The 57,671-nt window shown below is 71.6% G+C and carries 33 protein-coding genes and 3 pseudogenes (1 of these 36 cut by a window edge); 25 read left to right on the top strand and 11 right to left on the bottom strand.

Annotated elements, in window-relative coordinates; all coding sequences use genetic code 11:
- Nucleotides 1–15,953, top strand: the final stretch of a protein-coding gene (locus ABTZ58_RS23910) for a lonely Cys domain-containing protein (RefSeq protein ID WP_351360171.1). It extends 18,355 nt beyond the left edge of the window; only the last 15,953 of its 34,308 coding nucleotides appear in the window; the start codon falls outside the window, past its left edge; it ends in the stop codon at nucleotides 15,951–15,953.
- 90 nt (nucleotides 15,954–16,043) lie between these two features.
- Here ABTZ58_RS23910 and ABTZ58_RS23905 read toward each other — a convergent pair whose 3' ends face one another.
- The 4 genes from ABTZ58_RS23905 to ABTZ58_RS23890 all read right to left on the bottom strand — a co-directional run bounded on the left by ABTZ58_RS23905 (nucleotide 16,044) and on the right by ABTZ58_RS23890 (nucleotide 23,269).
- Nucleotides 16,044–19,067: a hypothetical protein gene (locus ABTZ58_RS23905; protein WP_351360169.1), complete on the bottom strand. Its 3,024-nt coding sequence runs from the start codon at nucleotides 19,065–19,067 to the stop codon at nucleotides 16,044–16,046.
- Nucleotides 19,067–20,101, bottom strand: a complete 1,035-nt coding sequence (locus tag ABTZ58_RS23900) for a type VII secretion system-associated protein (RefSeq protein WP_351360166.1) — start codon at nucleotides 20,099–20,101, stop codon at nucleotides 19,067–19,069. Before ABTZ58_RS23900 ends, ABTZ58_RS23905 begins: the two co-directional genes overlap by 1 nt.
- A 348-nt stretch (nucleotides 20,102–20,449) precedes the next feature.
- A complete protein-coding gene (locus tag ABTZ58_RS23895; RefSeq protein WP_351360163.1) occupies nucleotides 20,450–22,486 on the bottom strand; it encodes a histidine kinase in 2,037 nt (678 codons plus the stop codon).
- Nucleotides 22,487–22,594: 108 nt separating this feature from the next.
- Complete coding sequence (locus tag ABTZ58_RS23890) at nucleotides 22,595–23,269, bottom strand: FMN-dependent NADH-azoreductase (RefSeq protein ID WP_351360160.1); 675 nt, start codon at nucleotides 23,267–23,269, stop codon at nucleotides 22,595–22,597.
- A 132-nt stretch (nucleotides 23,270–23,401) separates the two neighbouring features.
- On the opposite strand from ABTZ58_RS23890, the gene ABTZ58_RS23885 reads away from it, so the two are divergent.
- From ABTZ58_RS23885 to ABTZ58_RS23850, 9 genes and pseudogenes are all read left to right on the top strand, one after another.
- Nucleotides 23,402–24,337 (top strand): LysR family transcriptional regulator, encoded by a 936-nt coding sequence (locus ABTZ58_RS23885; RefSeq protein ID WP_351360157.1) that lies wholly within the window; start codon nucleotides 23,402–23,404, stop codon nucleotides 24,335–24,337.
- A gap of 516 nt (nucleotides 24,338–24,853) precedes the next feature.
- Nucleotides 24,854–25,045 (top strand): annotated as a pseudogene (locus ABTZ58_RS23880) (alcohol dehydrogenase catalytic domain-containing protein); the annotation flags it as partial.
- Nucleotides 25,046–25,086: 41 nt separating this feature from the next.
- On the top strand, nucleotides 25,087–25,458 hold the full coding sequence (locus ABTZ58_RS23875) for an MDR/zinc-dependent alcohol dehydrogenase-like family protein (protein WP_351360154.1): 372 nt from the start codon (nucleotides 25,087–25,089) through the stop codon (nucleotides 25,456–25,458).
- 99 nt (nucleotides 25,459–25,557) lie between these two features.
- Complete coding sequence (locus ABTZ58_RS23870) at nucleotides 25,558–25,731, top strand: zinc-binding dehydrogenase (RefSeq protein ID WP_351360271.1); 174 nt, start codon at nucleotides 25,558–25,560, stop codon at nucleotides 25,729–25,731.
- Between the two features lie 274 nt (nucleotides 25,732–26,005).
- Nucleotides 26,006–26,120, top strand: a pseudogene (locus ABTZ58_RS40250) (class A beta-lactamase); the annotation flags it as partial.
- Nucleotides 26,121–26,274: 154 nt separating this feature from the next.
- Entirely contained in the window at nucleotides 26,275–26,460 is a 186-nt protein-coding gene (locus ABTZ58_RS23865; protein ID WP_351360268.1) for a serine hydrolase, read from the top strand.
- 166 nt (nucleotides 26,461–26,626) lie between these two features.
- Nucleotides 26,627–28,207: a penicillin-binding transpeptidase domain-containing protein gene (locus ABTZ58_RS23860; RefSeq protein ID WP_351360151.1), complete on the top strand. Its 1,581-nt coding sequence runs from the start codon at nucleotides 26,627–26,629 to the stop codon at nucleotides 28,205–28,207.
- Between the two features lie 102 nt (nucleotides 28,208–28,309).
- Nucleotides 28,310–28,729 (top strand): hypothetical protein, encoded by a 420-nt coding sequence (locus ABTZ58_RS23855; RefSeq protein WP_351360148.1) that lies wholly within the window; start codon nucleotides 28,310–28,312, stop codon nucleotides 28,727–28,729.
- Nucleotides 28,730–28,868: 139 nt separating this feature from the next.
- Nucleotides 28,869–29,972 (top strand): trypsin-like serine peptidase, encoded by a 1,104-nt coding sequence (locus ABTZ58_RS23850; protein WP_351360145.1) that lies wholly within the window; start codon nucleotides 28,869–28,871, stop codon nucleotides 29,970–29,972.
- Between the two features lie 176 nt (nucleotides 29,973–30,148).
- Here the strand turns inward: ABTZ58_RS23850 and ABTZ58_RS23845 are convergent, their stop codons facing one another.
- A complete protein-coding gene (locus tag ABTZ58_RS23845) occupies nucleotides 30,149–30,697 on the bottom strand; it encodes a CAP domain-containing protein (protein WP_351360142.1) in 549 nt (182 codons plus the stop codon).
- 406 nt (nucleotides 30,698–31,103) lie between these two features.
- Between ABTZ58_RS23845 and ABTZ58_RS23840 the strand changes: the two genes are divergently transcribed.
- The 5 genes from ABTZ58_RS23840 to bla all read left to right on the top strand — a co-directional run bounded on the left by ABTZ58_RS23840 (nucleotide 31,104) and on the right by bla (nucleotide 35,774).
- A complete protein-coding gene (locus ABTZ58_RS23840; RefSeq protein ID WP_351360139.1) occupies nucleotides 31,104–31,715 on the top strand; it encodes a TetR/AcrR family transcriptional regulator in 612 nt (203 codons plus the stop codon).
- A 94-nt stretch (nucleotides 31,716–31,809) separates the two neighbouring features.
- Nucleotides 31,810–32,358, top strand: coding sequence for an NAD(P)H-dependent oxidoreductase (locus ABTZ58_RS23835; RefSeq protein WP_351360136.1), 549 nt, complete (start codon nucleotides 31,810–31,812; stop codon nucleotides 32,356–32,358).
- A 56-nt stretch (nucleotides 32,359–32,414) separates the two neighbouring features.
- Nucleotides 32,415–32,942, top strand: coding sequence for a nuclear transport factor 2 family protein (locus tag ABTZ58_RS23830; protein WP_351360133.1), 528 nt, complete (start codon nucleotides 32,415–32,417; stop codon nucleotides 32,940–32,942).
- 259 nt (nucleotides 32,943–33,201) lie between these two features.
- The gene (locus tag ABTZ58_RS23825) at nucleotides 33,202–34,284 is read left to right on the top strand and encodes an alkene reductase (protein ID WP_351360130.1); all 1,083 of its coding nucleotides are present in this window, start codon (nucleotides 33,202–33,204) and stop codon (nucleotides 34,282–34,284) included.
- Between the two features lie 575 nt (nucleotides 34,285–34,859).
- Nucleotides 34,860–35,774 (top strand): class A beta-lactamase, encoded by a 915-nt coding sequence (gene bla / locus ABTZ58_RS23820; RefSeq protein WP_351360127.1) that lies wholly within the window; start codon nucleotides 34,860–34,862, stop codon nucleotides 35,772–35,774.
- 98 nt (nucleotides 35,775–35,872) lie between these two features.
- Here the strand turns inward: bla and ABTZ58_RS23815 are convergent, their stop codons facing one another.
- A complete protein-coding gene (locus ABTZ58_RS23815) occupies nucleotides 35,873–37,258 on the bottom strand; it encodes an amidase family protein (RefSeq protein WP_351360125.1) in 1,386 nt (461 codons plus the stop codon).
- A 182-nt stretch (nucleotides 37,259–37,440) separates the two neighbouring features.
- A complete protein-coding gene (locus ABTZ58_RS23810) occupies nucleotides 37,441–38,907 on the bottom strand; it encodes an MFS transporter (RefSeq protein ID WP_351360122.1) in 1,467 nt (488 codons plus the stop codon).
- A 330-nt stretch (nucleotides 38,908–39,237) separates the two neighbouring features.
- On the opposite strand from ABTZ58_RS23810, the gene ABTZ58_RS23805 reads away from it, so the two are divergent.
- Nucleotides 39,238–40,701 carry an amidase gene (locus tag ABTZ58_RS23805; RefSeq protein ID WP_351360119.1) on the top strand — a complete coding sequence of 488 codons (1,464 nt, stop codon included), beginning with the start codon at nucleotides 39,238–39,240 and terminating at the stop codon, nucleotides 40,699–40,701.
- Nucleotides 40,702–40,838: 137 nt separating this feature from the next.
- On the opposite strand, the gene ABTZ58_RS23800 is transcribed toward ABTZ58_RS23805, so the two are convergent.
- Together ABTZ58_RS23800 and ABTZ58_RS23795 are read right to left on the bottom strand one after the other, a co-directional pair.
- Nucleotides 40,839–43,214: a SpoIIE family protein phosphatase gene (locus tag ABTZ58_RS23800; RefSeq protein ID WP_351360116.1), complete on the bottom strand. Its 2,376-nt coding sequence runs from the start codon at nucleotides 43,212–43,214 to the stop codon at nucleotides 40,839–40,841.
- A 133-nt stretch (nucleotides 43,215–43,347) separates the two neighbouring features.
- Nucleotides 43,348–43,887, bottom strand: coding sequence for a MarR family winged helix-turn-helix transcriptional regulator (locus ABTZ58_RS23795; RefSeq protein ID WP_351360113.1), 540 nt, complete (start codon nucleotides 43,885–43,887; stop codon nucleotides 43,348–43,350).
- A gap of 261 nt (nucleotides 43,888–44,148) precedes the next feature.
- Between ABTZ58_RS23795 and ABTZ58_RS23790 the strand changes: the two genes are divergently transcribed.
- The 6 genes from ABTZ58_RS23790 (at nucleotide 44,149) to hpaD (ending at nucleotide 51,142) form a co-directional block, all read left to right on the top strand.
- Nucleotides 44,149–44,655: a flavin reductase family protein gene (locus ABTZ58_RS23790; protein ID WP_351360110.1), complete on the top strand. Its 507-nt coding sequence runs from the start codon at nucleotides 44,149–44,151 to the stop codon at nucleotides 44,653–44,655.
- A 76-nt stretch (nucleotides 44,656–44,731) separates the two neighbouring features.
- A complete protein-coding gene (hpaB, locus tag ABTZ58_RS23785; protein ID WP_351360107.1) occupies nucleotides 44,732–46,183 on the top strand; it encodes a 4-hydroxyphenylacetate 3-monooxygenase, oxygenase component in 1,452 nt (483 codons plus the stop codon).
- Nucleotides 46,184–46,201: 18 nt separating this feature from the next.
- Nucleotides 46,202–47,656, top strand: coding sequence for a fumarylacetoacetate hydrolase family protein (locus tag ABTZ58_RS23780; RefSeq protein ID WP_351360104.1), 1,455 nt, complete (start codon nucleotides 46,202–46,204; stop codon nucleotides 47,654–47,656).
- A complete protein-coding gene (dapA, locus tag ABTZ58_RS23775) occupies nucleotides 47,653–48,573 on the top strand; it encodes a 4-hydroxy-tetrahydrodipicolinate synthase (RefSeq protein ID WP_351360101.1) in 921 nt (306 codons plus the stop codon). Before ABTZ58_RS23780 ends, dapA begins: the two co-directional genes overlap by 4 nt.
- A gap of 68 nt (nucleotides 48,574–48,641) precedes the next feature.
- Nucleotides 48,642–50,132 carry a 5-carboxymethyl-2-hydroxymuconate semialdehyde dehydrogenase gene (hpaE, locus tag ABTZ58_RS23770; protein ID WP_351360099.1) on the top strand — a complete coding sequence of 497 codons (1,491 nt, stop codon included), beginning with the start codon at nucleotides 48,642–48,644 and terminating at the stop codon, nucleotides 50,130–50,132.
- Entirely contained in the window at nucleotides 50,129–51,142 is a 1,014-nt protein-coding gene (hpaD, locus tag ABTZ58_RS23765) for a 3,4-dihydroxyphenylacetate 2,3-dioxygenase (protein ID WP_351360096.1), read from the top strand. Before hpaE ends, hpaD begins: the two co-directional genes overlap by 4 nt.
- Before the next feature lie 389 nt (nucleotides 51,143–51,531).
- On the opposite strand, the gene ABTZ58_RS40245 is transcribed toward hpaD, so the two are convergent.
- Nucleotides 51,532–52,050 carry a DUF3152 domain-containing protein gene (locus ABTZ58_RS40245; RefSeq protein ID WP_502996116.1) on the bottom strand — a complete coding sequence of 173 codons (519 nt, stop codon included), beginning with the start codon at nucleotides 52,048–52,050 and terminating at the stop codon, nucleotides 51,532–51,534.
- Nucleotides 52,051–53,087: 1,037 nt separating this feature from the next.
- Here ABTZ58_RS40245 and ABTZ58_RS23755 point away from each other — a divergent pair.
- Nucleotides 53,088–54,311: pseudogene (locus ABTZ58_RS23755) on the top strand (beta-ketoacyl-[acyl-carrier-protein] synthase family protein); the annotation flags it as partial.
- A gap of 371 nt (nucleotides 54,312–54,682) precedes the next feature.
- Here the strand turns inward: ABTZ58_RS23755 and ABTZ58_RS23750 are convergent.
- The gene (locus ABTZ58_RS23750; protein WP_351360090.1) at nucleotides 54,683–55,603 is read right to left on the bottom strand and encodes a trypsin-like serine peptidase; all 921 of its coding nucleotides are present in this window, start codon (nucleotides 55,601–55,603) and stop codon (nucleotides 54,683–54,685) included.
- Nucleotides 55,604–56,004: 401 nt separating this feature from the next.
- Between ABTZ58_RS23750 and ABTZ58_RS23745 the strand changes: the two genes are divergently transcribed.
- Entirely contained in the window at nucleotides 56,005–57,030 is a 1,026-nt protein-coding gene (locus ABTZ58_RS23745; protein WP_351360087.1) for an SMP-30/gluconolactonase/LRE family protein, read from the top strand.
- A gap of 180 nt (nucleotides 57,031–57,210) precedes the next feature.
- Nucleotides 57,211–57,630 (top strand): DUF6924 domain-containing protein, encoded by a 420-nt coding sequence (locus ABTZ58_RS23740; protein WP_351360085.1) that lies wholly within the window; start codon nucleotides 57,211–57,213, stop codon nucleotides 57,628–57,630.
- Nucleotides 57,631–57,671: the final 41 nt, after the last annotated feature.

The following is a 57,671-nucleotide window of genomic DNA, read 5'->3' as shown; positions in this document are numbered from 1 at the left end:
TCACCAGGCCGGGGGCGGCCGCGCACGACGCCGCCCTGCGCCCCTTCCAGTCGCAGTACCTGGTCGGCAACGCCGACCAGAGCTCCGCGCCGTCCGGCTGGCGGCTGACCGGGCTGTGGGCCGTGGGGCCCTACCTGAGCCGTCGTGGCGACCTGACCCACCAGATGCGCGTGACCGGCCTGCACGTCCTGGCCGGGCCCCTCGAAGGCGACGCCTCGGAGATGCTTTCCGCGAGCAGCGCCGTCTCGGGCCGGACCACCCGGGGCTTCAGTGTGCTCTTCGGCGGGCGCCTAAGCCTGTTCCAGGCCCACCACATGGGGACAGGAACGGACACCAACGGCTTCTACGCCCTGGCCTTCGTGCCCTGGACCTTCAGCCAGGACCGCAGTGTGACGGTGGTCCGCTCCGCCGGTACGGAGATCAACCGCAAGGACAGCGGCCGTCACGTGCTGGTCGCCGGGGACACCGTGCACAGCATCGCCGCCGTGTCGAGCCGGCTCGGCCTGGGGGTGCTGGACTCGCGCTGGGCACCGCGCTCCCTCGCCGACGCGGCAGGGCGCCGCGTCCACGTCCCCGGCGGATGGCTGGCCGAACTTGGCGAGAAGAGCGCCGTGGAACTCGGGCTCATCGTCGACGGCCTCGGCGGCGTCCCCCACTACCGAGCGCACGACTACACCCTGCCGCCCTGGCTGGCCGCCCAGCCCTTCGGGGACTTCCCGGTCAACTCGCTGGACACCACCGAAGCGCTGAGGAAGTTCGACGCGGTCCTACGGCGTCTGCGCGTCGAGGAGGCCGACCGTGCGGATATCCGCGCACTGCTCTCCACCCGGGTCGTCCGCGCGCTGCGTCAGGAGATGGCCGGACGGCATTCGTCCCTGCCCGCCGTGGCGCACCGGGGAAGCCGGGCGCGCCAGGAGGGTGACGGCTCTCCCCCACCCCTTACCCGTCTTCTGGGCTGGGTCACCGACGTGCTGGTCGTCAACGGCCGGCAGGTCCGGGTGCGGGCGGAACTGATCGGCGGGACAACCGAGTTCCAGGGACTCGGGCACGGCGTGGAGCTGGAGGAGAAGCTGACGGCCACGGAGACCGTCACCGAGACCTTCAGCCGCTCCCGCGGGGCGGAGATCGGATTCATCCACACCCACTACGCGCACACCGGCGACCCCGCGGCCCCGTTGGCCGGTCCCACTTACACCGAGACCGGCACCCGGAAGAAGACGGTCACGGCGAACCGCCCGGTCACGGTCACCACGTCCCACACGATCACCACCTTGGAACCGCACGGCGAGTTCACCACCCGCTACCGGCTGCGCCTGACCCTGGAGTTCTTCGAGGGCCCCGGCCGCCGGGGCCGCCCTGCCCGCCGCCCGCGGATCACCGTCGAGGGCGACGCGGGCACCCTGCGCAGCGACATCCCGCTCAGTCTGCTGGCACCGCAGGCACAGTCACCCACTCCGCGGGACGCCGAAGCCGACGAGTCACTCCCCACGGCTCCCCGGCTGCCGGAGAGCACACCCCCGCGCCCCCTCGCGGAAGGCTCTTTGCGGAGCGTCGCCGACTGGCTCACCGTACGGCGGCCGGACGGCACGTACGGGCCGTTCACCCTCCCCGGCGAGGGCTTCACCGTCCGCAAGGTCATCGATCCGGAGCAGGTGCACGCCGCGGCCGTGCTGGCGCTGGCGCTGTCCTACGGGAAGTCGTTCGACCCCGAGGGCGCCGACCGCCTGGACCAGGCACAAGACACCGGACTGACCCGGCCGGGCGGCACCCCGGCGCAGATTCTGGAAGCCGCGACCAGCAACACGGCCCTGAGCGCCTACTTCGGCCACGCGTCGACCGTCACCGGCTACCCGGTGCCGGGGCTCGGCGACAAGGGCGCGGAGGGTGACCTGGTCCTGCACAGCAAGCCGCACCTGGACCAAGCGCTGTTGCTGACCGTCATCCCGAAGGCGAGCCAGACTAGCAGCGTCTGGCCGCCCACCAGTCGGCGCGGTGACCAGTACGAGACGCACGCCGCCGAGGAGGGCGCCGGCACCGGCGGCACCGGCGGAGCCGTCGCCATGACCGGGGCGGGCCAGAACAGCACCGTCATCCCCACGGCCACCGTGCCGGGACCGAACGGCACGGAGTCCAACGCCCTCACGGCCTCGGCCGGTGGACAGTTGAAGACCACCCGGAAAACGGCGCCGGGACGGTCCTTCGTCTTCGCCGTGCCGACGTCCTGGCTGGCCACCGCCCGCACGCGGGACGCGAGCGGAGACGGCGAAGCACACGGCAGCAGACCGCTCGGCCCGTTCGGGTCCCTCCGCACCGGTCCACGGTTCTTCGAGACCACCACGACGACGCTGGTGACGGTCCGTGAGGACGTCGCCCGTTCCCTCGGTCTGATCGACGACACCGTCTTCCCCGAGCCGGTGGCCCGCGCCTGGGACGCGGTGAAGGACGCGGCCGAGGCGTGGGAGAAGGCGGACACCGCCTACTGGGACCTGCGCCGCCGAGAAGGTACGGCCACTTTCACCGCCCTGACCGCCGCGGAGGAGGCACTCGCACACGCCGGGACGGACCCGGCGGCGACCGACGCCGAACGCGACGCCGCTCGGACCGCCCTGGACCTCGCACGCGGGGACCGGGAACGGCTGCGCACCGAACTGGCGGCGCTGCGGGAGGAGGCGGAGCAGGCCGCCGCGGAACTGCACCGCGTGCGCGCCGCCGCCGACCGGCTGACCCACCTGCACCAGCAGACGGCCGTCACGCCCGAGCCCACGGTGACGGCCGATCCGCCCGCGCCGACCGTCACCCCCCGCCCCGAGCCGTCCCGGTACACCGTCACCACGACACCGGCCGGACGTACGGAACTCGTCTCCCCGCAGAACGTCCGCTACACCCTGCAGGACGTACCGCGCGACGGTGACTGCTTCTTCCACTCGCTGGCCGAAGGGCTGCACCGTGCGAACCCGGACCTGCTCGACCAGCCCCTGCTGGACACCACCGACCGCGCATCCCTGATCAGCTCCCTGCGAGCCCTGCTGGCCGCACACCTGGCCCACCAGGACAACGAGGACCTGCACCAGGTCCTGGCCCTGGACGAGGGGGACACCTTCACCGCGCAGGACCTGGCGCGGGCGGCGGTGCACCTGCCTGAAGGCAGCCCGGAGCGCCGCGAGTTCGACGCGATCGGCACGCTGCCGGGAAGCGTGGCCCTCGCCGCCGGCAGCCGGCTCGCGCTGGCGGTGGCGCAGATCCTGCGGCCCGGCAACGCTCCGGACGCCACCGGATGGGACCACAGCGCGGCCGACCTGCTCCCCGCCCTGGCGGCCCGCGCCTTCGGGATCCGTCTCACCGTCGTCACCGCCGACGGCATCCACCAGGATTTCGCCCCGCCCCACGCGGAGGGCGACTTCCCCCACGTCCTCCTGCACCTGGCCCAGCGCCACTACCAGCTCGCCCTGACCGAGGAGCAGGCGCAGACTTCGCCGGCGCCCGGCCTGCCCGCTCCCGCGACGGCCACACCGGCGGTGCCGCGGGATCTGCCCCCGCTCCCCGCGCACCGCACCCTTCCCTGGGCGGAACCGTCCGGAACAGCCGCACCGGACCCGGCGGGGCGGCGCTATGACGCCTCCACCGACCACACGACCCTGACCGGCCCCGACGGGCGGGTCTACGACCTCATCACCCCGGCCGGCGACGGCAACCGCTTCCACGCCGCTCTGTCGGAGGCCCTGCGCCAGCGGTCAGCACCACTCGACGGCCGGCCCGGCCCGCGGCGGACGCGGCACACCGCGTCCGGCATCGCCGGCCGGGTCGCCGCCGCACCTCTGCCGGACACGGCCCGCCTGGATCCCGCGGCCCTCTTCCGGCCGGAGGAACTCGACGACGGCGAACTGGGTCTGGACCGGGCACGCGGCGAGGAACTGCGGCGCGAGGTCGCCCGCTTGGGAGGACGCCTGCCCGCCTGGGTGAGCGAGGAGCGCGCCCGGGAGGAGGCTCTGCTGCGGAGGCAGCTCCGGTCCGCCCGCCACTGGGACGGCGCCACCGCCCGGCTCGCGGCCGAACTCGCTGCCCGTACTCTGCGCGTGCCGTTGACGCTGGTACAGGAGGACGGCACCAGCGTCACCTTCGGCTCCGGTCCGGCCGCCGACAGGGTCGTTCTCTACGAGCGCGGCGGCGAATTCCTCACCGCCGTCCCGCGGCCCATGCCGCCGGTGCGGCCCGAGCAATGGCGTCCACGACGGCTGCAGGCCACGGCGTCGCCCCTGTGGACCGAGAGGTACGTGCCGGCCCGGGACCCGCTGGGCGAGGGAAGCGGTCCGGGTCTGCTGGCCGGCGACGACGTCGTCGTCCGCGCGCTGGTCCGCCGCATCCAGGCCGACGACGGCCGCTGGGTGCGCAATCCCGCCCTGCTTCTGCCGGTGCGGTTCGGCGAGGGCTTCAGCGAGGAGGACCTGACGACGCACCAGGACCGCCTGCGTGGCCTGCTGAAGACCTATGTCAACGGCGGGAACACGCTGCCGGACTCCGGCGACCACCTCCATGTGGACCTGTCACTGGTGCACGTGCCCGACCATCCCGAGGCCATCGAACTGAGCAGGGTGGCCGACCCCACCCGGTTCGACCAGTTCCACTTCCAGTTCCATGGCGAGGACTCCTCGGCCGACGCCGAGGAACGCGCGCGGCGGCGACGCCGGGACGACGCCCGGGCACTGCACGAACTGCTCCACTACCTCGGTGTGCGGGACCGGTACCACGACGCGTCCTCGCTGTTCGCTCCGCCCGACGACGGACCGGGTGAAACCGGCGTCATGCACTCCTCGGACGACTTGCCTGACGGCCAGCTGCCCGAGGGCTACCTGCGGGACATCGAGGAGGTTCTCGACTCCGGTCCGGCGGTGCGCGACCACGCCCTGACCGCACCGCCCGCCGAGGACACCGTCACCGACGACAGTGAGCTGCTGCCTCCCCACGACGTCCGGCCGGCGCACGCCCCGGCCCGGGCCCTGCTGACGGTTGTCACCGCGGGCGTGGCCGAGCAGGACGTCGAACGAGTGTCGTCCTTGCTGCGGCCCGGGTTCACCCTGACCGTCGACGGGGCGTACCTCACCGCTCCTGACCTGCTGTACCGCATATTCCAGCGGATCGGCGGACGGGTCCCACCCGGCTGGATGCTGCAGAACGGCAAGGACGACGTCTTCGCCGCGGGTCACACCCACCGGCTGGTGATCTTCCGCAGGGAAGGGCGTGCGCTGAGCAGCCTCGAGTTCTCCCTGCGGATCGAGTCCGCGCCCGGACCCGAGGACTCCGCGCCAGCGACTCCGCAGGTGTTCGCGGCAGGCACCCCGGCGAAGAACGCGGAGATCCTGCGCTTCGCCGCGGAGTTCGGCGCCATGATGTGGCATCTGGGACTTCCGGCCGTCCTTACCGGCGGCGCCATGGCGAGCCTCGTGTACGACAGCCCGCGCCCCATCACTCGCCTCGACTTCGCGGTCGGCACCGCCGACGAGGTCCTGCCGCTGCAACTGATCAACCAGGCCGTCTCGGCAGGCATCACCGGTGTGACGGGGGACTGGCTGAAGCCGGTCTCGCCGACCGGCAGGACCGCAACCGGACTGGTGGGCGGCACGGTCATCACTCTGACGCCCGCCGCTGCCTCCCTCCACGGCGAGCCCGCCCACAAGAACGGCACCCTCGTACCCGCGCACGACAAGGCCCTGGTGGAGGCCGGGACCGCCCTCGCTCTCAGCCCGCCGGACCAGCTCCACGAAAATCTGTTCGACCTGCTGTATGTCCTCGGATACTGGCCGGCCGAGAACCTGCGGACGTTCGAGGCCCTGATGGAACTCCGCGACACCGTCTTCGCGCAACGAGGTGGGACCGGCGAGCAGCGGGCAGCCCTGCAACAGCAACTCATCGAACTGCTCAACACCACGCCGCCCGGGCAGTTCGAAAGCCTGTGGCGTGCCTTCGGAGCCAGCTCCGAGGACATCGAGGTCCTGCGCAAGAACTTCGACGAACTGCTCGGTGTCCACCATCTTGGCGCCGGCCATTACCACGACTTGATCATCACGCTCGGCGCCTTTACCGGTGACTCCTTCGGCCTGTCGACCGCCCTGCTGCTCAACCCCGCCCTGCACACCCTGGTGGTGTACGACGGCACGGTGATCCCCGACAAGATCAGCGACTTCCTCAAGGACAGCGTCACCGCCCCTGCGCGCAACCGGTACCAGGAGCAACTGCGTGCACTGGGTGATGACGTCACGCCTGCGCAGGAACGGGCACTGCGGGAGCAACGCGACGCCGAGATGAGCGCACAGCTCCAGCGTGTCCACGTGCTCCGGACGGCCGCACCCCTGCGGCTGTACGGCAAGGTCAAGAGCAACACCTCCCTGCACAACGAAGACCTCACGGCCGACCCGCCGCTTCCCGCAGAACTCCTCGACGTCCGGTTCCAGAAGCCGGTCACCTATGGAACCAGGCTGGTCGCCTCGCTGTGGGACCCCGAGCAGACCCCGGCGCTCGTCAAGACCGCCTGGGGCCTGGGCGAGGACCAGGACGCCGACGAGCGAATCGGCGGCTTCCTGACCGCACGAGGCATATCCGGCAGCGGTCCGTTCCTTGTCCTGTGGTCACGTTTCGAGGGCAAGACGAAGGGCAAGAGCCACCCCCAGCACGACATCGGCGTCAAGGGACTGCGCCAGATCATCGGCCAGGTACCCGACGGCACCACTGTGCTCGTCGTCGGTGACAAGATCCCCGGCGGGTTCTCGAAACTGTCCACCGGCCCCGGGAAGGTGCACGACCTCACCGAGTTCTGGGAGAGCCCCGAGTGGCGCTCCGCCTTCCCGGACTCGAACCGCACCACCCAGCTGCGCCTGTTCGACCTCCTCCGGAACACCTCGGGCGGCCGTCTCAAGCACCTCGGCTTCCGCAGCGGCAACCTGGATGCCTACGCGCTGATAGGTCATCAGGTCCGCTACCTGGAGGAGTCGGGCAACCTCCAGGCCAAGCGCATGGAGGCGTGGCACAAGACCGTCGGCTACGAGCGGATCACCGTCAACAAGGTTCCCACCCTGACCGGGCAGTGGGTGGTCGCCATGGCCGCCTGGCGCGGATTCGAGCCTAAGGTTCACTGGCTGAAGGCGCCGTCCGAACAGCGGGCGAAGGGCTTGAAGCAGGCGGCGCTCGCCGAACTGAACCTCACACCCGCCCAACGTGGATTCGACCCCGCGGACATACTGGCCATCCGCGCGTACCTGGAGTCCGACACCGGGCCGCACGGCTCCGGCACGGCGCCCTCGGGCACCCTCGTACGGTGGACCGGACCGGGCACGGTGGAGTTCGCCGGTGCCACCCTCACCCTCCAGGAACCGGGGGTCCAGGGTGACGGCCTCGTCGAGGCCCTGGTGCTGTCCGCACGTGCCGCCGCCCCGCCGCAGGGATACTCCGGTGACCCCGCGGCGGCGGCCGCTGTCAACGGTGACCTGCCGCCGGCGCGCGCCGCCGACGTGCTGTACGCCTGGGCCGCCGAGCGCGCCGACGAGGACACCGCCCCCGGGGAGGAACCCCTGCTGTCGCCGGGCGAGGTGGTGACAGCGGACGAGTTGCGGACCCTGGGTGTCGGCCAAGCGACGCTGGCACTGGCCACGATGATGGGCGGTCTCATGCGTGCCTCGGACGCCGGACTGAGCCGCTCCCAGCAGTTCCACCTGCTGGCCATGCGCCCGGGACCGGCCCGTTCCGCCGCGCTCGGAGGGACGGTGGCCGTCATGGCGGCCCGGGCCTTGGGAATCAGGCTGGCTCTGGCTGACCCCCAGGGCTCCGGCGACGTCACGTGGACCGGCTCCGCGTCCGGCACACCGGTCCTGGTGACACGCGCAGGAAACCGCCACCTGGCCGCTGTCTCCGCGCCCGCGCCAGGCACGGCTTCCGGCACCGACGACTCCACCACCGCCGATACCGGTTCTACCCTGCGGCCTTCGGACCGCAGCCGTCGTACGGGCGGCCCGGTTGCCCCGCGGGCCCCGCTGAGCGCGCGAGCGGACGCCGCTTTCCCCGGCGGAGTAGCGGAACGCGACCGTGTGACAGGTCTGGCAGGCGAGCTGATGGACGCCCTCAGCGCGTACGAGCAGACGGGAACACCGGACTTCGACACCGTCTACGAGGCAGTGCGACGACAGGCACTCCGCCCGGACTTCCTCCTGCTCTTCCCCGACCTGGACCAGAGGCTGCGTACCGTCCTCGGCCCGGACCGTTACGGCCGGCTGGCGGCCCTCATCACGAACGGGGCGGGTGACGCAGGAGAACTTCCGGACGCTGTCGTCGCGGATGACGGCTGGACGGTGGCCACCACGGAGGGCCGGGTGGCGGTGCTGCGACTACTGCTGGGTGAGGGCGCTGCGGGCGACCCGCGGTTCGTCCGGACAGAGCAGCTGCTCGCGGAGCGTCACGCGGGGCGGGACCAGACGGACGCTGTCGACTTCCTGCAGCGCTTCCAGGACTTGGTGGGCGCGGACCTGGGCACTGTGCTGCAGCACGCGGTCGACAACGGACTGGACCGGGATCTTGCTCTGGCTGTCGTGGCCGGCCTGGGACTCCAGGCGGCGTTCGGGATGACAGCTGACGACGGTGACGTGATGCATCTCGACACCGATGATTCCAGCCCGTCCGGCGATCACGAGGCGATGCACCTCGACAGCGACGACTCGTCGGTGGCGGCTGCGTCGGCGCGGGCACAGTCATCGGAACGAGATTATGCGGCGCTGTTTGCCAAGGCACAGGAGATCGTCGAAGAAACCAGGCGGCGCATCCGGTATGGAGCTCCCAACCAGCTCATGCACCGGGCCGCCCACGGCCGGGGCATGGTGGACATGGCCAAGCTGCTGCGCCACTACGAGTACTTCCATCCGACCATGGACCCTCGAGTGCGGATCGGGCAGCGGGCGGCCGCCTCGCAGGCGTTGAAGGTGGGCAACTGCCTCGAGAACGCCTCGATGGCGTGGTGCCTGGCCAACATGACGTCATGGCCGGAGGGAGTGCGCATCTGGATGGTGCCGATGGGGCTCAACCGGAACGAGGACCCGAACAACCCGATTGCTCCGTTCGTCGATCACGTCGTCGTCGCCATCGGCTATCCGGACGATCCGGAGAACATCGCCATCGTGGACACCTGGCAGATCGGCTTCGAAGCCTGCCGCGCGGTCGACTTCAACTTCCCCTTCCTGGTCAGGGCCAAAGATGGCGACGGCTGGCTGATCACTCCCAGGGCGAACATGACCAAGCCCGACGGGATCGACTACATCGAACTCGGCAGACAGCACCTGGACATGGACATGTTCATCAACCGGATGGACACGACCGGCGAGGAGGAGGACCCCGCACAGCTCGTCCCGGACGGCAGATACCTGTGGAACCAGCAGTGGATCCGCCCCGAGGACCGCATGGGTGACCCCTCGGCGCCGGTGTCGGCGCAGGTGAAGCTGTCGGCCGGTCGGCCGGCGTCGGACGGGGCGCGGGCGGCGGTCCTGCGGTCGGCATTCGGAGCCGACGTGGTCGACCGGTCCGACTTCCCCGAGTTGCTGCGGCGGGTGGCCGTCCTGGATGAAGCCCGGTTGCGGGACCCATACTTGGCGGGGCAGCCGCTGTCCCTGGAGGCGCTGGCGCAGCGAGCCGGTGTCGACGGCCCGGAACGGCTTGTGCAGCTGGTGGGTGACGCACACCGGTTCGAGCTTCCGGCACCGCACGACACGTACCCGGGGGACATGGACCTCGACGGCTCCCCGGACGGTGACACCGGCACGGCGTCGGAGTCTGCGGTGGGTGAGGGCCGTCCGGACTGGAGCGGGTTGGCGTCAGCGCGGCCGGCGGGTGCTCCGGCCTGGGTGCGGCGCACAATGCCGGACGAGTTCTGGACCGCTCGCGCGAAGGAGCCGGCGGTGTGGGTGGGGCACCGCTGGGCGGACCCGGTATCGAATCTCCCCTTCGTGGTCGAGGGCGGGTTCCGGTGGCGGCGGGTCCGGGTGGGGGACCGGTCGTACCTGGACCTGACGGTCCGCGTGGACCTGGACGGCTACCCGGAGCAGGACCGGGCCGCCGTGCTGGAGCGGGTGTGGACGGCCGCGCAGCGGTTCTACAACGATGGCGGACTAGCGTTTCCCGAAGGGGCGGTGGAGGGGGACCGGCTGCATGTGACGCTCGAGGTGGCCGGTGCGGGACAGGACGCGGACTGGCAGCCGTCCTGGCGCGAGGGGGACTCCAAGACCCACCACACGCTGCCGCCGGACGCGGAACCGGTGGACTGGGCGCATGAGCTGGGTCATCAGCTGGGCTTGCCAGACGAGTCGTGGGACCTGCAGGCCCGGCACCGCCCGGACGTTCTGGGCAGTCTGATGGGCGAATACAACATGCGCTCCACGGTGGACGTGGAGGTACTGCCCCCGCAGGAGCGGAGGTGGTATCGGCACCAGGGCCTGCGCCGCAGACATCTGAGCCGGATCGCCCGCATCATCGGCGACATCACCAGCCCGCCTGTCGCCGACCGGTCACCGACTGGCACGGGCGCCTCCTCCACGGGCACTACTGCGGGCGAGACCAGCACCGCGCTGCGCCCCGCGGAGCCGGACCCCATCGCCGGGGAAACCGGGGACGGCGAGGGCCAGGCACCGGCACAGAACGGGGACGGGACGGCATCGCCTCACCGAGAGAAGTCCCTCCTCGCCGGGCTGGCGTCGCCCCGTGATACTGCCGGTGATCCCGCCGCGTCGCCGGACTTGGCCCGGAGTCTCAGGACACCCGATGGTCCGAGCCCGCAGCTCCCGGCCGAGGTGGAGGGCGCACAAGCGACTCCTGAAGCGCCTGCGCAGACGGTGCCGGCGCCCCCCGAGGTCGGAAGCCGTTTGCCAGGCGGTAACGGTCCCTTCGAGCTCGCCTCCGCCCGGGCTCCCCGAATGCGACTTGACCGCACGCCGCGGTTCGTCGTGCGATCCGTCTTCGAGGCCCGTCGATTGCTGTACCGGGGTGAGCCTGTCACTGACCTGACAGTCAGGGTCGCCTTCCGGGACGACCGCCCGGCCGACCATACGGACGCCGTCTGGTCAAAGGTGACCAGCGGAGTCGAGGAGTTCCTCAACGGGCCGCGGTACCGTCTTCCCAACGGCGACCGGCTGCACGTCACCGTGGTGCGCGTGGAACCAGGCGAGGAACCCCATCTGACGGTCGATCTCATCGATCGCGACAAGAGCATGGCCCAGGGGTCGTGGTGGTTGGACGCGGATCCCGTCGACTACGCGCACGAGCTGGCCCATCAAATCGGTCTGCGAGACGAGTACGGTGACCCGAACCTTCCGCACCGCCCTGTCATCGAGGGGAGCTTGGCTGGCGACTACCGTGCCCCGGCGCCCGAGGGCATGCGTCAGGGCGGTCTGCGCGACCGCCATGTGCATCTGATTGGCGCTGTCGTCGGTGAGCTGGACCTCGACGACCCAGGGCTCCCGCCCGACGCCACATGGGAACAGGCACGGAGCACCGCGACGGGGCACCACCGCAGCCACGTGTGGGTGGATCCCGTCTCCGATCCGCTGCGCCGGGGCGGAGGCAACGGTCCGGGGCCGGAGGAGCAGTCGGCGGTGTCCCCGCGTATGTACCAGCCGCACGCGAACACAGCGGTGGGTGACCCGGCGTCGGCTGCGGAGGAGTTCGCCGGTGGGGCCGCGGGCGCAGGGGGGCGGGAATCGGAGAAGTGGCGGATCTCGCGTATCGCCCTGGAGGCTCTCGGCCCGGACTTCGTCCTGGGAGGGAGCTTGGCCCTGCATGCCCATGGGGTGACCGATCGACCGGCGGGGGACATCGACATCTACACTCCGCTCGGCAATGATCCTGTCGCCGCTCGCAGCCGGGCCGCCGCAGCACTGACCGAGGCCGGCTACCAGGTCGACACGGTTGGCACCACTTCCGTCCACGAGATGAGGGTTTACCGGCCCGGGCAGACGGACAAGGCGGTCTCCTTCGAGATCACCACCATGGATCTGAGACATCCGCCAGTGATGGTCGACGGTGTACGGATCATGTCTGTTCAGGACTGCGTCTACAACAAGGCGGACGCCGCCGGCAAACGCGCGAACGTCAAGGATTTCGTTGACCTCAGTGGCCTGATCTCCGTCCGCGGGGTGTCTTTCGTCCGCTCGTGGCTCACGGTGAACGACGACCCGCTCCACCGGGAATACGTCCTTGCCGGACTGAAGAAGGTCGAGAAGGTTCCCGATGCGAGCTTCGCTGCCTTCGGTGTGGACGGAGTCCGGGTCCGGCAGAACATCCAGTATCTGATCTCTGGTCCCGAGCCGTCGGACGGGACGGGGAAGCGGGACGTTCTCGCCCATACGGAGGTGGTCTTCTCCGAGGGGTCCACCGAGGTCGATCCGGTCGCGGAAGAGAAGTTGAGCGCCTTTGCCGAGCAGGTGGTGCGGCAACTGAGGCGGGAGGACCCGGACCGGTTGCAGGTCGACATCGAGGCCGGCGGCCACGGCCAGGTGGCCCTGCGCGCGGTGCTCGGCAGCGTGCCGCGGGCACCGAGGTTGTCCAGTTGGGCGAACCGGGTCGCTGATGCGCGTGCGGACCGTACCGGTGCCAAGCGGGCTGACGAGGTCAGAGCCAAACTGGTGCACCGCCTGGCCCAGCGGCTGATCGCCGCTCAGACGGATCCGGACCAGGCTCGCCTGCTGGCCGAGAAGCTGGTCCGACCCGGCCAGAGCGTGGGTCTCCAGCTGCCGCGGACGGCCAGTGTGGATCTGACCAAGCCCGGCATGGACAACCGTCTGCATCTGCGGGGCCATGACGGCCGGACTATCGATCTCAACGATGTCGCGGGGATGCGTTCGTTCATCGAGATCTGGGTGGCCGCAGGCAAGCATGCCCCTGTCCGCTTGCTGCTGCATCGCTTGCAGGCCACCGGACACGTCCAGACGTACCACCAGATGGATCAGTACTACCGTCAGTTGGCGTCACCGGCGGTCGCCCACCATGCCCCGCTGCCGAAGAAGATCCACATGTACTGGGGTGGCAAGCAGCCCTCCGCGGAGGCCTTGGCCAACATCGACGCCTGGGTGGCCAAGGCCCGCGCCCAGGGCTGGGACCTTCATCTGTGGACTAACGCCAGCTTCGAGGGCTGGTCCGAGCGGATCCGCGATCACTTGGCGCGGAACCTGACCGTGCATACGGAAAGCGGCAAGCTGGTCGCGAAACAGGGCGGAGCGGCTGCGGAGACGGCGTACCAGCAGCTCAACGCCGCTGGCGCTCACAACATGGTCTCCGACCTGGTCCGCTACGCCATTTTCAGCGAGCCGACGGAAGGGGGCGGGATCTATGTCGATGCGGATATCGACCCCGGTGGTGTGGATCTCGGGGAACTGGAGGGAATCACCATGCACCGTGAGGACCTTCCGGTCTTCGCGCCCCGGCTGCGCGACATGACCTCGGTCGACGACGCGTTGCGCGACGCCGGCCAAGAGGGGATCCAAGATCCAGGCGAGCGGATCTCCCGAGCGGCCGAGTACATGTACGGGCGGGGCTTGCTCGGCAACCATGTCATCATCGCCCCGGCCGGATCCGTGTTTGCCCAACGCGCGCTGGACGGGGTCCCGCTGCGCTACCGGAACTTCGTGACCAGCTTCAGGAACTCGTACGGTCCCGACGCCGATACCGCATTCCCCGAGCAATTCCGCATGATGCTCAAGGCGTCGGCCGGAAACATCTCCGGGCCGGGTCTGCTGCAGGAGAATCATTACCTGCCCAAAAACACCCCTGATCTGATCTCTGCCTATGCCCAGAACTCTTTCGGGGTCGTATCCCTGGATCAGACCGGCACACCGCAGCCCAGCTTGAAACAGAACGAAACGACTGTCCTGTTCGACCCGCGGCTCACCAATTGGATCAGCAGGCTGCGTCTGGTCACCCCGGAAAGCGAGCACACGCTCGACAGGCCCGCACAGGGCACCTCGGACGAAGTCGCCCCGCGCGCTCCCGCAGCCCCTCCGGCGAACGCCCGCAGCCAGGACAAGCCCCACACGCCCTTGGCGCACGAGGTGGCTCCCAGGCCGCAGCGGCAAGGGCTCACGGGTGAGAGCGACACCGACGGTTCCCGGACAGCCGAGTGGGATCGCGTGGCCGCCCTGCTCAGCACCGTGCGACGGGCGGACGACCGTCTGGAAACAAGCCCCGTACGTGACGACGCCGTCCGGTTGACCGGTCCTCGTACGGCGCGCTTCAACGGAGCCGACCTCGCGCTGGCCGAGCCGGAGGCACAGGGCACGCAGGGCGCCCGTATGGTGGACGCCCTGCTCCTGGCCGCTCGCACCGCCGCGCGAACCCGTGAACTGACGAGCCCACCGGACCTGGCGACCGCTTCGACGAGCGGTTCCTCGTCTGCCGACGCGGTGTATCTCTGGGCGGAGCGGCAAGCGGTGGACCGCGGAGTCCTCACGGACGAACCTCTCCTCGGCCCCGACGAGACGGTGTCCGCGGCAGAACTCGAGGCGGTCGGCGCCGAGCGGGCGACCGTGGTGCAGGCCGTGCTCGGCGGGGGCCGCCTCATGGCATCCAAGGCACAGCTCAGCCCTGCTCAGCAGTTCCGCGTGCTATTCCGGCGGGCCTGGGACGCCCGTGCCGAAGGCGTCGAACTCATGGTGGCCGGGCTCGTTGCCGACGCGCTCGGCGTTCAGGTGACCCTGGCGGATACCGAACGGCCTGACGGCGCGGTCGTGCACTTCGGGGCGGCCACCGGTGTTCCGGTGCTGCTGGTCCGCAGCGGGTCCGGCCACCTGGCCGCCGTCACCAGCGGTGAGGCGTCCGCATCCGATGGCGACCACCGGACCGGCGGACGGGGCGGCGCGGGCGAGCGCACCGATGCCACGCAGCGTTCTTCCTCGCGGGACTCCAAGGTGTCATCCGGCTCCGACCGTTCGGATGCGCATCCGATGGACGAGGCGGACGAGAAGTTCCGGAAGGACAGAAGCGAACTCTGGCGGCGCATCAACGCCATCAAGCCACTGGCTCAGCTGCCCGACTTCAGGGCCGGAGTCACGGAATGGCTGGAGAGCGTCAGGCACGACGTGGCCCAGGCCGTGGGCAAGCAGCAGGACCGGGCGCCGGTCAATCACGAGGCCGTCCGCAAGATCATGGCCGGGCTGCACGACGAGAGTGTGCTCGGCCATCAGATCAATTACATGTGGTACAAGCAGCAGCAGGACAAGCCGGGATTCTTCGACCAGAGCCTGAAGAACCGTGCGGAGGAGTCGGCGAAGCACGGTCACGTCTGGTCGAAGATGGGGGCGGCCGAGGCCATCGACGAGGCCAGCATGGCCTACGGAGTGGTACTGGAATCGTCCATTCAGGGCTACCTCTTCAACAACTTGGTCTTCGGGCTCCCCGGCTGGAACGACTCCCCCACGATGGGCGCACTCTGGGAGCAGCTCTCGGAGACGTATGCGGAAGGCCTGAAGGGGTGGGTCACCGCCCATCTCCTGGACGGAGTCAACGGCACCAGCGTGCTGACGAGGGTCGAGTGGCCCAACCTCAGGAAGAAGATCGAGCAGGGTGAGGTCGATGGTCTGAACATCATCGTCTACCGAGCGGAGCCCGATACGGACGGCGGACCGAACAAGCTGCTGCCGATCGACGTCTTCGCCGTGCGGACGCAAGAGGAATTCGACCGTCTCCCCAAGGCCCCCACCGACGATGTCTGGAGGAAGAAGCAGAGTGAGGTCGACGCCGAACAGAAGGTGGCGCTCGGCGAGGTGTATGAGCGCCAGGCGGAACTGATCCGGCTGGACAGGTACGTAAACGACCTCTTCGAGCGGAACGGTGGTGAGAGCAGCATCCGGTTCACCGAGATGAAGACTCCGTTCACCACCCCCGCGAGCACGTTCTATCCCTTGCCGAACACCTTCACCTTCTACAAGAAATCGTGGTGAGCAGGTTTTCCCGACCCTCGGAGGAAGAACACCCGTGATCACGTGACCCCGGTGGTCCGGACGGGTCGAAGGGCCGCGGATGCCGTCGTCTCACGTGGGCGCCGCTCCCGCGCCGAACAGGGGACCCGCACAGCGCGTTGGCCACCGGTGATCGGGGCCGCCGATGGCCGGGAGTGCGTCGAGCGCCGCGCTGAGGCGGGTGAGCGCGGTCCGGTCCGCGTCGTTCAGCCCCGCGGGCTCCTCGGGCCCGGACCGCGCACCGGGCACCTCCCGCAGCAGCACCATGGGTTCGGTGTCACCCGGGCGTACCTGGAGCACCCGGAAGACGGAGCCGGGCGGGAAGACGACCTCGTCCGCACCGCCCGCTCCCGCCCCCGCCACGGCCAGAGCGCGTACCCGGTGTGCCGTGGACGACCAGACGGCGTACCGCACGGCCGTCACCGGTACGGCTGCGGCGCTGAGGGGCAGTCCGCTGATCGGCGCCGGGTCGTGGAGCACGGTGCCGGGCAGCAGGGACTCCACACCCGTGGGTGCCGGACCGCCGCGCACCACCGCGCCGCGGTACGTAGGCAGTCTGCGCAGGCCGGAGACCAGACACAGTGCGTACGGCAGGCGGGACGGGTCGCCGGTGCGCAGGGAGCGGGCCAATTCCGCGTGGTGCAGCGGTCCGGACGGCGAGGAGAGGTAGGCGCGGACCGCCACCAGGTCGGTCCGGACGACGTCCGGATCCTGTCCGCGCAGTACGGGCATACGGGTGAGCGCCCGGGCGACGCCGGCGGCGTGCCCGTCCCACGCGGAACCGGTGAACCTGCGGAAGGCCGCGCGGTCCTGCGCGTCGGGGGACCGGTGCACGGGTGGGGACGCGGTGGTGGCGGGCCGTCCGGTTCGCGAGAGCGGGGTCGTCGACGCGGTAGCCGCCGAGACGGGTACCGCTGAGCCGGCCGTCGAGACTGGGGAGACGGGTGCCGCCGGGGACGCGGGGGGCGACGGTGCCGGTGGGGGAGTGGGACGCGGCGACGTGGGTGGGACGGGAGCGGTGTTCCCGGTCACCGGCGTGTGCGGGCTCGCCGGGGTGATCGGCTCGGCCGGGAGGGACGGGGCCGCCGGGGACGGTGGAGGACTCGGCTCCGCGGACGCGGGCCGGTTCGTATCCGGGCCCGACCCCTGGGGTCGCGCTGCCGTCGGCGGAGCGGGGACCGCGCCGGACCGCGGCTGCCGGTCCGGTGCGGTGGTCCGGGCGGCAGGCTCCCGTCCTACTCCGGCAGGGCTGCCGGACGCGTCGGTGGCCGTGTCGGGGGAGGGGGACGGCCCCACCCCGGGTGCGGGTGGGGAGGGCGCCGCGGCGGAGCCGGACGACGAGGCGCGGAGAGGGAGGGGGGCGACTGGCAAGTCTGTGCCGTCGGCCGGGTCCTTGTGCGCGGCTTCGGCCATGCCGTCCTCCGTGAGCGGCGCCCCGGCGGGACCGTCGGACCGGGACTGCGGCTGGGTCCGTTTCGGCGGCGCGGTGGCGCCCGTCGCCGGGACGCGGCTGGCACGCGTGGAGGCCGCGTCGGCGGACGTCTTGTCCCCGGTGTCGGCCGACGTCCTGTCCTCGGTGTCCGGTGAACGTCCCGGTCCGGTCCGGACCGCCCCCTGGAGTGCACCGCCGGAAGCCATCGTGGTCACGGTGACGGCGGGCCCGCCCGGACGCACCGGTGCTTCCGGCGCCCTCACCAGGGTCAGGGCCACGTGGTGGCGTACGGCCATGCGTCGCATGTCCTGCAGCGTGTCACCGGAGATGGCCGGTATCCGTAGCTCCGCGTGGGCGCGCAGAGCCGGGTCCAGGCCGGACAGCACCCGTTCGCACGCGCGCAGGAACGAAGGATCCGAGTGGTCCGTCGACGCCGAGGCCTCGATGACGAAGCGCTCCGGGTCGACAGGCCGGCAGGCAGGAGGCGCCGGGGGCCTGTCGCGCTCCTCCAGGGCCACCCCGGCCCGGGTGAGGGACAGGCGCCACCGCTCGGACAGGTCGACGGTGCCCCGATCGGTGGGCTCAGTGCCCGGCAGTGGCGACCTCGGCTGCACTGGGCGGGGCGGGACGGCGCGCCCAGTGTCGGGGTGGGCTGGTCGGCAGCGCACCGCTTCCACGACCGGCTGCCACGTCGGGGTGCCGGAATCGTCGGTCAGGGTCACGTGTACGCCTGTGCCGGGGTCCTCGCCGCCCGGTAGGGGCAGCCCCGTCAGCAGCTCGACCTCGGTACTGAGCAGGTCCGCCACCTCCTGGGCGACCGGCAGGACGTCCCGGTGCGAGCCGGAGGCGAGGCGCACCCCGGCGCGCACGGCCGCCGGGAGCGTCACCAGCAGGGCGGCCACGGCGTCCGCCGGGACGGCGCGGCCCCGCGGGGTGCCGAGCAGGACGACCGGTCGCTGCGCGTCGGGCGCGACTGCATAGGACAGGTCCCCGGGTTGCGGCGCGGCCTCCTGCACCGGTCGCACCAGCACTCCGGCCGGTATGCCGTCGACGGCGCACTCGTCGTCGAGCTGGCGGGGCAGGCGGTTGAAGGCGGACTGCCAGGACGGCGCCGGGTCGCGCGGTCCGAGCAGTACGGGCTCGGTGCCGGGGGCGAAGAGGTACCAGGTGCCGCTCCCACCGGAGGTGTCGGCCGGGGTGAACAGTGATCCATCCGGGACGACGACGACCGTCCCGTCGGCGGCGGTCACCTCCAGCTCCCAGGTGTCGGCGATGAGCTGGGCGACACACGGCCGGTCAGGACGGACGGCGCCCGCTCCGGCCAGGGCGAGTCTGACCCCGGTGACGTCTGCCGTGGCCAGCGAGTCGAGCACCTCCGCCAGGAAGGGCCAAAGGTCCGGTGAGTCCGCCGCTACGGCGCCGAAAAGCAGCGTGACGGTCCCCGGTTTGCCGTGCAGCGCACGCCAGTCGGTCCCGCCGGTGTCGGGTGGACCTTCGTAGGCCGACCTGATAAGCCGTACTCCGTCGGCCTGGTCCACGACGAGGACTATCCGCGGCGCTTCGGCACCGTCGCCCGTGCGCCGGTTCCGTTCCCGGCCGAAGGAGCGTCGCCCCTCCGCGTCGGTGCCCCGCAGCCGGGCGAGGACGCCGGTCCAGCGCGGCACTAGTCCTCTCCTCCGGCCGTCTCATGGCGTGCCTCGGTCTCCGGCGTGTCCGCGAGAATCTCCGGGGTGCCGGGCTCCTCGACCCAGTTGTGCCACGAATCGCCGCCGACCAGCCCGCCAGCCGGAGCGACAGGTACGTCCTCCGTGGTGCCCCGCACCGCCGCGACCTCGTCGGCGCTGTCCGCTTCCCCGCCCGTGCCGTCGGTGGGCTCCGCTTCCCCGGCCGCGCCGTCGTCGTCACCGGCGGGTGCCTGATCCGCGCCGTCCTCGGCCAGCACCTGGCGCAGGACGTCGGCGGGCACCGCCACGCTCACCGGGGACGTGGGGCTGAGGTAGAGGACTTGCTCCCCTTCCCGCAGCTCCGCCAGCAGTTCGGGGACGGTGGTGGGACGGTGCGGGGGCAGGTCTGCCTCGCGCAGTTCGGGGGTCGGGCTGAAGACGGTGACCACCGCGTCACCGTCCGGCCCTTCGGAACGCCGTGGCCTGCCCTCCGCGTCGAGGAACACCTCGATGCGGGCCGCCGCCAGGGCGGTGGCCACCGCCCTGGCCGGCCCGTATCCGGTCACGGCGGACTGCACTGCCCGGTCCGTGTCGTCGGCCGGGCCGAGCCAGCCGAGCGCCTCGGGGGAGGGGCGGTACTCCAGGTTGTCCTCCCAGCCGGCGATCTCGCCCGCGTCGTCCGAGCGCCACCGGCCGACGACGGCCCACAGCGGCGGGACACCCGTGCCTTTCCAGTAGGGGTCGGGCAGGTAGAGGTAGTTGTCCGGTGCCAGCCGGGCGGCCCTGACGATGTCCTCGGGAGGTTCGGGGATCTCTTCAGGAGAGGACACCGGCTGCCACACCTCGTCCTCCTCCACGCCGTCGTCGGCCGGCGGTCCGTCCTCCCCGTCCGGGGGAAGTGCGGACAGCCGCGCCATGGGCAGGGAACGGTCCGCCTCTCCCGACGCCTCCGGGAGGGCGGACGAAGTGCTCGGACCGTCGTCGGCCTCCCCGGTGAAGGCGGTCGTCGCCGTCACGTCTGGCTCAGTGCTCATGTCGTCCTCGCCTGTCGTGGTGCTGTGATCGGGGCGGGCGGAGCGATGTGCGGCACGGACGGTGACCGGCCGCCAGCAGACACCAGCCGGTGTGCCCGGCCGGCCTCTCCCACCACTTCCTGCTACGAGACCCACGCTGTTCGGTTCACACCCGGAGGCCACCGCTCACCGCGGCGCGGCGGACGGTGACCCGGTTCGTGCCGGGTACGCCTGCCGTGACAATCCCGACACGTCCCGCCGCCCGGTCCCGCGACGTCCGCCAGCTCAGGGGCGACGAGGGCCGACGCTCCCCGGAAGCCGGAAGCCGGAAGCCGGAAGCCGGAAGCCGGAAGCCGGAGCTGGCTGTGGTCAGGCGTCCCCGGCGGGCACGGCAGCCGCTGCCTGGCCACCGGCGGACCGGTTCCCCCCGGCACCGGCCGACCCGGGCGCTCTCCCGTCCGGGCCGGCGCCGGTCTCGACCGGGCGCAGGGTCTGCAGCAGTTCCCGCATGGCGGCCAGCGCCGAGCGGGCCTCGACGGCGACGTCGTCCAGGCGCCGAAGTGCGGCCAGTTCCACCAGCCGCGTCGTGCGGCCCAGCACCGCCTGATGCAGGCCCTGGGCGATCCGCAGGCGTTCGGCGACGGCGACGGCGGCGGCCTGCCGCACCGAGTCGGAGAAGGCGCCCTCCTCCCGTGCCAGGACGCGCAGCCGTCGTGTCCGTACCGCCGTGCCCGCTCCCCACAGGGCCGCCAGTACTGGGCACACCACCACACCCGTGATCCCCCATGCCCAGACGAACATCATTGGTGAGGTGGCACCGTCCATCAGGCTGCCGTCCACGCCGGCCGTCGCCGCGACGGCGGCGGCGAAGCCGAATGCGGCGACGGGCGCGGCGGGCCAGGTGCGCCCGGCACCGCGTCCATAGGCGGCCACCGCGTACACCGCCATGGCCTCCGCGGCCACGGCACCGGGCAACTGGTCCAGCAGCGGCGACGGCAGCAGGCCCGCGGCGCGGGCGGCGGGCCACAGCAGCGCGGTGGCGGCCACCGCCCACAGCGCCGCCCAGGGAGCGCGCCGCCGCCACAGCAGGGGCAGCGCGTGCACGGTGGTCAGCGCGAGCAGCAGGACGGTCGCGCTGAGTCCCGCCGTCCGTTCCCCCTCCTCGGCGGCCAACAGCACCAGCAGCACCGGCAGGACAGCGGCCGTGAACGCCGGTGCCGCGTCGGCCAGCCGCTGGCGGCGCAGGAAGAGGCGGCGCCGGGAGGACGGGGCTGGCTGCCGGGGTCCGGTGGCGTCCGGTAGCCGGGCTCGCACCTGCCACCCGCCGTGGGGTGCGGGTCCGGCGGTCACGTCCCCGCCGACGGCCGCCGCTCGCTCCCGCATCCCGGCGATACCGCGTCCAGAGCCCAGACCGGTCCCGCCCTGGCCACCGCCGCGCGGGGCGTCGTTGTCGACCACCATGTCCAGTGCCCCGCCGTCGCGCCGTACGCGGACCCGTACGGCGGCGCCCGGCGCGTAGCGCAGGGCGTTGGTCAGCGCCTCGCGCAGAATGCCGAAGAGGGCTTCGGCCGCCGGACCGGCCAGGTCGTCGGGGAGGTCGGCGGCGATCGGCCGGCCCAGCCGGCCGAAGGCGGCCACCAGGTCCCGGACGGGGCCCGTCATCGGCTCCGGTTCCGCCCGGCCGGTCTCGTGCAGCACCGCCACCAGCCGCTGGAGCGCGGTGAGCGTCTCCCGCCCGGTGTCCTCGGCGAACCGCAGCGCCTCCTCGGCCAGTTCGGGCCGCTGCCCGCCGAGCTTGCGGGCCGCCTCCACGGTGACCACGACGGAGGTCAGGTGGTGGGCGCTGACGTCGTGCAGTTCCCGGGCCAGCCGGTGCCGTTCGTCGTCGGCGGCCCGCCCTTTGTCCTTCTCCGCCCGTACCAGCCGCTGCGTCGCCGTCCAGCGCCCGGCCACCCAGTGACGCCGTGCCTCGCCCAGTCCGGCGCAGACCGCGAACAGCACGGCCGTCAGCGTCGCGGTCCCGGCGAGGGCGTAGCCCATTCCCTCCCGTACGGCGCTGAGCGCCCCATGGCAGCCGACGACCGCGGCCGTGGCCCGCACGGTGACCCATCCACCGCACCGCGCTGCCACGGAGTACAGCGCGACCATCAGCCCGATGTCCACGTACCAGTCGGCCGCCACCGACTCGCCCACAACGGATGCGGCCAGTACCCCGGCCAGCGCGCGCACTGGCATCCGACGGCGCCATCCCAGGGCGGCGGTCCCTGCCGCCGTGGCGGCCAGCACCCCGGCCACGGCCGCCGCCGCGAGCGGCTTACCACCGGTCAGGGCGGGCCCGGCCCACAGCAGTACGGCCTGCAGAGCGGCCAGCAGTGCGGGCAGCAGCCAGTTGCGTGTGGTGTCCATGTCGGGTCCGAGCGTAGGCCGGTGACGGGACGCGGGACGCGCCGGGGTGGGAACTCCCTGGGCCGTGAGGCTTCCTGTTCCCACCCCGGACTCCTGCGGTTGCCGCTCCTAGGCGTGCGCGGCGTGGGCGCGGGCGCCGTCCATCGCGCTCTCGTACGACGCGGCCGCCATGTCCTTGAACTGCGCGAGGCGCGGCACATGGGCCGCCTTGGTCATCTCCGCGTGCAGGAAGGTCAGGTCGTCGGTAAGCCCGACCATGCCGAGCGCCGCCCGCAGGTACCGCTCCTGATGGTCGGAGTCGTGGCGCGGCGTGCCCGGTCCGTAGGCACCGCCGCGCGCGGACGCCACGACGACCTTCCTGCCCGACAGCGGGCCCTCACCCGTCTCGGGGGAGGCGATCAGAGGCGCGATCAGGATGCGGTCGAACCAGGCTTTGAACGTGGAAGGGACGGAGAAGTTGTACATCGGCACCCCGAGCAGGACGGTGTCCGCCGCCAGCAGTTCCTCGACCAGCGGCCAGGTCACCGACCAGCTCGCCGCCTCCTCCGGCGTCCGGGCCGCGTCCCGGGCGGTCTCCAGGTCGCGTACGCCCTCCGTCTCCAGCCGGTGCATGACGGCGATCTGGGCGGCGTCGATGTGCGGCACCTGGTCGGCCGCGAGGTCACGGTAGACGTACTGGCCCTGTGGGTTGGCCTTGCGCCAGGCGCGGGCGAACTCGGCGGAGATCTGGCGGGAGACAGCGTCCGGACGCGGACTTGAGTCGATGTGCAGCAGGACGGGCATGGTGGTGCCTTTCGTTCGGAAAGTGAGCAGAGGTGGTCGGTCCTCCCATTGAAAGCGGCTCCTGGCCCGGATTCACGTACACTGGTGTGACTGTTCCGGGATGGCAGCGTTAGGAAATATGACGGTGCGGCGATGCTGAACGTGCGCAGACTGCTACTGCTGCGTGAGGTCGAGGCGCGCGGCTCCATCGTGGCCGCCGCCCAGGCCCTCAACTACACCCGTTCCGCGGTCTCCCAGCAGCTGTCCGCCTTGGAGGCGGAGACCGGCACGACCCTGCTCAACCGCAGTGGCAACCGCGTCGAACTCACCGCCGCCGGACACCTCCTGGTCCGGCACGCCGAACGGATCGTCGCCCAGCTGGAGAGCGCCGAGGCCGAGCTGCGTTCCCACGACGGGGACGTCACCGGGGAACTGCGCATCGGCGTACCGCTGCACGAAGGACCGTCCCTGGTCGCGCCCGCCGCCACCCGCCTGCGCACCCTGCACCCACGGCTGCGCGTCACCCTGCACGGTGTGACGCCGACCGGCGGGCGGGAGCGTGTCCGGCTCGGGGAACTCGACGTCGCCCTGGCCGCCCGGTACTCACACGTGCCGGTCACCGGTCGGCCCGGCCTGCACGAGGAGGAACTGCTCACCGACGACATCCGCCTCGCCATCGCCCCGGACCACCCCCTCGCCCGGCACGCCGGACCCCGCCCCCTGGAGGACTTCGCCGACGTGTCCTGGCTGCTGGACCGCACCACGGACCTGGGCCGGCTCGGCCTGCACGTCTGCGCCGACGCGGGCTTCGTTCCCGACGTGGTCTGCGACGCCGGCGACCTGCAGGCCGTCCTCGGCCTCGTCGCTCTGGGCTGGGGGGTCGCGCTCGTCCCCGACCTCGCCCCCGACCGGCCGGGCCACCCCGTGGTGCGCCTGCCCGTCCGCGGGCACCGGCTGCGCCGCCACACCACCGTGGTCGTCCGCGAAGGCGCCCTGGACAGCCCGCCGGTGGCAGCGCTGCTGCCCGCCCTGCGGGAGGCGGCTGGCGGGCTGGCCGCCCCGTCCCCGCCAGGCACCGGCAGCGGCTGACCGGCCATCCGCCGCTACGCCACCCTGGCCGCAGCCCGGTCCCGCCCTCTCGCGTAGAGGGGGACAGGGAGGCTGTACGCGACGGCCGCGAGAGGCCGTTGCTGAGGACTGGGCGGCAGCTTCCTTCTCCCCCGGCCGAGCACGGCAGGCGAACCGCCGGAGCGGGGGAGCGCGGCCCGCCCTCGCGAGAGCGGGGGCGCCGCACGCTGGAATCCGAACGGGGCAGTACGCGTACCTCACCGACACCGACGGCCCACATGACGGTCCGCCGTGGCCTGGGGCCCGCTCCTGGCAGGGCTTGTGTCGGAGGGGGCGTCCGCGCTCTCCCGGGGCGCCGTCAACCGCGAGGCGGGTGCAGTGCCGCGGTCGGTCGCCACGCGTGCGATCGGGGCTCCGCCGAACCCCCGCGCCCGGACTCCCGTAGTGGCTCGCGAGTATCCCGTCGTACTGCCGGCTTCGTGGCGTCGGCCCCGCACCTTACGTCCGAAAGGGAAGACCTTGCCTGCAGCCGTCGTCATGCTGGAACCGAACGCGCCACTGGAGATCCACCGGAGCGCCCCTCCCGACCTCGAACCCGCTGCGGTTCTGTTGCAGACCCTCGGCAGTGAGGTGTGCGGGACCGACGCGCACCTGTGGAAGGGGCAGCTCGCCGGTGTGCCCTACCCCATCATCCCGGGGCATGTGAGCGTCGGCCGGATCGCCGCCCTGAACGCCGAGGCGGCGTCCCCCTGGACGTGTCCGGTGAACCCGTGCACGTTCGCCAGGTCGTCACTTCCCTCGACGTGTGGGGCACCTGTGGCCGGTGCTGGTACTGCACCGTCGGGCAGGCCACGACCCGCTGCCCCCGGCGCAAGGTCTACGGCGTCACCCTGTTCGCCGCCGACGGACTGTTCGGCGGGTGGGCCGAGTACATCCACCTCAAACCCGGCGTGCACATCCTTCCGCTCCCCGACGGACTGAACTGGCGCGCCTTCCTGGCCGGCGGCTGCGGCATGCCGACCGCCCTGCACGCCGTCACTCTCGCCGATGTCGCGTTCGGTGACACGGTGGTGGTGCAGGGGGCCGGGCCGGTCGGCTTGTGTGCGGCCGTTCTGGCCCAACTGCGTGGGGCGGCCGGGTGATCGTGGTCGGCGGTCTGCGGGTCAGGCTGGAGGCCGCCTCCCGCTTCGGCGCGGACGTGGTCGTCGACACCACAGCCGCCGAGACGCAGGCAGCGCGTCCTGGACCTGACCGGCGGACGCGGCGCAGACGTCACGATCGAGGCGACCGGCGCCCCGGCGGCCGTGCCCGAGGGTATGCGCCTGACCCGGGACGCCGGCCGGTACGTCGTCGTGGGCCAGTACACCGACGCGGGGACCGCGACGTTCAACCCCCACCTCGACAGACCGTGGTGAAGGCGCTGGTCGTTCCGCGGCCGACCGGCCGGCAAGGCGACCGATGAGCCGTATCACCGCCTCCACCCGCGAGGACAACGAGCGGGCCATCCGCACGGCCATGGACCGCCTGCTGTCCGGCGACCTTGTCCCCGGAGCACGCGTCGGCCTGGCTGACGTCCGTCTCGTTGCTCTCGAAGCCCAGCGTGGACGTGGCCATGGACAGCCGCCACCCCGCGCCGGCCCGAGGCCACCAGGTACTCGCCAGGCAGGGCGAGAGGATTTCCACGACACCGCAGCGAACCTGTTGCTGAGGGAACTCGGCGGCCTGACCGCCGTCACTGCCTTATGCCGCTCGGTCGGTGACGAGGTGCTGGACCGCTGGGAGCCCGGCCTCAACTCGGCCGAACACGACCGGATCACGGACACCACCACCCTCCCTGGCCATCGGCAGGACCTACGCGCGGATCACGGTGACCACGGCCCTGCGGTCGGCGGACCGCGCACTGGTGAACGGCTAGCTGCGGGACAACACCACCGGCGACAACCGGCTGCGGGGCCGGTCTGCCCGCCGACTGGACCGTTGGGGAGAAGCCGGGGACCGGCGCGTACGGCACCACGAACGATGGCGGTGTCGCCTGGCCGCCCGGTCGGCCTCCCGTGGTCCTGGCCGTGCTGTCCACCACAGCCGACCCGGACGCCCCGCCCAACGAGCCCTTGGTCGCCGGGACCGCGGCAGCCGTGGCCTGATCCCGGCCCCGGCCCCGCCCCGTGTCCGCGCCGGGCGGGCAGGTCTCAGACCGCACGCCGCACCGTGGCGGCGGTCCGCTCAAGAACACCGGACGTGCGACCGGTGAACCGAAAGCCATGGCCTGCGTTGTACGGCGTGTACAGCACGTTGTGCCGGGAGGCCAGGTTGAACAAGGGAACGAAGCTCGCCATCGCGGGGACGGTCGCCGTGCTCCTGTGTGGCGGGAGTTATGCGGTCGTCGACGCGGCCGGGCTGCTGAAGAAGAGCGGTCCCCTGTCCGATGACGAGATCCATTCGGTGGCGCAGGAGTTCCTGGGTGCGTGGGGCGACGGCAATGTGGACACGGCGGCGGATCTCACGGACGACTCGGCGGCGGCCTCAGACGCGCTGGCGCGCTTCTGGCGGGAGCTGGGACCGGAGATGTCCGCGCAGGTCGTCCGCGAGGACACCGCCAAGGTCGACTTCCGGGTCACCCTCCGGGTGAAGCACGACAACGCCGGCTCCGTGTGGGCTTACGACTCCTCGCTGCGGACGGTACGTGACCAGGAGACGGGCGAGCCGCGCGTCGTGTGGTCGCCCACTGTCGTGCACCCGGGCCTCACCCGCAAGGGTGACGCGCTGGACATAGTGGAGGCGAGCGGGCTGTCGATCCAGGCCACCGATCGGGACGGCACCAAGCTCACCGCCGAGGAGTTCCCGTCCCTGGCGGCTGTCCTGCCCGATCTGGGCAAGCGCTATGGCGAGAAGCTCGGCGGCCGCCCCGGTGTCGAGGTCCGTGTCACCCGGCGGGACGGCACGGCGGGCCCGTCGCTGCACACCGTGTCACGGGGCAAGCCGGCCACACTGCGCACCACCCTGTCGGCTGGCCTGCAGCGGGCCGCGGAGCGTGCCGTGAAGAAGTATCCGCAGTCCTCCGCTGTGGCGGTCGAGCCCAGCAGCGGTGAGATCCTCGCGGTGGCGAACAACCGTACCGACGGGTTCAACGCGGCCTTCCTGGGCGGTCGCGCACCCGGGTCCACGATGAAGATCGTGACTACGGCAGCGCTGCTGGAGAAGGGGCTGGTCGAAGCGGCGAAGCCGGCCCCCTGCCCCAAGTTCGCGAGCTACGAGGGCGCCACCTTCCACAACCTGGACAAGTTCACCATCGAGAACGGCACTTTCTCCGACGCCTTCATCCGGTCCTGCAACACCACGTTCATCGGCTTCGCGGACGACATCGACGGGGACACACTGACGCGGGAGGCCAAGGAGGTGTTCGGCCTCGGTCTGGAGTGGCGCAGTGGCGTCGCCACGTTCGACGGCAGTGTTCCGCAGGCGGAGGGCGGGGAGAAGGCCGCCGGAATGATCGGGCAGGGCAAGGTGCAGGCGAACGCGCTGAACATGGCCTCGGTCGCCGCGACCGCTGTGACCGGGCAGTTCCGCCAGCCGGTCCTGGTCTCACCCGACCTCGACGGACGGGAGATCGCCGAGACGGACCGTTCACTGCCCGACGACGTCGCTGGACAACTGCGCGACATGATGCGCCGCACGGCCACGCAGGGAACGGCGGCCGAAGCGCTCAGCGGGCTGACCGGTGACGTCGGCGCGAAGACGGGATCGGCGGAGGTCGGCGGGGAAGAGGTCTCCGACAGCTGGTTCACCGGCTTCCGTGACGATGTCGCGGCGGCGGCCATGGTGGAGGCGGGCGGCCATGGCGGGGACGCGGCGGGACCGGTCGTGAGGGACATCCTGGCAGCAGGGAAGTGACGCGTGGTCACACAGCTCACCCATCACAAGTACGTGCCGGGGGAGGGCGGACGGCCTCCGCGCCGGGGCACGGCTCGCCCGGGTCGCCTTCCCCTCTACGGGGTGCTCGCGGTGCTTGCCGCGGCGGCCCTCTTCGCGGTTCTGCGGCCGCCGGCCGCAGGCCCTGAGGGGGACCGGGTCGGTGTCGGCCGGGTCTGCCGCTCCGCCCTGGCCCCGGGTCTGGAACTGTCCTGCGGCAGCGCGGGCTTCGGCGACCTGCGCTACGTCTGTCATCCGCGCGCCGACGGCGGCCGGTGCGCCCGGACCAAGGCTGTGACCGTGCGCAACGACGGCCGGTCCACCACTTACGTGAGCATCATCAGCGGACCACGGCAAGGCGTCCGTGAGCAGGGCACCGACGTGCGGGTTGTTCCCGGCGACACGGCCACCCTGCGGCCCGGCGAGGACGGCTACTTGTTCGACATCACGGTGCGCGCGGTGGAGGAGGTCCCGGCCGTGCTGCGGGTGACACGTGTGAGATGAGCGCGCGCCTGACCAGCCGCTCGGCAGCCCTGCCCTTCCCACCCAACTTCCCCCTCCCGGCCTTCGGTTGAGGCCGTTCGGTGCGGTCCGGCTTCGATGACAGATCCGACTTCGATGACAGATGACAGAGGAGAGCGTCGTGACGTTTCACCCCGCGCCCGCCCGTGGTCCGGCGGTACGGCATGGCGGCGGCACGCGGACCCTGAGGGCCGTGGCGCTCCTGCTCGTGGCGGTGTTCGCCTCGGCGTGCACCATCGGGGGTGACGACACCCCGGAGGGGGACTGGGCCAGGACCGACGTCTGGTCGCGAGAGGATTCCTGGCGTCACGGGGGCTGGCAGGACTGGAGCCCGCAGACGTGGGCGCGTGCTGCCTCGGGGTTCCGCAATCCCGTGATCGAGCAGGTGTGGAACGCCCGTCGGCTGGGGGAGGCTCGGCAGCGGGGGAAGGCGATGGCCCGCTCCGCCGCGGCCGTACGGGGCCTCGCGGGCACCGCATCCGAGCCGTCGGCGGCGGCAGGCTCCGGCAGCCCCTCCCACCTGGCGGCGGTGCTACCGGTGGGCCGCGTCTTCTTCGACACTCCTGAGGGCCCGTCGTTCTGCTCGGGCACCGTCGTGCAGGATCCCGGCCGGCCCGGCCGGTCCAACCTGGTGTGGACCGCCGGGCACTGCGTCCACGCGGGGAAGGAGGGCGGCTGGTTCCGCAACGTCGTCTTCGTGCCCCACGGAAGTGACCTGACGCAGCCTCCACGGGCCGGGAGCGCGGCCGACGCCTGGTGGGCCGAGGACGCCGCGGTCTCCGAGAAGTGGATCGCCGAGGGCACGGCGCGCGGTGCCGGCGGTGCGTTCGCCGACTTCGCCGTCCTGCGGGTCGACCCCGGCCCCGGACGGGCAGGTACGTCACTCCAAGAGGCGGTGGGCGGCGCGCTGCCCGTCGCCTTCGACCACTCCCGGCCGCCTGGGAAGGTGACTGCGGTCACCGGAGGAGGCCTCGCCGGTTCGTCCTGCACCGGCCGCCCCGGTCCGCTCTCGCTGCGCGGGGCGGGGCCCGATACGCTCGGCATGCGGTGTGCCGCTCCGGACGGCACCACTTCCGGCGGCGGCTGGTTCGCGTCCGGCGCCGACGGCGGCCTCGTCCTCGTCTCCCACACCTCCGTGCGGTCCGCCCCCACCGGCTGGATCGCCGGCCCCCGACTGGGGCGCGAGGCGCAATCGGTGTTCACCGCCCTGCGCCGACGGTCCTGACCGGATCACGGACGCCGCCGCAGCCGCCGTGCCGTGTCCGGGCGCGGTCCTGCCCAGACCAGCCGTGCCCGCCGGTATGGCCCCGCCCGTCTCAAGGCCGGCCGGCGTGGGGTGAAGCAGCTCCGGCCGGGTGTATCCCGGTGGCCGCCCCGCCGTGGGCTTGCCCGGCCGTCCCGTCACACATAGCCGAAGTTCTGCGTCCACCAGGCCGCGCGACTCTCCGGGGCCAGGTGCACCCCCACGCCGATCGACCGGAAGGCGGGGTTCAGGATGTTGCGCCGGCGCCCGGGACTGTCCATCCAGGCCCGGACCACCGCCATGGCGTTCGGCTCGTGGACGGCGACGTTCTCCGCAGCGGGGAACAGGTATCCGGCGGCGAGCATCCGGTCGGCTGGCTGTGTCCCGGCGGAGGAGACGTGGCTGAGGAACCCGCCGGCCGCCATGTCCTCGCTGTGCGCCCGGGACGACGTCCGCAGCCGCTCCTCGACGCGCAGTTGGACCAGTTCCCGCTTCACACGCTCCTGGTTCATCAGCCTGGCCACATCGTCCTCCAGAGCCTGACGACGGGTCCTGACGGCGTATGGACGACGGGTGGTACTCCCCTGCGGCGGCCTCGCCCCGGCACCGGAGAAGCGCAGGGCGGAGCCGTTGCCATCCCACTGGTCGTCCCACTCGTCCATCCCGTCCTCCGCGTCCGGCGGGCCGCCGTACGGGTGCGCCGTCATCCTCGCCCTTCCTTCCTTCGCGCCTCGCCGACCCCGTGGATCACCGCCCTGTCGCCGACAACTGTGCCCTGCCTCGAACCGGACCCGCCAGGCAGGCCGCCCGGGTCCAGGACACCGCCGACGCGACGCATACCTCCGCTCAAGGTGTGCGCCGCCATCCACTCGTTTCCCGCCGGAAACCCGCACCGCGCTGTTCTCTGCCGTCTCCGGGTCGAGTGCCGATGACCGCGGCGGCGCCATGGTCCGCCCCGCTGTCCGGGTGCGGGGGCGAGGCGTTCCAGCGGTGCTCAGGCGCGGTCACCCGGCGACGCGGACGCTCGCGACGGTGGAAGGGCTTGACGGTAGACAGATCTGTCTGTCAGGGTCTTCTCGTCAGGCCAGCACAGCGGCAGGGGAGGATCGCGCGATGGGACGGAACACGTCACCGGCGGACCCCCAGCGGCCCGCGCGGGAGCGCATTCTGCTCGCCGCTGCCGACCTCTTCGGCCGTCACGGGCTGCGGGCCGTGGGAGTGGACAGGGTTATCGCCGAGTCGGGGGTGGCGAAGGCGACGCTGTACGCGCACTTCTCCTCCAAGGACGAACTGTCGGCGACGTACCTGCGCAACGTGGACTCCCTGTGGGCCGGCAAGCTCCGGGAAGCCGCACAGGCGGCCGGTGAAGATCCCCGCGACCAGCTTGTGGGGATGTTCGAGGCGGTGAAGGGAGCCTGGCGGCGGCACGGATTCCGTGGGTGCGCCTTCATCAACGCCACCGCCGAGAGCGAACCGGGCAGTCTGCCCTACCAGGTCGCGGTCGCCCACAAGAAGGCGGTCCACGCATGGGTCAGGGAACTGGCGGTCGCGGCGCGGGCCGACGACCCCGACGTGCTGGCGCGGCAGCTCACCCTGCTGATCGACGGATCGCTCGTCGCTGGACGGACGGGCGACGGCGAGGCGGCCGCAGCCGCGGCCGCCGACGCGGCCGCCGTGCTGGTGGAACAGGCCTGCCCGCCCCGCCCCGGCACTTCCGCCCCGTAACCCGCCCCGCCTGCCCTTCCCTGCCCCTCTACCTTCACCCACGTCTCTTTTTAAAAGACAGACCTGTCTGTACGATCCCATCACGAGGAGTCCCATGTCGACCACCGGTAGGACCCTGATCGTCCTCGCCCATCCCGACCGGGCCGCATCGCGCGTCAACGCGGCCCTCACCGCCGCCGGCGAAGCCGTCGGTGTCACGGTGCGTGACCTGCACGCCCTCTACCCCGACCGCCGCATCGATGTAGGCGCAGAACAGGAGCTGCTGCGCACCCACGACCGGGTGATCCTGCAGTTCCCCGTCCACTGGTTCGCCGTCCCCTACCTGCTCAAGCAGTGGCTCGACGAGGTGCTCACGTACGGATGGGCGTACGGGCCAGGCGGGGACGCCCTGCGAGGCAAGACCCTCCAGCTCGTCGTCTCCACCGGGATGAAGGACGACGAGTACACCCCCGCCGGCCGCGCAACCCGGGCACTGGAGGACCTGCTCAGCCCGCTGCAGGCCACCGCCGCCTTCACCGGCATGCGTTATGCGCCCCCGCTGGTTCTGCACGGCACCCGCTGGCTGAGCGACACCGAACTGGACCGGCACGTTCGACGCTACCGGGACCTGCTCACCGCTGTGCCCTCTCCCGTGGCGGCCTGATCCACCCCTCTTCCCCATCCGGCCCTCCCGGGCCGCCAACACCTTACGGAGCCCACATGTCCTTCACCCGCCGCCACCGCACCCTGCTCGCCGCCGCCCTGCTGGCCGCCGTCGTCACCACCTCGGCCACCGCCGTCAACGCCTCCGCGGACGCGTCCGCTGCTCCCGGCACCCGAACCGCTCCGGCCCACCAGAGCGCTCGGGAAGTCGCCAACACCAAGGCCGCCGTCGCCCTGCTCGAAGGCGCCTTCACCCGGCACGATCCCCGCACCTACGCACTGCGTTACATCGACGCCGAGACCTACATCCAGCACAACCCCAACTTCGACAACGGGCGCGACGCCTTCATCAAGGGCATCACCCACTTTGTAGAGCAGTACCCCGAGTCCTCCGTCACCGTGAAGCGCACCATCGCCCAGGGCGATCTCGTCGTCGTGCAGACCCTGTTCAGGACCGACCCCGCGGACCGCGGAACCGCCGTGGCGGACACCTTCCGCTTCAACCAGCGCGGCAAGATCGTCGAGCACTGGGACGTCCTCCAGCCCATCGCGCCCACAACCGCCAACGGCAACCCCCAGATCTGACGGGGCACGCGGCGGCCGGACCCCGCCCACACCGGCAGCCGAACGGCTGCCGGTGTGGCCCGTGGGCCCATGCGGGGGAGAGGCAGCGGGCCCTTCCCGTCCGGCCGGCCATGGATCCACCGGCAGCCCACGGCATCCGATGATCCCCCCATCCGCATCGGCTCGCCCGGCGGCCACCTCGCCGTGAGCCCTCTGTCCAACCGCGTACGAATCCGTTCCGGTCAGCGGCTGGCCTCCGCCGCGCCCTCTCGAGAAGGACATGATGACGACAACCGCGTTCCACCCCATCGAGCTGTCCGGCAAGAGCCTGGCCAACCGCCTGGTGATGGCGCCGATGACGCGTAACCGCGCGCACGGCCCGGGAGCCACTGTCACGGAGCTGACGGCCGCCTATTACACCCAGCGCGCGAGTGCTGGCCTCATCGTCAGCGAGGCCCTCCAGCCCTCCGCGATCGGCCAGGGCTATCCGGGGACCCCGGGACTGCACACGGCCGAGCAGGTCGAGGCCTGGCGCACAGTCACCGACGCCGTACACGCCGCCGGGGGCACCATCTTCGCCCAGCTGATGCACGCCGGCCGCATCGGCCACCCTGGCATCCTCGGCGGCCTGACGCCCGTCGCGCCTTCCCCCGTGGCCGCCGCAGGGCAGATCTTCACTCCGCACGGCCTGGAGGACTTCGTCACGCCGAGGGAACTGAGCCCGGAGGAGATCGCCGGGACCATCGCCGATTTCGCCGCCGCCGCGCGCAACGCCGTCGCCGCCGGTTTTGACGGGGTGGAAATACACGGCGCCAACGGCTACCTGATCCACCAGTTCCTCGCCCCCAACACAAACCGGCGCACCGACGGCTGGGGCGGCGACCTGGCAGGCCGGATCCGGTTCGCCGTCGAGGTCACCACCGCGGTGGCCGAAGCGATCGGCGGCCGCCGCACCGGCCTGCGCATATCTCCCGGCAACCCCTTCAACGACATCGCCGAGACCGACCCGGCGGACACGGAAGCCACCTACACGGCCCTCCTGGCCGGCGTCGCCGACCTGGACCTGGCTTACCTGCACCTGGTCGAGAATGCCGACCGGACCCTGACCAAGCGCCTGCGCGGGGAGTGGGCCGCCCCCCTCATCCTCAACCCGTTCACCGACCCCGACCCCACGGGTCCGGACTCCCTCGCCCTTGTCGAGGACGGCACCGCGGACATGATCGCTTTCGGGAGGCTGTTCCTGGCCAACCCCGACCTACCCGCCCGCCTGGCCGCCGGCGGTCCCTACAACACCCCCGACCCGGCCACCTTCTACGGCGGCGACCACCGCGGTTACACCGACTATCCGGCGCTCGCGCACTGACGGACCGGCCCTCGGCCGGTCCGTGACAGCGGGGGCCGGGGCCGGCGGAACCTCTTCCCCGGCGAGCGCGCTCGGTCCGCGCGCCGGCCCGGCGAGGGCACCGCCTTCCGGTCCTCCCTTCAGGTCCCTGACAAGCGCACGACAAGTCGGCGGCAAGCAATGCGCAAGAAGCAGTTCCCACTCTGGCGGGCGGGACAGGAACTTCGTGAACCCGCCGTGTGCACCACGTGGCCGTCCTCTACTCGGCTGCGTCGGCAGGAAGGGGAGTGGGCGTCAGGCTCTGATGCGCCCCGACGACGAAGGTCTCCGTCGCGTGTTCGCCCGCGGGACGTGGAGCCTCCCGGCGCCGGACAGAGGGTGCCCACGGGCCCGGTCGAAGCCCGTGCCCGTCGGAGCCCCGGCAGGCCCTCGGTGCCCGGGGGCGTGGACAGGACCGCCGTGCTCGCTCACCGCGACCGTCGGGGAGCGAGCACCTAGGCCGGAGGAGACTCAACTGCCGGTGGACCTCCTCCGCCACTGGTCCGTAACACCACCGGGACAAGCGTCCCGGCGGAACACCGACACGAGGAGAACCGATGGACTTTCTGGCAGCACAGCCGACTCGCCGCGCGTTCCTCGCCCTGGGTGCCGGGACGGCCCTGGCCGCCGCGGTCTCCAGCACGGGGACGGCCCACGCGGCAGTGGCGCCCGCCGACGGGATCACCGGTCGGCTGCGCGGACTCGAACAGGAGCACTCCGCGCGCCTGGGGGTCTTCGCCCGCAACCTGACCACCGGCGAAACGGTGCGCTACCGCGCGGACGAGCGTTTCCCCGTCTGCTCGCTGTGGAAGCCGCTCGCCGTGGCTGCCGTCCTCAGGGACTTCGACCAGAACGGGGAGTTCCTGTGGAAGCGCGTGCGCTACTCCCAGGCGGATCTCCTGCCCGGCTCCCAGATCACCTCTCTGCCCGAGAACCTCGCCGGCGGCCTGTCCGTCCAGGACCTGTGCGACGCCGCCCTGCGCTTCAGCGACAACACCGCCGGGAACCTGCTGCTTCGCCAGATCGGGGGCCCCGCAGCGGTCACCGGTTTCTGCCGGTCGGTGGGGGACGGGACGACCCGACTCGACCGCTGGGAGCCGGAGGTGAACTCGGCAGAGCCGTGGCGGGCGGAGGACACCACCAGCCCGCACGCGATCGCGCAGACCTACGCGAAGCTCCTCGCCGGTGACGCGCTCGCCGAGTCGGACCGGAACTGGCTGGCCGGATGGATGATGGAGAACGAGACCGACATGGCGCGCCTGCGCGCCGGGCTGCCCGAGGGGTGGCACCTGGCCGGCAAGACCGGCGAGGGCGGGTACGGCACCAACCACAACGTGGGCGTCACCTGGAGCAGGCCGCAGGGGGATCCGGTCGTCCTGTCCGTCCTCACGACCAAGGGCGAGGCCGGCGCGCGGCCGGACGACGCGCTGATTGCCGCTACGGCCGCGCTGCTGGTGGCGGAGGTCGTCTGATCCGGCCCAGCGCGTCCCCGTTCACCGTGACACGAGGGCGGGGCGGACACGGGACCGGGCCGGCCACCGGCAAGCCGGTCCCGTGCCGCGTCCCGGGCTCAGGACATGAGCAGGCGCTGCACCTGCGCGCCGACAGCCAGCAGCGTGCGGTCGGAGTGCTCCGGCCCGTCCAGGGCCAGGCCCACCGGCAGGGTCTTTCCGGGCGCTTGCGGCATCGGCACGGTGAGGCCGGGCAGCCCGGCGATGCTGCCGGGGCCGGTGTGGCGGATGAACGTCTGGAACGCCGGCAGCAGTTCGCCGCCGATCTCGACCGGGGCGTCGGGCGCGTTCAGTTCCGCCGCGCAGCGCGGGGTGGTGGGGAAGACGAGGGCGTCGACGCGGTGGGTGTCGAACACCTCGCGGTAGGCGGCCCGCAGGCGGGGACGCCCCTGGTGCAGTGCCGCGAGGTACCGCTCCTCGGGTACGGCCCCGGGGGCGCCGTCGACGACCGAGTCGAGGAAGACCCGGCGCACGTCCGGGGCGGTGATCTGCTCGGCGAGGTCGGTGAGCGTGATCGTGGGGGTGTGCTGGGCGAGGTAGGCGGTCAGGTCCCGGCGGGCCTCGTAGAGGGTGATGGGGAAGCCGAGTTCGGCCTCAACCCGTTCGAGGCCGGGCAGGGCGACGTCGACCACGGTGACGCCGGCCCGGCGCAGCCTGTCCACGGAGTCCGTGAACGCCTCCGCCGTCTCGGGTCCCAGCAGCCGGGTGAAGTAGCCGCCCGGCACGCCGAGTCGCAGCCGGTGGGGTGGCACGGTTTCCGGGGTGCCGGGTTCCTGGGCCAGTACGGAGTCCAGCAGGGCCAGGTCGGCGACGGTGCGGGCCATGGGGCCGACGACGTCGCGGGTGGCAGACAGGGGAGTGACCCCGCCCGCTGGGTAGCGTCCGGGGGTGGGCCGCAGGCCGCAGATGCCGTTGAGCGCCGCGGGGATGCGCACCGACCCTCCGGTGTCCGTGCCGAGTCCGGCGAGGGCGCCGCAGGCGACGGCGACCGCGCTGCCGCCGCTGCTGCCGCCCGCGAAGCGCGCGGGGTCGTGCGCGTTGCGGACGGGACCTGAGGAGGAGGCGGAACTGGTGGCCCCCATGGAGAGTTCGTGCATGCCGGTCTTGCCGATGACGAAGGCACCGGCGGCCACCAGGCGGCGGACCACCGGGGCGTCCTCGGCGGGGACGAAGCCGGCCAGGGCCGCGGTGCCTGCTGTGTTGGGCAGTCCGGCGACGTGGATGTTGTCCTTCACCACCACTGGCACCCCGTGCAGCGGGCCGCGGGCGGGGGAGCCGTCCGCCGCGTGCGCGGCCCGGAGGGCGCGTTCGCGGTCGAGGGTGACGAAGGCGCCCAGTTCCGCGAACCGCTCGGCCCGCGCGAGGAGTTCCTCGGTGAGGGTCCGGCTGGTCAGTGCGCCCCGGCGCAGCAGGGCGAGTGCGGTCGTGAGGCTCGGGGTGTCCATGGCGGGGGCTTCCTCGGTCCGGTCGGTCGGGGAGAGGGCTGGCGGGAGGCTTTGGTCCGGGGCGGCGTGCCGGGGCCGCCGGGGCGGGACGCGGCTGCGCCGTCCGGCCGGGAGCGGGTGGCGGTCGCCGTGCGGCCGGGGCCTTTCACATCACAGGCCCCGGGCACAGCGTAGAGCGGAGGTCAGGGGGAGACGTCCTCCAGCCGTCGGTTGCGCGTGCGCGGTGTGAAGCGCACGGCCACGGCGGCGAGCAGGAGGAACCCGCTGATGACGGTGAACACGCCGAGCAACGACAGCCGCGTGAGCAGGGGCACGACCAGCAGGAGCGCGAACCCCGCTCCCGCGTGGCCGAGGCCGTCCACCAGGGCATAGCCGGTGGTGCGGTTGCGTGTGGGGAAGCTCTCGGCTGTCAGGGCGTACAGCGGGGAGACCCATATGTTGAAGCCGAAGAACAGCACCACCGCTCCCGTACTGGCCAGCAGCATGTTGTCGCCGGCGAGGGCGATCACGGCTCCGCCGGCCAGGTTGAGCAGAGCGGCGATCCACACCCAGGCCTGGCGTTCCAGCCGCTCGACGTAGAAGTAGGTGAACAGTCCGGTTGCCACGAAGCCCAGGGTGCCGATGGCGCCGACCATGCCGGCCTCGGCCGGCGAGTAGCCCTGGGCGCTGAGCACGGTCGTGAAGCCGCCCGCGTAGGTGTACAGGACCACGTTGCCCAGGAGCATGGTGAGCAGCAGACCGGGGATGCGCAGCCGGTAACGCCGTTCGCGCAGAAGCGAGCGGTACGAGCCCGTCTCGGCCTTGACGGTCACGTTCAGCGGCTCCGGGTCGGCGAGGGGGCCGTGCTTGGCCGCTCTGGCCTCCATGGCGCTGACGATGCGGTCGGCCTCGGTGATGCGGCCGCGCTGGATCAGCCAGCGGGGCGATTCGGGCAGTTCGAACCGGGAGACCACGGCGACGACCGCGAGGGCCCCGCCGATGGCGAACATCCATCGCCATCCGCTGGTGAAGTCCTCGGAGGCCAGGGCGAAGGGCAGGCCGTGAGGCCAGGGGGCCGCCGGGGTAGTGAGCAGCAGGCCGAGCCAGATGCCGATCAGGGCGCCGAACGCGGACAGCGTGAAGATCAGCGAGGTGTACTTGGCACGGCCGCGCCGGGGGGCGACCTCGTTGATGTAGACGTTCATGACGGCGATGTCGGCGCCGACCCCGATGCCCGTGACGAGCCGGGAGATGTTCAGGTCGGTGAAGTCCGTCGCCAGCGCCGAGTAGACGGATCCGATGCCGGTGATCAGCATGGTGATCATCAGCATGTGACGGCGCCCGGTCCGGTCCGACAGGGGGCTGAGTACCAGGGTCCCGAGGCCGTACCCGATCAGGTGGTAGAGCACCGGCTCGCCGAGGTGGTCCACCGCCGTCTCGGGGGTGCATCCGTCCACGACCTGGGTGCAGGCCTGCACGAAGGCGACATTGATGTCGAAGATGTCGTAGAGGATGAACAGCGAACCGGTGCCGATGATCCCTATGAACATGTAGGAGAGCGACCACACGTCGAGGCGTTCCAGCCGCGCGAGGATCTGTGCGGCGCTCGGTTCGCCGGTCGCAGAGGGCGGTGAGTCGGGGGAGGTGGCTGTCTGCTCTGCAGGCTCCATCGCGTGCTCCGATCAGGTCGGACGAAGAGGGGACGGAAGCGTGGCGCCAGCAAGGGAGGGAAGGCGGCCTGGCCACGCGGAAAGCGGCGCGAGGCGCTCGCGAAAATCAATCAAAGCTTTGATTGAACCGGGACTGTACGCCGCCTCCGTCACGCTGTGAAGCCCTCCGGCCGGGGATTTGCGAGTGGGTGTTCCCATCCGTGGAGGGTGAGGTACTCTCGAATTAGTCAAAGGATTGATCAATTTCCGTTGGGGTACCCGGTGCCCACCCCGTGCCCCGCGCCGACGGCGGCGGGCCGGATCACCGGCCCTCGGAGCAAAGGAAATCTGATGAAGCTTTCGGAGTACGTGACCTTCGACGCCGTGGGGCTGGCCGAGCTGGTCGCCCGCGGGGAAGTCAGCCCCGGGGAGCTGGCCACGACGGCGCTGCACGCGGTCGAGACTGTGGACCCGCAGATCAACGCGGTGGTGGAGACCTGGGAGGCGGAACTCGACGCACCGCCCGGTGAGCCGGTGCCGGGAGCCGCGTCCCTGGCCGGTGTGCCCTTCCTGATCAAGGACATCGGCGTGGCGATGAAGGGCAGACGCATCGAGCTCGGCAGCCGTCTCGCGGCGGGCAACGTCGCCCCCGAGGACTCATTCCTCATGCGGCGCTTCCGGCAGGCGGGCCTGGTCACGCTGGGGCGCACCACCACACCGGAACTGGCGGCCAGCGTGACCACCGAACCCGTGCTGTATGGGACCACGCGCAACCCCTGGGCCACGGACCGCAGCGCCGGCGGCTCCAGCGGGGGAGCGGCCGCCGCGGTGGCCGCTGGCATCGTTCCGCTGGCCCATGCCACCGACGCCGCCGGGTCGATCCGGCTGCCCGCCGCCTACAACGGGCTGTTCGGCCTGAAGCCCTCCCGCGGCCGGATGTCCGTCGGCCCGGACTTCGACGAGGTGTTCAACGGTCTCGCCGTCCAGGGAGGCATCAGCCGCTCGGTGCGCGACAGCGCGGCCCTGCTGGACCACATCAGCGGCGCGGAACCCGGCGACCCCTACCGCATCCAGGCGCCGCAGCGCCCCTACAGCGTCGAGGTCACCCGCGACCCGGGTTCGCTGCGAATCGGAGTCCTCACGCACGCCTGGGGCGGGCGCTACACCTCACCCGGCGTGGTCAACGCCCTGGAGCGCACCACGCGACTGTGCGAGGAACTGGGGCACCATGTGGAGGAGGCGGACGTCGGCCTGGGCCTGAGCTGGGACGAGTTCGTCCTGGCCAACGCCCGTATCTGGAACGCCAACCTGGCCGCCCAGATCGACGCGCTCGCGACGGCCTTCGGCCGTCCCGTCGACGCCACCACCCTGGAACCGTGGATGCTCGCCTGCTACGCCTACGGGCAGGGCGTCCGCGCGGTCGACCTGGTCGACGCGCTCACCGTGCGCAACCGGGTGGCACGCGCTCTAGCGACCTTCTTCAGCGGTTACGACCTGTTGCTGACCCCCACCGTTCCGGAGCCGCCCGTCCCGCTCGGCACCTACGACGAGAAGGTGGAGCAGTTGGACGGCCTGCAGTGGCTGGAGCGCATCCTCGGACGGTCCCCGTTCACCGCGCCCTTCAACGTGGCCGGGACGCCTGCCATGTCCGTCCCCCTGGAGACGGACCTGGTGACGGAACTGCCACTGGGAATGCAGTTCGCCGCCGCGTACGGCCGTGAGGACACGCTGTTCCGCCTGGCCGGCCAACTGGAACGCGCCCGGCCTTGGGCCGGCCGCACTCCCGCGGTGTGGGCGGGCAACGCCGAGGGCTGAGCCGGTGGCCGAGCCGCCGGGCCCGCGGTGGGCCCCGGTGTGACACCGAGGCCCACCGGGGGAGGGCTGGCGTTCGGGCCCGTAGCGGAGGACGCGCGCGGCGATCCACGCTGCTGAAAGGCCGCGCGGGGCCGTACTCACCACAGGCGCTGTTCGCACCAGATGGTCTTGCCGCGGGGTGTGTGCCGGGTGCCCCATGCGTCGGTGAGCTGGGCGACCAGCAGCAGACCCCGTCCGCCCTCGTCGAAGTCGCGGGCACGCCGCAGGTGCGGGGCAGTGCTGCTGCCGTCGGACACCTCGCAGACGAGGGTCCGCTCCCTGATGAGCCGTAGCTGTATCGGACCGCCGGCGTAACGGATGGCGTTGGTCACCAGTTCGCTGACCACCAGCTCGGTGGTGAAGCACGCCTCGTCCAGGCCCCAGTCGGTCAGCCGGTGGGTGGCCCAGGAGCGGACCTCGGCCACGGCCGCCGGATCGGCCGGCACCTCGCGGGTGGCCACCTGGTTCTCGTCCAGCGCGTGGGTGCGGGCGATCAGCAAGGCGACATCGTCTGCGGGCTGCTCGGTGAGAAGTCGCTCGATCACGTCGTCGCAGAGCGCTTCGAGCGAGGCCGCGGGCGCGGTGAGGACCCCGCGCAGCCGGTCCATTCCCGCGTTCGTGCCCCGCCGCCGGGAGGTGACGAGGCCGTCGGTGTAGAGGACGAGCAGGCTCCCCTCGGGAAGGTCCGTTTCGAAAGCCTCGAAGGGCAGGTCGCCGAGGCCCAGCGGTGGGCCGACGGGCAGGTCGAGGAAGACCGTTCTGCCGTCGGGGGTGCGGACGGCGGGGGGAGGGTGCCCCGCACAGGCGAAGCTGCATCGTCGCGACACGGGATCGTAGACCGCGTACAGGCAGGTGGCCCACAGGGGACCCGCCTGGCCGGACGCCGTTTCCTCCTCGCTGCTCAGAAGGGCGAGCTGGTCGTCGAGGTGGGTGAGGAGTTCGTCCGGGGGCAGGTCGACGTCCGCGAGCGTGCGGACGGCCGTGCGCAGCCTCCCCATGGTCGCCGCGGCGGGCACGCCGTGTCCCACCACGTCACCGACGACCAGTGCCACCCGGGCGCCGGACAGCGGGATCACGTCGAACCAGTCACCTCCCAGGCCGGTCTGTGCCTGGGCGGGCAGGTAGCGGGAGACGGCCTCCACCGCCGTCTGCTCCGGTGTCCGCCGGGGCAGCAGGCTGCGCTGCAGCGCAAGGGCCGCCGTGCGCTCGCGGGTGAACCGGCGGGCGTTGTCCAGGCAGACCGCGGCACGTGCCACCAACTCGCATGCCAGATCCAGGTCCTCTTGCTCGAACGGCTCCTGGTGCCGCCACCGGCCGAACAGGACGACGCCCAGAGTGACCCCGCGGGCCCGCACGGGGACGAGCATCCAGGAATGGAACCCGTACTTGCGGTTCTTCGCGGCGCGCGCCGGATCGTCGGCCTCCCAGCGGACGACGGTGACGTCCGTGACTCGCAGCAGGATGGGACGGCCCGTGGCCAGGCACCGGGCGGGGGGCGAGTGCGCCGGGTAGACGTCCACCTCCCCTGGACGGGCCACTGCCTCCGGGACGCCGTCGAGGACCGAGGAGTGCGCGACGCGGCGCAGGACCGCCGCCCCCGTGACCGGTCCGGGCTCGTCGCCCTGGAGCAAGGGCTCCAGCAGGTCGACGCTGACGAAGTCGGCGAGACGCGGAACGGCCACCTCGCCTAGTTCCTCGGCGGTGCGCACCACGTCCAGACTGCTCCCGACGAGGGTGCTCGCCTCGTTAAGCAGCGTGAACCGTTCCTCGGCCAGGACCTGCGCGGTGACGTCGGTCAGCGTGACGCACGCGCCGAGGATCTCTCCTCGCGCATCGCGCAGCGGGGAGATCGCAACGCAGAAGAGGTGGTCGTGGTCGGGATCGGCCGGAGTGCGCACCCGGACTCGGAAGTCCGTCGCGGGTTCCCCGGTCTCCAGGACCTGACGGACCCGTTCCTCCCAGAGCTCCGCATCCCGGCCGGAGACGATCTCCCGCAGTGTTCTTCCCCAGCGGTCCCGGCTCGGCATGCCGCTCAGCCGTTCCATCGCGGTGCTTTGGCCCAGGCAGCGCAGCTCGGTGTCGTAGACCGTCAGCGCGACCCCGGACTGCCGGAACAGCCAGTCCGTCAGCGCCGACGCCTCTTGCGGGAAGGGGAATGGCTCCGGCGCGGTCAGTCGCCACTCGAGCGCGGAGCCGGGTCCGGGCGGGAGCCGGGCTTCCACCGAGATCCTCACATGGCGGCCGTCGCGACGTCTGACCGTGAGGTGCGCGGACCGGCCTTCTCGCATCGGCAGCGCGTCAGCCTGACCGTCCGGGGCGAGCACGTCCGCGACGGGCCGTCCCACCGCCTCCGCAGGGGAGTGGCCCAGCAGCCTGTGCGCTCCCACACTCCAAGCTTCGACAAGACCCCGCGCGTCCACGCGGACGAGCGCCTCCTCGGGGGAGCCGGCCGGGTCGGGAAAGTCACTGGCCATGAGAGAAGTTAATAACCGTGCGGCGGATGCGGCGACCGGCAAGGCATCCGCACCGGCGGGAGGGCCGCTCCGGTCGGGAAGCGGTGTGCCGCGGCGCGGTGGATGGCCCTGGGGCCGGGCCGTCCGCCACGCATCAGGCCCGGTGGCGGGCGTCGAAGCGGCCGGAGGCGGTGATCAGCTTTCCCAGCAGTTCGGTCAGGGTGGCCTGCTCCTCCTGGCTGAGCGAGCCGGCCCAGTCCTGTTCACGGGCGTTGTGCGCGCGGAAGGCTTCGGTGATCGCGTCGAGCCCCTGCTCCGTGAGGGTCAGGTGGACGGCACGGCCGTCTTGCGGGGACCGGGTCCGGGACACTAGACCGTCCCGCTCCAGGGTGTTGACGAGGGCGGAGACTGCGGCACGGCTCATGCCGGTCAGCTCGGCCGCCTGCTTGGCCTCGACCGGCCCCGTCAGCCAGATGACGAACAGCACCCGGAATCCGGGCCATGACCAGCCCCTTGGCCGGTGCACGCTCGACTCCAGGTCGTAGACCAGCATGTTCACGGCGCGGTGCAGCATCAGGACGAGACGCATGGCCGCCGGATCCACCCCTGGCAGTTCCTGCGTGGTCCGGGCCACCGCGTAGTCGACGAAGGACCAGAAATGCAGCTCGTCGGGTTCGGGCTTCTCCTGGGGCACGGCCCCGATTCTAGGGCGCCCCGGTCACCGCTCGGCGGGCGGGTCAGGTGAAGCCAGGCGGGCGAAAAATCTGTGACAAGGGGTTCACGGAAGCTGCGGACGGAGCTACAGTCCAATTAATCAAAGCTTTGATTAGCTCTGTGAGGGGTGGCCACGCACTGTCGCGGCCGACGGCCTCCAGGCGCGGCGGCCGACTGCCTCCCCCTTCCCGAGCCCCTCGCACCACCCCCACGTCCGCTCCGGAAGAAAGCGAGTCCGCGCATGCCGCAAGTCCTCGCCCCGCCCAGTCCCGGCGCCCTGCGAGCCTGCATGGCCCGCTTCACCACCGGCGTCACCGTCGTGACCTTCGCCGGAGACGACGGGCCCCGCGGCGTCACCATGAACTCCTTCACCTCGGTGTCCGCCGACCCGCCCCTGGTCCTGATCAGCGTCGCCCGCCGGGCCCGCTCGCACGACCAGCTCGTGGACAGCCCTTTCTGCGTCAACGTGCTCGGCGCCGAGCAGGAGCCCATAGCGCGGCTGTTCGCGGGGGCTGCCCCGGGCCCCACCGCCCCCCGCTGGGTGCCCGACGCCCCCGTGCCCCGTCTGCACAACCCCCTGGCCTGGGTGGAGTGCCGGCCCTGGCGCTCGTACGACGGAGGCGACCACACCCTGGTGCTTGGCCGCGTCACCGACCTGGGACACCGCGACGGCGACGCCCTGACCTACGCCTGGAGCCGCTTCGGCACCGCGCCCCACTCCGTCGACGGCATCGAGCACCTCATCTGACCGGCCCGGGTCCGCCCCGGACCGCCCACCCCATCCCACTTCTCCCACCCCACCGTCACGTCCACAGGAGCACCCCATGGCAGCGAGAAACGGCAAGGAATTCCTGGAACGGCTGGCCCAGTCCCGTCCCACGGTCCACATCCAGGGAGAGACCCTCACCGGCTCCGTCCAGGACCATCCGGCCTTCCGCAACGTGGTCCGCACCTATGCCGAGCTGTACGACCTGCAGCACGCTCCCGAGCACAAGGAGACGCTCACCTACACGTCCCCCACCTCCGGCGAGCCGGTCGGCACCTCCTTCCTGACCCCGCGCACGCCCGAGGACCTGGTCAAGAGGCGCGAGGCCTACAAGACCTGGGCCGATCACAGCATGGGCATGCTGGGCCGCACCGGCGACTACATGAACAGCTCCCTCATGGCCCTGGCCTCGGCCGCCGACTGGTTCGGACAGGCCGACCCCGCGTTCGGCGACAACATCCGCCGCTACTACGAGAAGGTGCGCGAGGAGGACCTCCTGTGCACCCACACGCTGATACCGCCGCAGGTCAACCGGACGGTTGCCGGCACACAGCAGGCGGGCGGGAACCTCGCGGCCCGCATCGTCCGCGAGGACGACAACGGCATCGTCATCCGCGGCGCCCGCATGCTCGCGACCATCGCGCCGTTCGCCGACGAGATGCTGGTCTTCCCCTCCACCGTGCTGCGCGGCACGCCGGAGGACAAGCCCTACAGCTACGCCTTCGCCGTCCCCAACGACACCAAGGGCCTGCGGTACATCGCCCGCGAGCCGCTGGACTACGGCCGCTCCCGCCACGACCACCCCCTCGGCTCCCGCTTCGAGGAGGCCGACGCGGTGGTCGTCTTCGACGACGTGCACGTGCCCTACGAGCGGTGTTTCGTGATCGGCGACGCGGAACTGTGCAACGGCTTCTACGCGAAGACGTCCTCCGTGGTGCACATGACGCACCAAGTGGTCACGCGCACCTCGGCGAAGACCGAGTACATCCTCGGCCTGGTCTCGCTGCTCACCGAGGCCATCGGCATCGAGCAGTTCCAGCACGTCCAGGAGGACGTCGCCGAGGTCATCGCCACCCTGGAGATGCTGCGGGCCTTCCTGCGCGCCGCCGAAGCCGACGCCGAACCCAACGAGTTCGGCGTGCTCACCCCCGCCTTCGCCCCGCTCAACGCCGCCCGCAACCTGTACCCGAAGCTGTACCAGCGCTTCCCACAGATCCTGCGCAAACTCGGCGCCTCCGGCCTCATGGCCACCCCCACCGAGGCCGACGTCCACGGCCCGGCAGCCGCCGACATCGAGGCGTACCTGCAGTCGGCGACCCTCACCGGGTCCGAGCGCGTCAAGCTCTTCCGCCTGGTCTGGGACACCTGCATCTCCGCCTTCTCCAGCAGGCAGGCGCTGTACGAGTACTACTTCTTCGGCGACCCGGTGCGGATGGCCGGCGCCTATGTGAAGTCCTACGACCGCGAGCCGTACAAGGCCCGGGTCCGGGCCTTCCTCGACCGCGACTGACACGGCGGGCGGCACACCATGACACATCCGCTGGGCAACCCCCCGTCGAAGATCATCGCCGTTCACCTGAACTACCCCAGCCGCGCCCGGGAACGCGGCCACACCCCGGCCAGCCCCTCCTACTTCCTTAAGCCGCCCTCCTCGCTCGCCGGCACCAAAGAGGCCGTCGTCCGGCCGCACGGCTGCGAACTCCTTGGCTATGAGGGAGAGATCGCCCTGGTCATCGGCGGCCGGGCCCACCGCGTGCGGCCGGAGGACGGCTGGTCCCACGTGCGCTGGGTCACCGCGGCCAACGACGTGGGCGTGTACGACCTCCGTTACGCCGACCGCGGATCGAACCTGCGCTCCAAGGGCGCCGACGGCTTCACCCCCCTCGGGCCGCGGCTGCTGGACGCGCGGGAGATTGACCCCGCCGCTCTGCGGCTGCGCACCTGGGTCAACGGCGAACTCGTCCAGGACGACACCACCGACACCCTTCTGTTCTCCTTCGGTGAGCTGATCGCCGACCTGTCCCGCCTGGTGACACTGGAACCGGGAGACGTGATCCTGACCGGTACGCCCGCCGGCGCGAGCGTCGTCACGCCCGGTGACATGGTCGAGGTCGAGGTGAGTTCGGGCTCCACGAGCACGGGCCGCCTCCGCACCCCGGTAGCGGCCGCCGACCACGAGCTCGAACCATGGGGGGCGATGCCCCGGGCGGACGCGGCGGCCCGCGCGGCCGCCTTCGGCGCCGAGCACGAGCCCGCGCCGCTGCTGCCCCCCCGCATCGAAGAGGGACTGCGGTCGGTGGCCGTCGCCACGCTCAGCGCCCAACTGCGCCGGCGCGGCCTGCCGCACATGAGCGTCGACGGAGTCCGGCCCACCCACCCGGGCCGGAAGATGGTCGGCGTCGCCCACACCCTGCGCTACCTGCCGCTGCGCGAGGACCTGTTCCAGCGCCACGGCACCGGCATGAACGCCCAGAAGCGCGCCGTGGAGGAGCTGCTGCCCGGCCACGTCCTGGTCATGGACGCGCGCCGCGACACCAGCGCCGGGACCCTCGGCGACATCCTCGCCCTGCGGGCCCGGCAGCGCGGCGCCGCCGGGGTCGTCACCGACGGCGGCCTGCGGGACAGCGCCGCCGTCACGGCGCTCGACCTGCCCGTCTACCACGGCGGGGAGCACCCGTCGGTGCTCGGCCGCCGCCACGTCCCCTGGGACACGGGAGTGCCCATCGCCTGCGGCGGCGCCCTGGTCCAGCCCGGCGACCTGATGGTGGGCGATGCCGACGGCGTGGTCGTCGTCCCGCCCGATCTAGCCGAGGAACTGGTGGCGGACTGCCGCGAACAAGAACTCCAGGAACGGTTCATCACCAGCCGCGTCCAGGCCGGGCACGCGGTGGACGGCCTGTACCCGCTCGGCCCCCGCTGGCGCGCGGAGTACGAGCAATGGCGCGCCCGACAGGAACAACACCCGCAAGGAGCCCACGTATGAAGTTCCGCAGCGACCCCTCGGCCATCCGTGGGTCCATCGCCCCCGTCATCACACCCTTCACCGCCGACGGCGCCGTCGACCACGCCTCCTTGCGCGCTCTGATCCGCTTCCAGCTCGACGCCGGCTCGCACGGCATCTCGCTGGGCGGCTCCACCGGGGAGCCCAGCTCGCAGTCGGCCGCCGAACGGATCGCCGCCCTGCGCGTCGCCGCCGAGGAGATCGACGACCGCGTGCCCTTCGTGCCGGGCACGGGCTCGCACAAGCTCGACGAGACCCTGGAGATCACCGCAGCGGCCAAGGAAGCCGGAGCGGACGCGGCCCTCGTCATCACTCCCTACTACGCGCGCCCCACGCAGGAGGCGCTCTACCAGTGGTACGCCACGGTGGCCAGGGAGAACCCCGACCTGCCCCTGATCGCCTACAACGTGCCCTCCCGCACGGCCGTCGACATCGCTCCCGAGACCGTCAGACGGCTGTTCACCGACTTCGACAACTTCGTCGGCGTCAAGGAGACCACCAAGGACTTCGAGCACTTCTCGCGCGTCCTGCACGCCTGTGGCCCCTCCCTGCTCGTCTGGTCCGGCATCGAGCTGCTGTGCCTGCCCCTGCTGGCCCTGGGGGGGGCGGGGTTCGTCAGCGCGGTGGCCAACCTCGCCCCGGGCGCCGTGGCGCGGATGTACGAACTCTGGCAGCAGGGCGACCTCGCGGGCGCGCGTGAGCTGCACTACCGCCTGCACCCGCTGGTCGACCTCCTCTTCGTGGAGACCAATCCCGCGCCCGTCAAGTGGGCCCTGGCCCAGCAGGGCCGCATCGCGTCGCACTTCGTGCGTCCCCCGCTGGTGGCGCCGGCGGAGGCGAGCATCGCCCGGATCAGGGCGCTGCTCGCCGAGGGCGCCGACCTCCTGGACCGCAACTGACCCGCGGGCCGGTCCCGGTCCCGCAGACACCACCGGCACCGCAGATCCCAGAAGAGAGAGAGGCCGACATGCCACCGACCCCACCGAAGGCGCTGCCCACGAGAATCCGGCACTGGATCGGCGGAGAGGAGACCGACAGCGCCGACGGCCGCACGTTCGACGTCAGCGAACCCGCCGCCGACACGGTCTACGCCCAGGCCTCGGCCGGTAGCGCCGAGGACATCCAGCGCGCCGTCACCGCGGCCCGAACCGCCTTCCCCGCCTGGGCGGCGCTGTCCTCCCGCGAACGGGCCCGCGTCCTGTACCGGATCGCCGACGCCGTCGAGACCCGGCACGACAGGCTGGCCCGGCTCGAGTCCTACGACACCGGGCTGCCGATCACCCAGGCCCGGGGCCAGGCCCGCCGCGCGGCCGAGAACTTCCGGTACTTCGCGGACGTGATCGTCGCGCTGGGGGAGGAGGCCTTCCGCCAGGGCGGCGACCAGTTCAGCTATGTGGTCCGTTCCCCCGTGGGGGTCGCCGGCCTGATTACCCCGTGGAACACGCCGTTCATGCTGGAGAGCTGGAAGCTGGCCCCCGCGCTGGCGTCCGGCTGCGCCCTCGTTCTCAAGCCCGCCGAATGGACCCCGCTGTCGGCGAGCCTGTGGCCGGAGATCCTGACTGAGGCGGGGGTCCCGGCGGGCGTGGTCAACATCGTCCACGGCATCGGCGAGGAGGCCGGCCAGGCGCTCGTAGACCACCCCGACGTGCCGCTGCTGTCCTTCACCGGTTCCACCGACACCGGCCGTCACATAGTCCGCTCCTCCGCCCAGCACCTGAAGACGGTGTCGATGGAACTCGGCGGCAAGTCCCCCGTGGTGGTCTTCGCCGACGCCGACCTCGACGCCGCCCTGGACTCGGTCCTCTTCGGCGTCTTCTCCCTCAATGGCGAACGCTGCACCGCCGGTTCCCGGGTCCTGGTCGAGCAGCCGGTGTACGAGACGTTCACGCGACGTCTGGCCCAGCGGGCTGAGCGCATCCGGGTGGGCGCCCCCGACGACCCCGCCACCGAGGTCGGCGCGCTGGTCCACCCCGAGCACTACGCCCGCGTCCTCGATTACGTGGACATCGGCAGGAAGGAGGCCCGCCTCGTCGCCGGCGGTACCCGTCCGCTCAGCCTTCCGGACGGCAACTACCTCCAGCCCACCGTCTTCGCCGACGTTCCGCGCGATGCCCGCATCTTCCAGGAGGAGATCTTCGGGCCCGTCGTCGCCGTCGCACCGTTCACCGACGAGTCTGAGGCCGTCGAACTGGCCAACGCCACGCAGTACGGCCTGGCCGCCTACGTCTGGACGTCCGACATCAAGCGCGGTCACCGCATCGCCCACGCCGTCGAGTCCGGCATGGTCTGGATCAACAGCCACAACGTACGCGACCTGCGCACGCCGTTCGGCGGGGTCAAGGCATCGGGCCTGGGCCGCGAGGGCGGCGCCCACAGCATCGACTTCTACACCGAATCGAAGATCGTGCACGTCGCCCTGGGGGACGTGCACACGCCGCACTTCGGAGGCGCGTCATGACCACCATTCCCTCCCCTTCGGCACCCGACGTCATCCGGTCGGCCTACGCCCAGCTCGCCGTCACGGATCTGGCCAAGGCCCGCTGGTTCTGGGTCGACATGCTCGGCTTCCACGTGCAGTACGAGGACACCGACTCCCTGTACCTGCGCGGCACCGACGAACTGACCCACCACTCGCTGGTCCTGCGCCGGGGCGCGATTGCCGCCCTCGACCACATCGCCTACCGCGTCCGCACGCCCGACGACGTGGACAAGGCCGCGAGGTTCTTCGCGGAACAGGGGCGGCCGGTGCGCCGGGTGCCGGCGGGCGAGGGCACCCGCGGCGTGGGCGACGCCGTGCGCGTGTTGGACCCGCTCGGCTTCCCAGTCGAGTTCTTCCATGACATCGAGCGCGCCGAGCGTCTCATCCAGCGCTACGACCTGCGCCATGGAGCCGAGATCGCCCGACTTGACCACTTCAACATCTGCACCCCCGACGTCCCGGCGGCCTACGCGCACTACAAGTCGATGGGGTTCGGCTGCTCGGAGACGATCGAGGGCGACGAGCACGAGCTGTACGCGGCCTGGATGTACCGCAAGCAGACCGTCCACGACGTCGCCTTCACGGGGGGAGCCGGCCCCCGGCTGCACCACCTGGGCGTGGCGACCCACGAGTCGCACCAGGTCCTGCGCTGTGCCGACATCTTCGGCTCGCTGCGCAAGGAGCAGCACATCGAACGGGGCCCCGGTCGCCACGGCGTCTCCAACGCCTTCTACCTCTACCTGCGCGACCCCGACGGCCACCGGGTGGAGATCTACACCTCCGACTACTACACCGGCGACCCCGACCACGAGACGTACCGCTGGAACGTCCGCGACGACCGCCGCCGTGACTTCTGGGGCAACGCGGTCATCGACTCCTGGTACAAGGAGGCCACACCGGTCCTGGACCTGGACGGCAACGTGTGCCAGGTCGACGAGACGCGGCTCGACGAGTCCGCGGCGGCTGTCGGCGCGGACGGCCTGGGGTGACGGGCCCGGCGAGGACGCGGGCGCCGCGCACGGCGGTCCAGCCGTCGGGGACCGGCCCGCGTCCGCGGCGGTCTCGCGAGGTGCCGATCGCCCAGGTACACGCTGCGCGGCGCCGGGTACACGCCATGGGGGCTGACGACCCCTGCCCGCCCCTGGGCTGCGGGTGACACCCATCGGTCCGCGGGCGCTGCTTCGCAGCCCGCCTGCCGCACCGACGTGAGGTCCACCGCGCGCCTTGGCACGTCCACGGCGAAGGCAAGGCCGGGACCCACAACGGTCCTTCAGCCTCCTCGCGTCGGACGACAACGTCAACCCCACGACGCACGGCATCGGGAAGCCCTGAGCCGGCGCCGGCCGGCCGGGCTTCCGCTGTGCCGGCCGGCGGCGTCTCACGCGACGGGCGGGCCGCTGACGTAGGTGCCCTCGCGGTCGTACGGCCACGCGTTGGCCTTGCAGCCGTGCAGGCCCTTGATCTGCTGCATCATCACGGGCGCGAGCCGGCCGGGGCCGGAGCAGCCCTCGTGGCCGCGGCCCAGGCGGTGCCCTACCTCGTGGTTGACGATCAGGGCGCGGTAGTCGTGCAGCGCCCCGTCGAACTGCGGCGAACCGAGCAGCCACCGCTTGAGGTTGACCACCACCGTGGTACCGACGGCGCAGTTGACCTCACCGCCGGTGTCAAGTCCGGCGGCGCCGCACAGGGCGTCGACGGTGCCGGGCGACGCCACCCGGATGGTCAGCTCGGCCGGTTCGGAGGCCACCAGCTGGAAGGCCTGCCCGCTGACCGTCCAGCCGCGCGGGTCGGCGAGGATCTCGTTGATCTCCTGCGCCGTCTCCTGCGCGGACAGTTCCAGGGAGTCCTCCACCTGAACCCGGTACCGCATCGGGGTTCCCTGCCCCACCGGGGCCATAGCCGTGCGCGCGGTGGCGAACCGGCCGGAACCGGTCGCCGGTACCGAGGGGGTGGGTGACGGGGAAGGCGAGGGGGCGGTGTCGGTCGCCGGCGGGGACGGCTCGTCCGGCGCTGGGCGGGCCTTCGGCACCGAGGACGTGGAACCGCTTCCGGCGGTGTCCTCGGACGTGTCCGGACCGCCCGTGCTCTGGCAGGCGGCCACCAGGGTCACAAGCACGAGCGCCGCGCACCCCCGCAGCAACCGCTGGACACGGGGCCCTCTCGGGCCGCCGACGTGGCCGGACGCTGTTCGCAGCATGGTTCTCCGTAAGTGGTGAGGCGGCCCGGGTGGGCCGGACGTGGCGTGAGGTTCTCTGCCTTCAGCGGCTGGGGAGCAGTGACCGCCCGAGTCCTCGGGGCGCCCTGGCCCGCTGACGGGGACGTGCGCTCCGGTCGCTGATCACGGGTATGACAGCGGGGTGTTTAACGGGGTCGACGGCACGCTGTGCGAACCGATGTCACTACGAAGAAGAGGACGGACAGAACCCGGACTGAGTTCAATCGGTTCGCGGGGTCTCCGTCACGTCAATTTCCCGTCTCCCCGGCGCCACCGGTCCGTCGGGCCGCGGACAACGACCGCGAGGGCACCGGCTTCACGGGGCCGGACAGGCGTACGACCGGTCTCGCCCGCCCGTGCTGAGGAGGTCCGCCATGGCGCACGGACTGCCGTCCGCCCCAGGGTCGCTATGGATACAGCCTTTCCGCCCTGCGGTCCTGCGGTCGGTAAGGGCACGGCGGGAAAGCAGGAGACGACGGGTCATGTCGCCCCGTTTCGTCACGGCGAGGCGTTCCCCGTGAACCGGCGGGACTCCGCGCTCGTAGTGCGCAGTGGCAATCACCTGATCACGTGGGACAGCGGGGACCGGCGTGAGCGGGCGGTGGAGCAGGCCGGTACCCGTTTGCTGTTCGTTCGGTCGGCTTCGTTGTCGGGCTGAGATCGCTGAGGCGCGTATTACCTGCCTGATCGACCCGACTTGAGTACGGAGTACATCTGTTATGAGGCCAGCACCGGTTCCCCACGCGGTCGTCGTCAGCGGTGTCGGGGCGACCACGCACCTGGCCGGTGATGAGGTGTCGCGTGGAAGCAGATGCTGGCCGGGCGGTCGGCGACGGTCGAGCTCGACCAGGAGTGGGTGGCCGGCCTGCCGGTGCGGATCGCGGCACCGGCCGCTGTCGACCCCTGGAGGTGCGGCCCCGGACAGTTCGCGCTGATCGCCGCTCGGGAGGCTTGGTCGCACGCCGGTTTCGCGGGCCAGGCCGCGGTACGACCCGAGCGGCTGGCGGTGGTGATGGGAACCGGAGTCGGTGGGGTGTCGACGCTGCTGAACCAGCATGACGTGCTGCGCGAGCAGGGTGCGCGCAAGGTGTCGCCGCTGACCGTGCCGATGCTAATGCCGAGCAGCCCGGCCGCGCAGATCGGGCTGGACATCAGAGCGGAAGCGGGCGTGCACACACTGGTCAGCGTGCGCGTCGGGTGCCGAGGCCGTCGGCCACGCCATCGACATGGTCTGCACCGGCCGTATGGCGCGCACCGGCCGTGCCGACGTCGTTGTCGCCGGGGGCGCGGAGGCGTGCATCGTGCCGCTGAGTCTGGCGCATTCGGCAACATGATGGCGATGTCACGGCGTAATGACAACCCGTCGACGGCGTCACGTCCCTACGACAAGGGGCGTGACGGCTTCGTCCTCGGTGAGGGCGCGGGCGTGGTCGTCGTGGAGAGTGCCGAGCACGCGGCGCGGGGTGCGGGTGTACTGCGAGGCGCTCGGTCAGGGGCTGTCCTCCGACAGTCACCACATCGCCCAGCCGGAACCCACCGGCCGTGGTGTCGCCGCTGCGTTGCGGCAGTTGCTGGAGTCCACCGGTGTCACGCCAGCCGATGTGGCCCATGTCAACGCCCACGCGACGTCGACGCCGTAGGGCGACCTGATGGAGATCAGGGCGCTGCAACAGGTGCTCGGGGCGCACCTGTCGCAGGTCGCCGTGTCCGCGACGAAGTCGATGACGGGACACCTGCTGGGCGGCGCGGGCGGAGTGGAGGCGGTGGCGAGCGTGCTCGTCCTGTACCACCGCACTGCGCCCCCCACCGTCAACGTCACCGACCTGGAGGACGAGATCGACCCCGCGTTGATCTCGGGCTCACCGCACGCCCTGCCCGAGGGGCCGATCGTCACGCTGAACAACTCCTTCGGCTTGGGCGGCCACAACGTCGTCCTGGGTTTCTGCGCCCTCGATGACGCCGGGGCAGACAGGCAGCAGAGCCAGGACGTGCAAGGGTTCCTGCGCGACACCGTCACCGGCGGGCCCGGCGCCCGCACCTGAGGAACCGACAGCGGCACGGCCCGGACACCACGGCCGACGCACGGGGCCGCGGCCGACGGCTCCTGCCCACGGCGAACCGTGCCGGGCGCGGGCCGCGACGGCCTACGGGCACCGCGAGGCCGCGGTCAGTGCGGCCGCAGGCGCCGCCGCCGAACCGGCCGAAGGGAGCTGGTGGGTGGCGCAAGACCCGCGAGGCGGCGGCCCGTCGTACCGCACCGCTGCTCCCCAGCCCTCGGCCGCGTACATCGCTAGCGCCCGCCCACGCCGCTGCGTCAGCTCTTCTGGGCCCGGTCGTAGACGCTCTTGGCCGCGGCCCTCAGCACCTCGCCGTACATCTTGGTCGGTGTCATGGAATCCAGCGCGCCGTTGACCGACACCAGGACGCCCTTGCCGGTGGCGGTGTCGAAGTCGGCCAGCCACGGGCCGCCGCTGGAGCCCCCGCTCATGTCGCAGGGGACGGCCTGCATGCCGGTCTCCTTCTTCGCCGTCCCGACGCAGCGCAGGAGTTCCTCACCGAGCTGGGGATCGGTGGCGGGGTAGCCGAACGAGGAGACGGTGCCGCCGACAGGGCGGTCGAAGGCGACGGCCTGGCCGCCCACGACATCGGTGAGCTTGCGGCCGCTCTTGTCAGCGTCAAGGACCAGCGCGGCCATGTCGTTGGCGGACTTCTGCTCCCAGCTGCGCGGGGTCAGGGCCGCGCGGACGGCGAACACGCCATGGGGCTTTTTGCCCTTGCTGTAACCGGGAACGAACACCATCGAGCTGTTGGTGTTGGCGGGGGAGGAGCCTTTGCGCACGCAGTGCGCCGCGGTCATGACGACGGAGCGGTTGGCGCTGTTCACGGCGGTGGCTGTGCACCAGGTATCGGAACCATTGGCGTTGACGAAGAAGAGCCGCCCCACGGTCTTCATGGTGGCGCCCCGCCACGGTGTTGCCTTTGGGCCGGTCGGGCCGAGGTTCACGGACTTCCCGACGGCCTTCATGCGGGCGGTGCTCCAGTAAACGAGAGCGTCCCGGCGTTCCTTCGCGGTGTACGCCATGACGGAGACCGGGTCGGCCGCGGCGGCAGGGGCCTGTCCCTTCGCGGCCGTTGCCGGGAGGGGAGCGGCGAGGGCGAGGGCGGTACCGGCCACGGCGAGCACTACGGCCTGGCCGCGAACACGTCGGATCGCGGGGAAGGAAGGCTGGGGCATGCTGGAAGTCCTCAGAATGTCGGCGGTCCGGCAGGACCGGGTGCGGCTGGTACTGGGGTGCCGTTGACGGCTCGGCGAGATGGCCGCCCGGTTCTGCGACACGCTCCGACCACTGATGGGGAACTGCGGGCAGCTGCTCAGGGACCTGTCGGCTCGCATGACAAGAGGGGAGAACTGCCTGCCCGGTTGCGCTGTCGCAGTTCTGTGACATACCGCGTGCGCACGCACTGTCCGGGGCGGCGTTCGATGCCGACATCACTTCGCTCCGTGCGCGAGACGTTCACGTATGAAGGGAGTACGGGCGCGCATGGTCACACCCAGGACCACTTCCTACGGTGGAGCCTGACCGCAGCGGGCGTCCTCAGCGCCCGCTTCCCTCCCTCCCGTGCCCGGAACGAGAAGTGGACGAATCTGTGCGCAAGAAGAAGGCCACCGCGGCCGCTGTCCTGGTTGCCGCCGCCCTGGCGACGACCGCGCTGACCCAAGGGGCCGTGGCCACCGCTGGCCCCGGATCGCCGCATCACGGCAGTCACTCCGTCGGCCGCTACACCCTTCCGGCGGAGGCCACGACGGCCTTCCCGGAGGGGATCGGCCGGTTCGGACGGCACCTGTTCGTCGGCTCGGCGACCGACGGCACGGTCTACCGGGGCAGCGTCGGCGATCCGCACCTGCGCCCCTTCCTGCCCGCCGGCGGAGAAGGCCGCGTCCAGGCCCTGGGCATCAAGACGGACCGGCAGGGGCGCCTGTACATCGCGGGCGGCGGTACCGGCAAGGTCTTCGTCCACGACGCCCGCAGCGGGCGCCACCTGGCCACCTTCACGGCGCTGGGCGCCGGGAACCTCAACGACCTCGTCGTCACACCCGGCGGGGACGTGTACGTCACCGACTCGGCCCGTCCCACCCTGTACCGCATCGCCTCCCGGCAGATCGAGACGGCCGAGCCTGGCCGGAGCGCCACCCTCGACCCCTGGCTGCCCCTGGAGGGCACTCCGGTCGTCTACGAGAAGGACGCGGCTCTCGACGTCAACCTCAACGGCATCGTCCTCGACCCGGACCGCCGTCATCTGATCACCGCGGACACAAACAGTGGCGCCCTGTACCGGATTTCGCTGCGCGACCGGTCCGTCCACCGCGTGGACCTGGCCGGTGAACGCGTGATGGGCGACGGCCTGGTACTCGTCGGCCGTGACCTGTACGCCGTCGACGCCAACACGCCGCCCGGTGACACCATCGCCCACATCCGGCTGTCACCCGACGCCACACGGGGCCGCGTCGTCGCCCGCCGGGCCGACCCCGCACTCGCCTTTCCTTCGACCGCCGTCGCCGACGGCGACGACCTGCTGGTCGTCAACCTCCAGTTCGACCGCCTTGCCACGGGGAACCCGCCGGAGCTGCCCTTTGACGTCGTACGCGTCCCGCGCACCTGACCCTTCGCCGCCCGGCCAGGTGAACCGGCGGCCCCTGTGCGGGAGGACCTGCGGACGGAGGCGGTGAACCGGTGCCGGTGCCTGGTCGTACTCAGGGAATGGGCGCGGCGGACCGGGTGACCGGCCACCGACCCGTGCCGACCCGACAGCGCCACCCGCGACCACGAAAAGGACGATCCCGTGCTCACACCGCTGACCGGCGGAACGAATCCCCTGCTGATCCGCACGCACTACTCCGACGAACGGGCTTGGGAGAGGTTCCAGGAGACCCTGCGTGACCTGGTCGCGCAGGGACTGCCCGTCGAGGTGCGGATCGTGGACGACCCCGCCTACCGGGACTTCACGCCGGAGCGCCTCATGAGCGTGGTGCTTGAGACGGACGACGATGGAGACGCCTTCCTGTTCGTGGCGGACGGCGCGGCCCTGGAGGGCGAGCACCCGGTCCTCGTGCTCGGCCTCCGGGACGAGGACCGCGGAAGGGCGTTCCGTGTCGTGGCGTCCGAACTGCCCGGCGTGGAGAGCAACCTCTCGCTCGGCAACATGGACTTCGAGGAGTTCGCCGACGGCACCGACGAGGACGGCGTCTTCCGCGGCTTCTGACCTCATCGCGCCAACGGCCACGGCCCGGTGCCTCAGCGGAC

Source organism: Streptomyces sp. NPDC094143 (genome assembly GCF_040303825.1).
GTDB lineage: Bacteria > Actinomycetota > Actinomycetes > Streptomycetales > Streptomycetaceae > Streptomyces.
Note: the sequence above shows the minus strand (reverse complement) of the source record. Positions and strands in the feature narration are given on the sequence as shown.

Excerpts from the sequence above, each read along its gene's own strand:
- ABTZ58_RS23845 (WP_351360142.1), bottom strand. The coding sequence starts at position 30,697 with ATGACGGCGCACCCGTACGGCGGCCCGCCGGACGCGGAGGACGGGATG.
- ABTZ58_RS23830 (WP_351360133.1), top strand. The coding sequence starts at position 32,415 with ATGTCCTTCACCCGCCGCCACCGCACCCTGCTCGCCGCCGCCCTGCTG.
- hpaD (WP_351360096.1), top strand. The coding sequence starts at position 50,129 with ATGACCACCATTCCCTCCCCTTCGGCACCCGACGTCATCCGGTCGGCC.
- ABTZ58_RS23805 (WP_351360119.1), top strand. The coding sequence starts at position 39,238 with ATGAAGCTTTCGGAGTACGTGACCTTCGACGCCGTGGGGCTGGCCGAG.
- ABTZ58_RS23825 (WP_351360130.1), top strand. The coding sequence starts at position 33,202 with ATGATGACGACAACCGCGTTCCACCCCATCGAGCTGTCCGGCAAGAGC.
- ABTZ58_RS23895 (WP_351360163.1), bottom strand. The coding sequence starts at position 22,486 with ATGGACACCACACGCAACTGGCTGCTGCCCGCACTGCTGGCCGCTCTG.
- ABTZ58_RS23815 (WP_351360125.1), bottom strand. The coding sequence starts at position 37,258 with ATGGACACCCCGAGCCTCACGACCGCACTCGCCCTGCTGCGCCGGGGC.
- ABTZ58_RS23750 (WP_351360090.1), bottom strand. The coding sequence starts at position 55,603 with ATGCCCCAGCCTTCCTTCCCCGCGATCCGACGTGTTCGCGGCCAGGCC.
- ABTZ58_RS23835 (WP_351360136.1), top strand. The coding sequence starts at position 31,810 with ATGTCGACCACCGGTAGGACCCTGATCGTCCTCGCCCATCCCGACCGG.
- hpaE (WP_351360099.1), top strand. The coding sequence starts at position 48,642 with ATGCCACCGACCCCACCGAAGGCGCTGCCCACGAGAATCCGGCACTGG.
- ABTZ58_RS23800 (WP_351360116.1), bottom strand. The coding sequence starts at position 43,214 with ATGGCCAGTGACTTTCCCGACCCGGCCGGCTCCCCCGAGGAGGCGCTC.
- bla (WP_351360127.1), top strand. The coding sequence starts at position 34,860 with ATGGACTTTCTGGCAGCACAGCCGACTCGCCGCGCGTTCCTCGCCCTG.
- ABTZ58_RS23900 (WP_351360166.1), bottom strand. The coding sequence starts at position 20,101 with ATGAGCACTGAGCCAGACGTGACGGCGACGACCGCCTTCACCGGGGAG.
- ABTZ58_RS23780 (WP_351360104.1), top strand. The coding sequence starts at position 46,202 with ATGACACATCCGCTGGGCAACCCCCCGTCGAAGATCATCGCCGTTCAC.
- dapA (WP_351360101.1), top strand. The coding sequence starts at position 47,653 with ATGAAGTTCCGCAGCGACCCCTCGGCCATCCGTGGGTCCATCGCCCCC.
- ABTZ58_RS23840 (WP_351360139.1), top strand. The coding sequence starts at position 31,104 with ATGGGACGGAACACGTCACCGGCGGACCCCCAGCGGCCCGCGCGGGAG.
- ABTZ58_RS23810 (WP_351360122.1), bottom strand. The coding sequence starts at position 38,907 with ATGGAGCCTGCAGAGCAGACAGCCACCTCCCCCGACTCACCGCCCTCT.
- ABTZ58_RS23890 (WP_351360160.1), bottom strand. The coding sequence starts at position 23,269 with ATGCCCGTCCTGCTGCACATCGACTCAAGTCCGCGTCCGGACGCTGTC.
- ABTZ58_RS23790 (WP_351360110.1), top strand. The coding sequence starts at position 44,149 with ATGCCGCAAGTCCTCGCCCCGCCCAGTCCCGGCGCCCTGCGAGCCTGC.
- hpaB (WP_351360107.1), top strand. The coding sequence starts at position 44,732 with ATGGCAGCGAGAAACGGCAAGGAATTCCTGGAACGGCTGGCCCAGTCC.
- ABTZ58_RS40245 (WP_502996116.1), bottom strand. The coding sequence starts at position 52,050 with ATGGCCCCGGTGGGGCAGGGAACCCCGATGCGGTACCGGGTTCAGGTG.
- ABTZ58_RS23885 (WP_351360157.1), top strand. The coding sequence starts at position 23,402 with ATGCTGAACGTGCGCAGACTGCTACTGCTGCGTGAGGTCGAGGCGCGC.